General features: G+C 44.5%; 57 protein-coding genes (1 of these 57 running past the window's edge). 26 read left to right on the top strand and 31 right to left on the bottom strand.

Annotation, left to right across the window (positions count from 1 at the left end; genetic code table 11):
* Nucleotides 1–357, top strand: partial view of a CehA/McbA family metallohydrolase gene (locus tag ABIO93_RS28180; protein ID WP_348073358.1) — the final stretch only. It extends 1,971 nt beyond the left edge of the window; only the last 357 of its 2,328 coding nucleotides appear in the window; the start codon falls outside the window, past its left edge; the stop codon is at nt 355–357.
* A 54-nt stretch (nt 358–411) separates the two neighbouring features.
* Here the strand turns inward: ABIO93_RS28180 and ABIO93_RS28175 are convergent, their stop codons facing one another.
* The 8 genes from ABIO93_RS28175 to ABIO93_RS28140 form a co-directional block, all read right to left on the bottom strand.
* Complete coding sequence (locus ABIO93_RS28175) at nt 412–720, bottom strand: DUF6787 family protein (protein WP_348073357.1); 309 nt, start codon at nt 718–720, stop codon at nt 412–414.
* Nucleotides 721–725: 5 nt separating this feature from the next.
* Nucleotides 726–1,457, bottom strand: a complete 732-nt coding sequence (locus ABIO93_RS28170; RefSeq protein ID WP_348073356.1) for an RluA family pseudouridine synthase — start codon at nt 1,455–1,457, stop codon at nt 726–728.
* A 27-nt stretch (nt 1,458–1,484) separates the two neighbouring features.
* Nucleotides 1,485–2,303 carry a 3-methyl-2-oxobutanoate hydroxymethyltransferase gene (gene panB / locus ABIO93_RS28165; protein ID WP_348073355.1) on the bottom strand — a complete coding sequence of 273 codons (819 nt, stop codon included), beginning with the start codon at nt 2,301–2,303 and terminating at the stop codon, nt 1,485–1,487.
* Nucleotides 2,304–2,346: 43 nt separating this feature from the next.
* Nucleotides 2,347–3,684: a peptidoglycan DD-metalloendopeptidase family protein gene (locus tag ABIO93_RS28160; RefSeq protein WP_348073354.1), complete on the bottom strand. Its 1,338-nt coding sequence runs from the start codon at nt 3,682–3,684 to the stop codon at nt 2,347–2,349.
* Between the two features lie 93 nt (nt 3,685–3,777).
* Nucleotides 3,778–4,620, bottom strand: coding sequence for a DUF4292 domain-containing protein (locus tag ABIO93_RS28155; protein WP_348073353.1), 843 nt, complete (start codon nt 4,618–4,620; stop codon nt 3,778–3,780).
* Nucleotides 4,610–6,361 carry a tetratricopeptide repeat protein gene (locus ABIO93_RS28150; RefSeq protein ID WP_348073352.1) on the bottom strand — a complete coding sequence of 584 codons (1,752 nt, stop codon included), beginning with the start codon at nt 6,359–6,361 and terminating at the stop codon, nt 4,610–4,612. Before ABIO93_RS28150 ends, ABIO93_RS28155 begins: the two co-directional genes overlap by 11 nt.
* Before the next feature lie 161 nt (nt 6,362–6,522).
* A complete protein-coding gene (locus ABIO93_RS28145) occupies nt 6,523–8,955 on the bottom strand; it encodes a TonB-dependent receptor plug domain-containing protein (RefSeq protein WP_348073351.1) in 2,433 nt (810 codons plus the stop codon).
* Nucleotides 8,956–9,018: 63 nt separating this feature from the next.
* Nucleotides 9,019–10,353: an amino acid permease gene (locus tag ABIO93_RS28140; protein ID WP_348073350.1), complete on the bottom strand. Its 1,335-nt coding sequence runs from the start codon at nt 10,351–10,353 to the stop codon at nt 9,019–9,021.
* Nucleotides 10,354–10,459: 106 nt separating this feature from the next.
* On the opposite strand from ABIO93_RS28140, the gene ABIO93_RS28135 reads away from it, so the two are divergent.
* From ABIO93_RS28135 to ABIO93_RS28120, 4 genes are all read left to right on the top strand, one after another.
* Entirely contained in the window at nt 10,460–11,578 is a 1,119-nt protein-coding gene (locus ABIO93_RS28135) for a histidine kinase (RefSeq protein WP_348073349.1), read from the top strand.
* Entirely contained in the window at nt 11,575–12,270 is a 696-nt protein-coding gene (locus tag ABIO93_RS28130) for a LytTR family DNA-binding domain-containing protein (RefSeq protein ID WP_348073348.1), read from the top strand. The genes ABIO93_RS28135 and ABIO93_RS28130 overlap by 4 nt, the downstream gene beginning before the upstream one ends.
* Nucleotides 12,271–12,394: 124 nt before the next feature.
* Complete coding sequence (locus ABIO93_RS28125) at nt 12,395–13,132, top strand: intradiol ring-cleavage dioxygenase (protein ID WP_348073347.1); 738 nt, start codon at nt 12,395–12,397, stop codon at nt 13,130–13,132.
* A 3-nt stretch (nt 13,133–13,135) separates the two neighbouring features.
* On the top strand, nt 13,136–13,825 hold the full coding sequence (locus ABIO93_RS28120; RefSeq protein ID WP_348073346.1) for a hypothetical protein: 690 nt from the start codon (nt 13,136–13,138) through the stop codon (nt 13,823–13,825).
* 105 nt (nt 13,826–13,930) lie between these two features.
* On the opposite strand, the gene atpC is transcribed toward ABIO93_RS28120, so the two are convergent.
* Nucleotides 13,931–14,173, bottom strand: coding sequence for an ATP synthase F1 subunit epsilon (atpC, locus tag ABIO93_RS28115; protein ID WP_348073345.1), 243 nt, complete (start codon nt 14,171–14,173; stop codon nt 13,931–13,933).
* A 33-nt stretch (nt 14,174–14,206) separates the two neighbouring features.
* Nucleotides 14,207–15,721 carry a F0F1 ATP synthase subunit beta gene (gene atpD / locus ABIO93_RS28110; protein WP_348073344.1) on the bottom strand — a complete coding sequence of 505 codons (1,515 nt, stop codon included), beginning with the start codon at nt 15,719–15,721 and terminating at the stop codon, nt 14,207–14,209.
* Between the two features lie 264 nt (nt 15,722–15,985).
* Here atpD and ABIO93_RS28105 point away from each other — a divergent pair, with 264 nt between their 5' ends.
* The 9 genes from ABIO93_RS28105 (at nt 15,986) to ABIO93_RS28065 (ending at nt 23,240) form a co-directional block, all read left to right on the top strand.
* A complete protein-coding gene (locus tag ABIO93_RS28105) occupies nt 15,986–16,219 on the top strand; it encodes a DUF433 domain-containing protein (RefSeq protein WP_348073343.1) in 234 nt (77 codons plus the stop codon).
* A complete protein-coding gene (locus tag ABIO93_RS28100; RefSeq protein ID WP_348073342.1) occupies nt 16,219–16,551 on the top strand; it encodes a DUF5615 family PIN-like protein in 333 nt (110 codons plus the stop codon). The genes ABIO93_RS28105 and ABIO93_RS28100 overlap by 1 nt, the downstream gene beginning before the upstream one ends.
* Nucleotides 16,552–16,591: 40 nt before the next feature.
* On the top strand, nt 16,592–19,255 hold the full coding sequence (locus tag ABIO93_RS28095) for a hypothetical protein (RefSeq protein WP_348073341.1): 2,664 nt from the start codon (nt 16,592–16,594) through the stop codon (nt 19,253–19,255).
* A 43-nt stretch (nt 19,256–19,298) separates the two neighbouring features.
* Nucleotides 19,299–19,751: a hypothetical protein gene (locus tag ABIO93_RS28090; protein ID WP_348073340.1), complete on the top strand. Its 453-nt coding sequence runs from the start codon at nt 19,299–19,301 to the stop codon at nt 19,749–19,751.
* Nucleotides 19,752–19,806: 55 nt separating this feature from the next.
* A complete protein-coding gene (locus tag ABIO93_RS28085) occupies nt 19,807–20,517 on the top strand; it encodes an ABC transporter ATP-binding protein (RefSeq protein ID WP_348073339.1) in 711 nt (236 codons plus the stop codon).
* A gap of 51 nt (nt 20,518–20,568) precedes the next feature.
* Entirely contained in the window at nt 20,569–20,721 is a 153-nt protein-coding gene (locus ABIO93_RS28080; RefSeq protein WP_348073338.1) for a hypothetical protein, read from the top strand.
* Nucleotides 20,722–20,861: 140 nt separating this feature from the next.
* Complete coding sequence (locus tag ABIO93_RS28075) at nt 20,862–21,584, top strand: RluA family pseudouridine synthase (protein WP_348073337.1); 723 nt, start codon at nt 20,862–20,864, stop codon at nt 21,582–21,584.
* 78 nt (nt 21,585–21,662) lie between these two features.
* On the top strand, nt 21,663–22,397 hold the full coding sequence (locus tag ABIO93_RS28070; protein ID WP_348073336.1) for a hypothetical protein: 735 nt from the start codon (nt 21,663–21,665) through the stop codon (nt 22,395–22,397).
* Nucleotides 22,398–22,457: 60 nt separating this feature from the next.
* Nucleotides 22,458–23,240, top strand: coding sequence for a hypothetical protein (locus ABIO93_RS28065; RefSeq protein WP_348073335.1), 783 nt, complete (start codon nt 22,458–22,460; stop codon nt 23,238–23,240).
* 69 nt (nt 23,241–23,309) lie between these two features.
* Here ABIO93_RS28065 and ABIO93_RS28060 read toward each other — a convergent pair whose 3' ends face one another.
* Nucleotides 23,310–23,834, bottom strand: a complete 525-nt coding sequence (locus tag ABIO93_RS28060; RefSeq protein ID WP_348073334.1) for a hypothetical protein — start codon at nt 23,832–23,834, stop codon at nt 23,310–23,312.
* A gap of 142 nt (nt 23,835–23,976) precedes the next feature.
* Entirely contained in the window at nt 23,977–24,570 is a 594-nt protein-coding gene (msrA, locus tag ABIO93_RS28055; protein WP_348073333.1) for a peptide-methionine (S)-S-oxide reductase MsrA, read from the bottom strand.
* 247 nt (nt 24,571–24,817) lie between these two features.
* Between msrA and ABIO93_RS28050 the strand changes: the two genes are divergently transcribed.
* A complete protein-coding gene (locus ABIO93_RS28050; protein WP_348073332.1) occupies nt 24,818–25,363 on the top strand; it encodes a CopD family protein in 546 nt (181 codons plus the stop codon).
* Nucleotides 25,364–25,402: 39 nt separating this feature from the next.
* Here ABIO93_RS28050 and ABIO93_RS28045 read toward each other — a convergent pair whose 3' ends face one another.
* The 16 genes from ABIO93_RS28045 to ABIO93_RS27970 all read right to left on the bottom strand — a co-directional run bounded on the left by ABIO93_RS28045 (nt 25,403) and on the right by ABIO93_RS27970 (nt 45,595).
* Nucleotides 25,403–26,614: a hypothetical protein gene (locus tag ABIO93_RS28045; RefSeq protein ID WP_348073331.1), complete on the bottom strand. Its 1,212-nt coding sequence runs from the start codon at nt 26,612–26,614 to the stop codon at nt 25,403–25,405.
* A gap of 196 nt (nt 26,615–26,810) precedes the next feature.
* Nucleotides 26,811–27,896: a hypothetical protein gene (locus ABIO93_RS28040; protein WP_348073330.1), complete on the bottom strand. Its 1,086-nt coding sequence runs from the start codon at nt 27,894–27,896 to the stop codon at nt 26,811–26,813.
* 6 nt (nt 27,897–27,902) lie between these two features.
* Nucleotides 27,903–29,861, bottom strand: coding sequence for a hypothetical protein (locus ABIO93_RS28035; protein WP_348073329.1), 1,959 nt, complete (start codon nt 29,859–29,861; stop codon nt 27,903–27,905).
* Nucleotide 29,862: 1 nt separating this feature from the next.
* Nucleotides 29,863–32,094: a hypothetical protein gene (locus ABIO93_RS28030; protein ID WP_348073328.1), complete on the bottom strand. Its 2,232-nt coding sequence runs from the start codon at nt 32,092–32,094 to the stop codon at nt 29,863–29,865.
* Between the two features lie 7 nt (nt 32,095–32,101).
* Nucleotides 32,102–32,962, bottom strand: coding sequence for a hypothetical protein (locus ABIO93_RS28025; RefSeq protein WP_348073327.1), 861 nt, complete (start codon nt 32,960–32,962; stop codon nt 32,102–32,104).
* A 33-nt stretch (nt 32,963–32,995) separates the two neighbouring features.
* Nucleotides 32,996–34,912, bottom strand: coding sequence for an IPT/TIG domain-containing protein (locus tag ABIO93_RS28020; protein ID WP_348073326.1), 1,917 nt, complete (start codon nt 34,910–34,912; stop codon nt 32,996–32,998).
* Between the two features lie 14 nt (nt 34,913–34,926).
* Entirely contained in the window at nt 34,927–36,882 is a 1,956-nt protein-coding gene (locus tag ABIO93_RS28015) for a hypothetical protein (RefSeq protein ID WP_348073325.1), read from the bottom strand.
* Between the two features lie 12 nt (nt 36,883–36,894).
* Nucleotides 36,895–38,601, bottom strand: coding sequence for a hypothetical protein (locus ABIO93_RS28010; RefSeq protein WP_348073324.1), 1,707 nt, complete (start codon nt 38,599–38,601; stop codon nt 36,895–36,897).
* Entirely contained in the window at nt 38,601–40,403 is a 1,803-nt protein-coding gene (locus ABIO93_RS28005; protein ID WP_348073323.1) for a hypothetical protein, read from the bottom strand. The genes ABIO93_RS28010 and ABIO93_RS28005 overlap by 1 nt, the downstream gene beginning before the upstream one ends.
* 50 nt (nt 40,404–40,453) lie before the next feature.
* Nucleotides 40,454–41,605, bottom strand: coding sequence for a hypothetical protein (locus ABIO93_RS28000; protein ID WP_348073322.1), 1,152 nt, complete (start codon nt 41,603–41,605; stop codon nt 40,454–40,456).
* Nucleotides 41,606–41,716: 111 nt separating this feature from the next.
* Nucleotides 41,717–42,373, bottom strand: a complete 657-nt coding sequence (locus ABIO93_RS27995) for a hypothetical protein (RefSeq protein WP_348073321.1) — start codon at nt 42,371–42,373, stop codon at nt 41,717–41,719.
* Nucleotides 42,374–42,603: 230 nt separating this feature from the next.
* Complete coding sequence (locus ABIO93_RS27990) at nt 42,604–43,011, bottom strand: DinB family protein (RefSeq protein ID WP_348073320.1); 408 nt, start codon at nt 43,009–43,011, stop codon at nt 42,604–42,606.
* Nucleotides 43,012–43,082: 71 nt separating this feature from the next.
* Entirely contained in the window at nt 43,083–43,922 is an 840-nt protein-coding gene (locus ABIO93_RS27985) for a helix-turn-helix transcriptional regulator (protein ID WP_348073319.1), read from the bottom strand.
* A gap of 86 nt (nt 43,923–44,008) precedes the next feature.
* Entirely contained in the window at nt 44,009–44,482 is a 474-nt protein-coding gene (locus ABIO93_RS27980; RefSeq protein ID WP_348073318.1) for an OsmC family protein, read from the bottom strand.
* Between the two features lie 29 nt (nt 44,483–44,511).
* Entirely contained in the window at nt 44,512–45,201 is a 690-nt protein-coding gene (locus ABIO93_RS27975; RefSeq protein ID WP_348073317.1) for a transcriptional regulator, read from the bottom strand.
* Nucleotides 45,188–45,595, bottom strand: a complete 408-nt coding sequence (locus tag ABIO93_RS27970) for an amino acid-binding ACT domain-containing protein (protein ID WP_348073316.1) — start codon at nt 45,593–45,595, stop codon at nt 45,188–45,190. Before ABIO93_RS27970 ends, ABIO93_RS27975 begins: the two co-directional genes overlap by 14 nt.
* A gap of 175 nt (nt 45,596–45,770) precedes the next feature.
* Between ABIO93_RS27970 and ABIO93_RS27965 the strand changes: the two genes are divergently transcribed.
* The 7 genes from ABIO93_RS27965 to ABIO93_RS27935 all read left to right on the top strand — a co-directional run bounded on the left by ABIO93_RS27965 (nt 45,771) and on the right by ABIO93_RS27935 (nt 52,587).
* Nucleotides 45,771–46,247 carry a hypothetical protein gene (locus ABIO93_RS27965; protein WP_348073315.1) on the top strand — a complete coding sequence of 159 codons (477 nt, stop codon included), beginning with the start codon at nt 45,771–45,773 and terminating at the stop codon, nt 46,245–46,247.
* Between the two features lie 236 nt (nt 46,248–46,483).
* Complete coding sequence (locus ABIO93_RS27960) at nt 46,484–47,149, top strand: hypothetical protein (RefSeq protein ID WP_348073314.1); 666 nt, start codon at nt 46,484–46,486, stop codon at nt 47,147–47,149.
* A gap of 53 nt (nt 47,150–47,202) precedes the next feature.
* Nucleotides 47,203–47,907 carry a TonB family protein gene (locus tag ABIO93_RS27955; protein ID WP_348073313.1) on the top strand — a complete coding sequence of 235 codons (705 nt, stop codon included), beginning with the start codon at nt 47,203–47,205 and terminating at the stop codon, nt 47,905–47,907.
* Nucleotides 47,908–48,215: 308 nt separating this feature from the next.
* Nucleotides 48,216–49,724 (top strand): TlpA disulfide reductase family protein, encoded by a 1,509-nt coding sequence (locus ABIO93_RS27950; protein ID WP_348073312.1) that lies wholly within the window; start codon nt 48,216–48,218, stop codon nt 49,722–49,724.
* A 118-nt stretch (nt 49,725–49,842) separates the two neighbouring features.
* Nucleotides 49,843–51,267 carry a prolyl oligopeptidase family serine peptidase gene (locus tag ABIO93_RS27945; protein ID WP_348073311.1) on the top strand — a complete coding sequence of 475 codons (1,425 nt, stop codon included), beginning with the start codon at nt 49,843–49,845 and terminating at the stop codon, nt 51,265–51,267.
* 133 nt (nt 51,268–51,400) lie between these two features.
* Nucleotides 51,401–51,814 carry a hypothetical protein gene (locus tag ABIO93_RS27940; protein WP_348073310.1) on the top strand — a complete coding sequence of 138 codons (414 nt, stop codon included), beginning with the start codon at nt 51,401–51,403 and terminating at the stop codon, nt 51,812–51,814.
* A 317-nt stretch (nt 51,815–52,131) separates the two neighbouring features.
* Nucleotides 52,132–52,587, top strand: a complete 456-nt coding sequence (locus ABIO93_RS27935; protein ID WP_348073309.1) for a hypothetical protein — start codon at nt 52,132–52,134, stop codon at nt 52,585–52,587.
* 25 nt (nt 52,588–52,612) lie between these two features.
* Here the strand turns inward: ABIO93_RS27935 and ABIO93_RS27930 are convergent, their stop codons facing one another.
* The gene (locus ABIO93_RS27930) at nt 52,613–52,882 is read right to left on the bottom strand and encodes a hypothetical protein (protein WP_348073308.1); all 270 of its coding nucleotides are present in this window, start codon (nt 52,880–52,882) and stop codon (nt 52,613–52,615) included.
* 430 nt (nt 52,883–53,312) lie between these two features.
* Between ABIO93_RS27930 and ABIO93_RS27925 the strand changes: the two genes are divergently transcribed.
* Complete coding sequence (locus ABIO93_RS27925; protein ID WP_348073307.1) at nt 53,313–53,669, top strand: hypothetical protein; 357 nt, start codon at nt 53,313–53,315, stop codon at nt 53,667–53,669.
* Between the two features lie 13 nt (nt 53,670–53,682).
* Here the strand turns inward: ABIO93_RS27925 and ABIO93_RS27920 are convergent, their stop codons facing one another.
* Together ABIO93_RS27920 and ABIO93_RS27915 are read right to left on the bottom strand one after the other, a co-directional pair.
* Nucleotides 53,683–53,934, bottom strand: a complete 252-nt coding sequence (locus ABIO93_RS27920; protein ID WP_348073306.1) for a hypothetical protein — start codon at nt 53,932–53,934, stop codon at nt 53,683–53,685.
* Between the two features lie 91 nt (nt 53,935–54,025).
* Nucleotides 54,026–54,397 carry a hypothetical protein gene (locus tag ABIO93_RS27915; RefSeq protein ID WP_348073305.1) on the bottom strand — a complete coding sequence of 124 codons (372 nt, stop codon included), beginning with the start codon at nt 54,395–54,397 and terminating at the stop codon, nt 54,026–54,028.
* A 245-nt stretch (nt 54,398–54,642) separates the two neighbouring features.
* On the opposite strand from ABIO93_RS27915, the gene ABIO93_RS27910 reads away from it, so the two are divergent.
* The 3 genes from ABIO93_RS27910 to ABIO93_RS27900 all read left to right on the top strand — a co-directional run bounded on the left by ABIO93_RS27910 (nt 54,643) and on the right by ABIO93_RS27900 (nt 57,439).
* Nucleotides 54,643–55,065, top strand: a complete 423-nt coding sequence (locus tag ABIO93_RS27910; RefSeq protein ID WP_348073304.1) for a hypothetical protein — start codon at nt 54,643–54,645, stop codon at nt 55,063–55,065.
* A 302-nt stretch (nt 55,066–55,367) separates the two neighbouring features.
* Nucleotides 55,368–56,750 (top strand): site-specific integrase, encoded by a 1,383-nt coding sequence (locus ABIO93_RS27905; protein ID WP_348073303.1) that lies wholly within the window; start codon nt 55,368–55,370, stop codon nt 56,748–56,750.
* A 17-nt stretch (nt 56,751–56,767) separates the two neighbouring features.
* Nucleotides 56,768–57,439, top strand: coding sequence for a hypothetical protein (locus ABIO93_RS27900; RefSeq protein ID WP_348073302.1), 672 nt, complete (start codon nt 56,768–56,770; stop codon nt 57,437–57,439).
* Nucleotides 57,440–57,671 lie beyond the last annotated feature (232 nt).

Below are 57,671 nucleotides of genomic sequence, written 5' to 3'. Positions count from 1 at the left end.
GCCAGGATCGCTAAATCCAGAAAGGTAAGGGTGGAGTTGATCGTGAATGGCGAAGCTGTGGATACGACTGAAATTACAGCGAATGGGGAGCTAACCGATGTGAAATTCAATCATCAGATTAGCAAATCGAGCTGGGTTGCACTTCGCGTTTATCCGAGCTCACATTCCAATCCGGTGTTTGTAACAGTCGATGGCAAACCGGTAATAGAAAAGAAAAGTGCAGAATGGTGCCTGGCTACATTAAATCAATGCTGGAAAATGAAGGAGCCGAACATTCGTGTCGAGGAAAAGAAAGCGGCTGAAGAGGCGTATGAACAAGCGAGGAATGTTTATCGCAAAATCATCGACAGCCAATGACGTTGAGGGATTGTTATGCCTGACGGCATTTTAATGGGTTATGCAATGTTATTTTTATACCGTCTTCCTGCGAAATAACCCTCCTATTCTGCTGAACATTCTTTTTTCGAATTCCCAGAAGAATGTAAACTTACCCCACACCCAGCCCCACGCGAGCAAAATAACCTGGTATAGCGGCAAAATGATCAGGATATTTACTGTCCAGCGAATCCAGGCCGGCGATTGCTCTGTGAGGCCAATCAACTCGAAAAGCCAGCGTTTGACGTATAAGACAGAAAAACCGGTACAGGCGAAGACGACGAGAATAATGAGGACATCCCACCCATTCCTGACGTTCCAGCGTTGTTTCAGTTTTTCGATCATGCTACTTATTCATACAAGTGGTCCAGATTTTCGGGTTTGATCACTTCGGTATCCAAAGTTAAAAATTCTTCCCAGAACGGGTCATTAGGTAGGCCTGCTTTGCAGATAATCGGCTCTTTTTTAACAGGATGCTCGAAATATAGCCTGCGTGCATGCAGATTAATGTTATTATCACGATTTCCAACCGGATAGCCATATTTCACATCACCGCGTATCGGGCAGTTCATCGAAGCCAGTTGCACACGGATCTGATGGGGCCTGCCGGTTATAGGCATTACTTCCAGCAAATGGAACTTGTTGACCTCTCCCATCCAGCGATACGATAGCTCAGCGCGTTGTGTGCCAGGCGCTTCGTAGTCGTATGCCGTGGTAACATTGCGCTTCTCGTCTTTTGAAAGCCAATGTATCAGCTTCCCTTTTTTCTCCGCTGGCCGGTGTTTTACCACTGCCCAGTACGTTTTTTGCACATCACGTTTACGGAAAATCTCATTCATGCGCTCCAACGCCTTGGAAGTACGTGCAAACACAACGAGTCCGCTTACCGGACGATCGAGGCGATGAACGGTTCCGAGAAAAACCGCACCGGGCTTATCATAGGCTTCTTTGATATAGTCTTTAACCATATCCAGGAGGCATTTATCGCCGGTAGCATCCCCTTGAACCAGAATTCCTGGCTCCTTATTGACGATGATCAGGTGATTATCTTCGTATATAACTTGAAATGGTCTTTTAGCCATATTAATAGTTCTTTACTTTTTAAAAGGTCAATATGATTCCTTCTCATTCGGAAACGACTTGCCTTTTACATCTTTGATATAATTGGAAATTGCATCGGTCATTACACCATTCAAGTCCGCATAGCGACGCAAGAACCGTGGTTTAAATGCTTTATTGATGCCCAGCAAATCGTGCAATACTAATATTTGCCCGTCAGCATGCGGACCTGCGCCTATGCCTACCGTTGGAATGGACACACTTTCTGATACCTGTTTGGTCAATGTGGAAGGGATTTTTTCTAATACCATTGAAAAACAGCCGACTTCTTCCAGCATTTTGGCGTCTTCCAGCAACTTCTGTGCTTCGTCCTCTTGTTTGGCACGAACCGTATAAGTACCGAATTTATAAATGGATTGTGGTGTAAGTCCCAAGTGACCCATTACAGGCACGCCGGCACTTAGGATCCGGGTAATGGAATCCTTTATTTCCAGTCCGCCTTCGAGCTTCACGGCATGTGCACCGGATTCTTTCATAATGCGGATTGCGGAGTTCAATGCTTCTCTCGAATTGCCCTGGTAAGATCCAAAAGGTAAGTCAACGACCACCAGTGCCCTTTTGACAGCCCGTACCACCGAAGTAGCATGGTAAATCATCTGATCGATCGTAATGGGCAGCGTCGTTTCATGCCCGGCCATTACATTAGAGGCCGAGTCGCCCACCAGGATAAGCTCTATTCCTGCTGCATCCACAATGCCAGCCATAGAGTAATCGTATGCCGTAAGACAGGATATTTTTTCTCCACGCGTTTTCATTTCCTGAATGATGTGGGTCGTGACGCGTTTAATATCAGGGGTATGGATCGACATTTCTCTGTTTCAGATTAAAATTTGATGGGTCAAAAGCATCTGCCTACCTATGTATCAACCAGTTTTCCGGATTGAGGCGTGATGTGTTTTTCCAGATTTGGAATTGAAGTTCAGATGTTCCGTCGCTGTCGGTAGCTACCCGGCCAATGTTTTCGCGCGCCTTCACTTTCTGGCCCGCCCGGACGGTAACCCCATTCATTTTGGCGTAGATCGTCATATAGTTACCGTGTTGAATGGCGACGACATTGCCCATTCCCGGCATTTCCGTTACGTCCAGCACTACACCGTCATACACCGACCGCACTGACTCCCCGGCGGTAGTTTGAATGTCAACCCCCAGGTTGTCAACCATTACACCTTTTAAAACCGCATGTGGACGCTGACCAAAATGTCCCGAAACGAAGCCTTTTACGGGCCATGGCAGGCGGGCCTGCGACGCCGTAAATGAGGATGCCAGCGTAGTTTCTTCCTCGCTCATACCACTCGAAATAACAGGTTCTTCCTCTTTTGGCGTTTCCACTACGGCAGCCTCTCCTTTTTTCTCTCTTTCGGCATTTTCCCGGGCTATCCGCTCCCGTTCCGCTTTCCTGCGCGCTTCGCGTTCCTCCCGCTCCTTACGCTCCCGTTCCAAACGTTCACGTCGCTCACGCTCTGCGATGCGGCGGATATTGGCTTCCAGCAAATCGGTTGCCCTTTTGTTTTCCGCGATCTGATTTCTCAACTCAACTTCTTTCTGAGAAAGCTCCTGGATCACTTCATTCTGCTTCACTTTCAGTCCTTCCAGCTTCGTATTCTCGGTTAGACGGGTATCCAGAACTGTTTTTTGCTGATTCTTTTTGCTGGTAATGCGCTGGCGTTCAGCTACTACCTGTGCCTGTAAAATTTCAATTTCCTTCACCTGCCCTTGTCTTGCCTCCGTGTATTGTTTCAGATATTTGTACCTTAAAACAAACTGGTTGAAAGTCCCGGAGGAAAAAAGAAAGATTAATTGATTAAAATATACATTCCTTTTGGAAGCCTCATAGATCATGTGGCCGTACTCTTTTTTCAGCTTGTTAAGGCTGCTGTCCAATGCTTGGCGCTTTTTTTCAAGAACTTTTAATTCTTTGTCGAGCAGTTCAAGATCGTCCGAAAGAAGGTCGATTTGCTTTTTGTAGGTATTTATTTGTTGATTGAGGGCTTTTAACTGGCCTAAATTGACATTTTTCTGAGAAGACGTCTGTTTCAGGATGCTTTGAATTTCGCGGATCTTGCTTTGGTTTTCGCTCTTTTCACGTTCCAGCTGTTCACGGTTTTTCTGTGCATAGGCGCTAATACCCGCACACAAAATGAACGTCAATAGTAGAAATAAACGGCGTAAATACGGTTTATGAAGGGGCATACTGTTAATTCTTGCGACCAGATTCCTTAAAAGGCAGGCAAAGTTAAGCAGACTTGGGGTTTTTGCCCCATGATCGTCATGACATTCTGTATTTTACCTTTTTCGCTTGTACGACGAAGGTACACTGAACGGGAAACCAGGGTTTTGATCTACGAGATCTACTTTGCTGTGTTTGATCCGCATATTGGTTTCGTTGATCTGCTGATCTTTTTGTGACTTTACATTCAGATTGATCTGGCTTGTAAAAGGGAAAAGGAAGGTTTTTACCTCTTTAAAGTCTTCGTAGTCAAGCGTAAATGTATTTTGAGTTGGAACCTCAGTCGCTTTTAGCCGGGATAGTTTCAGGCTGTTTTCGGAAATGAAATTGTCTATTTCCAGCCGGTCCTTCACCTGTTTGAGCACATAAAAATCCTTTTCCTTCACAAAACTTCCGTTGTCATCTTTTGGAAAAGGAAGGTTACCAATGATAACTGATTGCAGGAGAGCAAAATTGAGGTCGAAATTATATTGTTTGCTCAGTTGTGCGTACGTGAAGACAAAATAGTCTTTGTGGATTTTGTCCATGAACACGATCGAGTCCGGGGTAATGATCCCGCGTGCCACTTCCAGCCCCACACCCGTAACCGACAGCCATATCATGCTGTCTTTTTTCATACGAATGTTCAGATTGGTATTATCGAAATCCTGCGATTTACTTTTGAACGATACCTTCGATTTGGCTGTCAGATATTTGAAATCGACTTCTTTGACCGAAATCGAGCCTATTGATTCGGGTGTAATCGTTTTCGTGGAGTCGGTAGCATCAGGGATCGTATTGATCAGCGTCGTGTCTGCTGCCGGATTCTTATTGATACTCTTGGAGGTACGTTGTTTGTGACAAGCTGTAAACCATAGTAAACTCATGGCCACCAACCCGATCGTAATTTTATTGCTCATGTAATGCGCCTGTTGCTATTTTTTTATCAAGAAGTTCAGTGGTCTCGCCCATTCTTTTGGCTTTTTTCCATTGTGCCACTGCATTGTCGCGTTCGCCTAATTTGAACAGGACATCACCATAATGCTCAACAATCGTGCCACTGACACCACTGCTGTCCACCATCGCTTTTTCGAGAAACTCCTTGGCTTTTTTGTAATCTTTGCGGATATATAGTACCCAGGCGTAGGTATCCAGGTAGGTAGGGTTGTTCTGATGTTGCAAAACCAGTTTTTCAGACATTTTCAGTGCCTGATCCAGTTTTTCTTTACGTAAGGAAAGGAAGTAACTGTAATTATTGAGCACATGATCATTGTTGGGATCTTCTTTCAAAGCCAGGTCATAAGCCGCATCAGACTTCTGATGCTCGCCTAAACCGTTGTATGCGTCCCCAAGCTGAGCGTTGATATTCGGTATCAGGTCAGGCTTATCAGTGATCAGTTTCAGGCTTTCTTCCAATGAGGAAATGGCTTCCTTATAGTTCCTTTTCATCAAATGCGCCATTCCGTTGGAGTACCAGAGCAAGCCCTGGTTAGGGAATACTTCCAGCGCCTTTTCCGAATGCACCAGCATGCTATCGACCTGATTAAGGTCACCGTCAAGCTGCAAAATAGCGCCCCACACCTGAAATACAGAACCATCTATCCGCGCAGCTTTGCTGTACATATCCCGCGCCTCGGCCTTTTTGTCGAGACGCATCAGCAAGTCGGCATAAATAACATTGGTGCGCGATTCATTAGGGTGTGTTTCAGATAGTTGCTTGGCCAGGCTAATCGCTTCGCTGAACTCTGCTTCTGTTTTCAGCATGGTGAGGTAGCCGCTAAGTACCCTTATTTTAGGATCTGCGTCCAGATTAGGATTGGCAAAAACCAGTCGTAATTCCTGATTACATTTTTGAACATCACCATTGCGACGGTAAATGTCGGCTAGCAATACGTGGGCCTGCGCTTCGTCCGGGTTAATTTTTAGAGCCTCTTCCAGCGGGACAACAGCTTCGACGATCCGATCATTGGCGATCAGCATTTCAGCCAGCTCTACACGGTAGCTCACCTCGCCCGGTTCGGCGGCGATCAGTTTTTTGCCTTCATTCAATGCCTTATCCAGGTTATTTTGTCTCAGATAAAGCTGCTGCTTCTGGTGAGTAATCTCTTCGGTTACGCCCAGGGATTTTTCAAGAATGTTATACGTGTCAATGGCCTTATCAAACTGATCATTAAACACATATACAGCCGCTAGCTCAATTCCATACTGAATATTTTCGGGGCTTTTGGAAAGAAGGGATTCGTAAATCTGAGCGGCTTCTGAATATTTTCTGCGCTTCGCGTACAGCTCTGCAAGCTGCTGCGCATAAAAAACATTCTCTTTATTGATATCGTAAGCTTTTTTGGAAGAAGTAATAGCGTCGTCGTACCGTTCCATTTTGATCAGTGCAGAGGCAAGCATATAATGGCTGGCTCCTTCCTGGGCATTCATCTGGACCAGTTTTTCGAAGACAGGGATGGCGCGTTCGAACTCGTCCTTCATCATGAATTTCATCCCTTCTGCGGCCAGGGTTTCTTCGCCCAGCTGAAAACCGGTACTTTCAGATTTCACTGACTCTTTCTCGCGGTCTTTGTTACGACGCTGCGCATTCGCTGATGGGGCAATGACCACGCCAGCCAGCAGACAAATAAGAAGGGTCAGTTTTAGATATTCGGTCCTCATATTTTCATCTTATGCCATCAGATCGCGGGACATAACCGGCCATTTCAGTGTAAACAACAAAGTTACCAATTTTTGTCTGGATGAACCGTCCAATTGGTTATGCAAATAAGAATAGTAACGTGGAAAACACAGTATTCTTATTTCAAAATCATTAACAATCATCAATTTACGGAATAGGTTGATTTACCATAACCCGGAACGCCGATAGGGCTAAAAACTTCCGCCTGAATGTCCACGGTGGTGGCCGCGTCAGAATTGAAATACTGAATTTTTACCTTTCCCTCTCTATCTGTTCTTAACATTGGCGCCCAGAAAATAGTTGACCGGTAATCAGGAATAACACTTTGCGACCGGTCCGTCACATAAGCAGGTGCATAAAAGTCCCTGGGTACATTGAAACCCGGAATCTTCGAAACCAGCACCCCCGGCACGATTTCCTGCGAGTAATCGTAGTTTTCATTACCTCTTTTGGTCAAAACTGAAATGACCCCATTACCGCCCCGGCTACCATAAATAGCAGCAGAAGCCCCTTTCAGTACGTCGATCGATTCCACGTCAAACACATTCAGTGACGTGATCATAGCCTTATCAACAGGCATTCCATCTAACACAAAAAGTGGCTCGCCCCGGTTACCACGGATGAAAACGGACGCATTCATACCCGATCCGCTGACCTGCACGCCTGCAACCCGGCCTGCTAGCATATCGAGTACGCTCATGTTTCCTGACGCCATTTGCGGCGTAATTTTTAAAGAAGCGTCTGCCGAATTATATAGCTTTCGGGAATCTCTTGGCACCTCTTTTTTTGCCTTTATGGTCACTTCCTGCAATAACCGCTCGCGGCTTTCCCTGATCTTTCGGGCTATTTCCTGATCCTGTTCTGCTCTTTTCAGATAATCGGCCAGTTTTTGCGAATCGACTGTCACGGGATTGTATGGTACTTTCACCAAAGTAGCCCTGGGCGTATCAAATGGAGGTATGATGAATGATAAATTTTGATTACCCTTCTTGTTCATGCCTTGCAAACGGATTTTCAGCGAGTCGGGGAACACCAGATTGTAGATTGCAAATTGTCCGGCTGCGTCGGTTTCGGATGTCATAAATGTACTCAGGCTATCATTGCTCAGGTACACCGAAAGCATAACTTTCTCTGTAACCTTGCGATTGTTGCGTTTCACTTCGCCAGCCAGTGTGACGCCTTGTTCAATGTAGCGTTTGGGAGCCGGAATAGAGTCCTGCATTACATCCTGCCAGCGAAAGCGTGACCAGCCCTGCGTCATCATCAGGTAGTCCAGGTGAATTTTCCTTTCCGATCTGCTTTCGTCGAAATAATAGGCTGGTTTTTCTACAAAACCTTTTAGATCAGAGGATAACAGCAAGAATGAAACTATATTCTGATCATAGGCTTGCTGCACGATCTGGCCGGCATCGGTGATGGAAATGGACAGGCTGGCTTCCACAGGCTTGCCCGCAGAATCGGTGACCGTAACTTCTACTTCCGCTTTTTCACGAGGCTTGAATGCAGTTTTGGATGGATTAATTTTGACCCGAAGCGTGTGAGAATGGTCGATGAAAACCAGCCTCTCGCAAACAGGTTTATTCTCGCTGTCAAAAAGTGTAAGATGCGTAATGCCGTCCGGAAGGTCCGTCGTCGGCAGGACCATCATCAGTCCCCGGCTTGAAATTTTGCCTTTCGCGACGAATGCCACAATGCCCCTTGATTGGCCTACGATATGCACCGGAATTTCGGTTTTACCGGGGATACGGGCATAAGCGATTACCCGCATTTTGGTTTTACTGGAAAGATTATCGACAACCATCGCGAAGCCCGTTTCCTGCAAAACCGGGAATTTGACAGGAGTTACCTTACCATTCTTTTCCTTTATAAAAGCCGAGTAATTCTGTCCGATTTTTGGTTCGAACTGGAACCGCCCCATTCCCAGGTGCTCACTTTTGAAAGAGGCCACAGTATCTTTTTCCTGATTTAGGACAAAGCCGTTCACATCCTGACCCATTCCGGCGGGGTTCAGAGCTTTGAATGCCACCCGCGTATTGATACCAGCGACCAGCTCGCCCCCCTCGGGGAAAAATTGTACGTCCAGACCTTCCTGAACAGCCGCTGCCTTGTTTTCTCCCTGATCAAAAATGTGAATGTCTTTTTGGAAAAAGAAATCTTCTGAAAAATTGCGCATCCAGTTGGTATAGGCCCTAATGGTATACGAACCAGCGGGAATAGAATCGGCCAGGACAATGTCGCCGTGGCCTGTGCCTCCGTTCATCCGCACGCGCTGTAAAGCCATGTTGCGCCCTGTTCGTTGCTCGATCAGATCCACATACATAAGGTTACTCGCGCTGTCGGCGAGGTGCAGCGATCCTTCGGCTAGGTATCCTTTAAACCAGAGTGTGTCGCCTTTCACATAATAGGGCTTGTCGAGATGTAGGTAGGCTTTTTCGCTCGGCAGCACATGCCGGTACATCTGTAATTTAGCAGAAATAAATTGAGTGAAATCTTCTTCGGTCCATTTGAAACCGGCAATGCAGAGCAAAATGACCGGTATACATAAGGATTTCAAAATGATCTTATTCCATGGCATAAATTTGTCTAATTTAAGTTAATTATATATGCAGTTTATTCCAAAGCTGATGCAGATATTTTTTTACTTATTTAAACGGGTTACCAGCAAATACGCTGGGTAGCTGATGATCAGAAAGAGCAATGCGTACTGGCTGCTGGGCAAATCCTGGACTACGGCACTCACCAAAAACGCAATCGAGAGTAGCAGCATAATGATTGGTAAAAGCGGGTAGGCCGGAACTTTCCATGGGCGGGGCAGGAGGGGCTCTTTGCGCCGGAGTGCCAGCAATGATGCAAAACCGGAAGTATAACCCAACACAAAAAAGAATGTGGCTATATCTGAAAGCTTTTCGGTGGCATCTTTTCCGATGAGGATCAATGTAATGGCAACGCCGGATGTAATGAGCATGGCTACCGCTGGCGTACCTCCTTTGTTAACCGTAGTTCCTGCTTTTAGAAAAAGTCCGTCGCGGCTCATGGAGTACAGTACCCGTGGATTAAAAAGCAACTGAGCATTCACAATCCCTAAAATAGAGATCATCAGGAACAGGGTCACAATTTTACCGGAACCTTCTCCAAAAATCAAGGTGATCGCGTCTGCCGCTGCAAGTTTTGATTGTGACAGATCATTCATGGGTAAAATGTGCAGTATAGCCAGGTTGCAAAGCAGGTAAATGGCAATGATCAGCACTACGCCGCCAATCATAGATTTTGGCAGATTTTTGGAAGGATCGCGGTCTTCTTCTGAGAAGTAAGCTGCTGTGTGCCAGCCATCGTATGTATAGAATATGGCTTGCAAGGAAAAAATGATGGGGGCGATCCAGCTTCCTGTTTCGATGATCCGGCTGGTCGTAAGTTGCGCGTCCGCTGTTGATACTTCGTCTCCATAAATGTAGCATACGGCCACAAAAATAAACAGACCAACTCCTTTCAAAACGCTCATCACATTCTGAAAACTACTGGCCAAGGCTAACCCAATCCAGTGAATACCAGTAAGTACCAGGAGAATGGTAGCCGCCACATACGGTTCGTAGCCCGCGAGCGTAGGAATAAGCAATGCGATGTACTCGCTCATGGTATAAACGCCAAACCCGAGCGCGGAGCAAGTGCCGAGCCAGCTGTTGATCCCCACCACAAATCCCGCATAGTTACCGAATGCCCGTTGTGCATACACGTACCACGCGCCTGCCTTGGGTACGGAAGTGCCCAGCTCGATCGTACACAATGTTCCCAGAAAAGCATATAGGCTTACCGCCAACCAAAGGGCCATAATCAGCCATGGTTCACCCAGTTGCGCCGCAATAGGGCCCGGTTTGCGGAGAATTCCCGTTCCAATAGTACCCCCAACCGTGACGGCGATACCAAAGCCTACGCCCAGGATTTTGAACAATTCGTTTCGCGTAGCGGGTTGCTGCATAAGAAAGGAGTGAGAATGTGCTTTTCGAAAATAGGAAAATTTTTCTTTTAGTAACTCCTATATTCGTAATCATTTACTTATCTGGGCCTAAACAGTACAAATGGTCATGATTCGGACGAGAAATCTTTGGATAATTCACTTGCTGGGATGGATATTGTTCATTTCCCTGCCGCTGACGATCATGTCACGGGAACCCGAAGCGGATATTCAATTCATATTGCTAACCTCAGAGTCATTCTGGCTGTTTTTCCTGCTATACTTCCTGCTTTTTTACTTCAATGTACTGGTCCTGATCCCCAAATTGTTTCTGAAACAAAAGTATGTTTTGTACTCAGTGATTTTTATCGGCGGGCTTTTAGCTATTTTTTATTTCCAACCATTTGAAAATCTGATTTTTAAAAAATTTCATACACAGGAAACATCTCGCATGTACGACGAGATGCTTCCGCCCCCGCCGCCGCTTCCACCCCCGCCTCCCCGTCCGTTCGATGAAAATGTGCCGCCACCGAGGCGAGGGTCTGATAATGGAACGACGGTAGATTTTGTGAGCCTGGTATTGTTTGTCGTGATATGGGTAGTGGCTATGGCAGTCAAAATCTCGGAACAATGGCGGCTTTCTGAGAAAAGGGCCATTCTTTCGGAGGCGGATAAGGCGCAGGCTGAACTGTCGTTTTTCAAAGCGCAGATAAACCCTCATTTTTTGTTCAATACCCTCAATAATATTTATGCATTGGCAGTCAGCAACAGTGAAAATACGGCGGAAAGTATTTTGAAACTGTCCCAAATGATGCGCTACATTACCGAAGAGGCGATGGAAGATTTTGTTCCGCTGGATGATGAAATTGCCTGCCTTCGAAATTACATTGATTTACAAAAACTCAGACTGAATGCTAAAACGTCGGTGTCTTTTGAAATAACTGGTTCGGCCCGAAGTGTTCGAATTGCTCCATTGATCCTGATGACATTTGTGGAAAATGCTTTTAAATATGGAGTCAGTAACCGTCAAGAGTCAGCCATTGTTATCCGGGTTGAGATCTTGCGGGATGAGGTCGTTTTCTTTTGCCAAAATAGGATATTTGATGTGAATCCTGATTTGGAGCGAAAAGGCGTAGGCATTGTCAATACCAGAAAACGGCTTGAATTTTTATATGCAGGTAAGCATACATTGGCCATTGAAAAGAGCGACGAAGTCTTCACTGTCAATTTAAAGCTAGTCTCAGTATGAAATGCGTTGCTATTGATGATGAGCCACTTGCATTGCAGATCTTGCAAAAATACATATCTGCATTTCCAATGCTGGAACTTCTGGGGACATTTGATGATGCCATTGAAGGTACCGCATTTTTGAAAGATAACACCGTCGATCTGCTGTTTATCGACATTAATATGCCCGATCTGTCGGGGCTGGACCTGGTATCGCGGCTGGAAACACGGCCTATGATCATTTTCACGACGGCGCACAAAAAATTTGCGCATGAAGGATTTGAACTGGAAGCATTGGACTATCTGTTGAAACCGATCACCACGGAGCGTTTTGAAAGAGCGGTTCATAAAGCTTTGGAACAATATCAGTTTAAAAAATCGCGGCAAAATGAAGCTGCTGAGTCGGTTATTGTCCGTTCAGAATACAAAATGATTAAAATTCTGCTCAGCGACATTGAATTTATAGAAAGCATGGAAGACTACATTAAGATCCATCTGATGAGTTCGAAACACCCGGTTTTGACATTGATGTCATTGAAAGGGATATTAGAAAATCTGCCCGAAAACAGGTTCAGTCGTATTCATAGAAGCTACATTGTCCCTGATGCTTTGGTAAAATCCATTCAAACCAAAAAAGTAAAATTATTGACCGACAGAGAGTTGCCAGTAAGTGATAGCTACCTGGATTTTATAGAACGCTGGAAAATCCGGTAGGCTAACCTTGCAAGAGGCGATTCACCGAGAAAATGGGGGCATTGACCGACACATAGGGTATACGGTGCAACAAATGAGGGCCAGAAAACGATAATATATTAAAATCACAGAACTGTTGCACCCTATGGAACGTAAGGAATTTTTAAAAAGAGGTTTTTCGGCCCTCGGATTGGCTACAATCGTGCCGTTGATCAGCTGCTCAAATAGGAGCGTAGATGCGGAAACTACCGACACACCAACAGGATCCACGTCGGGTTCCACAAATGGGACTACCAACGGCGCCTGTACGTCAACGGCCTCGGAAACAGCTGGTCCGTTTCCAACTAAGTCGCCGGCAAGCTATGTGTTAACCGATATCACCTCTGACAGACTTGGGACGAAGCTTACCGTCAAAATTACAATTCAGAATAAAAGTAATAGCTGCGAAGGCTTGTCCGGTGCGCTGGTCGACATCTGGCATTGCGATGCTGCGGGAAGTTATTCAGAATATGGCGGTTCAGGGATGCAGTCGATCAACTATACCAATGTTCACTTTCTGCGTGGGAGACAAACGACCGATACCAATGGCGTTGTAAATTTCGCGAGCATTTATCCGGGCTGGTACTCCGGCCGTGCGCCGCACATTCACGTACACGTGTACGATTCGAGCGGGAAATCGCTTTTGGTTACCCAGATTGCCTTTCCGGAAGAGATCAGCAAAGTGGTGTATGCGCAAGGTGTGTATGCAAGCCACGGCCAGGCCGACACGACGATTGCGCGGGACAATGTTTTTGGCGACGGGGTTTCTACCGAATTGGCAACTGTAACAGGCAGCGTAACAGCCGGATATGAATTGACCCATGCCATTGTAGTAACAGCGTAAGATATGATGATGATTCAAACAGCAGCGCAGATCTTCGTAGAAAGTGCTCGGGGACATTTTCAAACTTCGCATTTCCGCAGTTTCCGGACGTTCAATTTTGAAGACTATCAGGCCGAGGGTCGCGAGGCTTTTGGAAGATTGTTTGTGGTGAATGACGAGACGTTGCTTGCTGAAAGGAGTCATCAAATCGTGGTAGAGAGCGAATGCAGGATAATTTTATTGCCGCTGGTAGGAGGGTTTGAATGGACGGACAGTACCGGAAACCTGCGTTTTATTGATTCCGGTGAAGCGGTGATCTTCGTTGCGCAGCCGGGAGAAACCTATACATTGACAAATCCATACGATCAGGAAGCGATCAATTATCTTCAGATCAGGATGGAATGCGACACGGATGCAGTTGGCGATCCGTTTATCACACGGTTTGATCTGGCTCACAAAAACGCACTTCTTCCAATATACCGCAGCGCGACGAACGAGGGGAACGTTTACATTGGTAAATATGGGGGTAGGGAGGAAGGTGTTTTTGTTAAGGACCTATTGAATCGTGGAATTTTTGCATTCATCATCGAAGGAGCTTTTGAGGTTCAAAACCGCTTATTGGAAAAGCGCGACGGCTTATCGGTCTCATTCGCAGACGAAATTGAGTTTGAAGCGCTTTCGAATGATGCGGTTATTTTGATTTTGGAGGTTTAAAAATAATAAGACTTACCGCGTCTCGAAGACTTGGCAAGTCTCTCCAAAAATAAAAAATCAGATGCCGTTTGGACAGCATCTGATTTTAAAGCAAAAATTTATATCCTACAAAACCGCTTCGGCCAGCACCAATACCTTATTGTTGAGCACTTCCACAACGCCGCCGTCAATGACGAAGCTTTGTTTGGCTGCTCCGGTATCTACTACCACATCTCCTTTGCCCAGCGTGCTGACCAATGGTGCGTGGCGGTTCAAAACCTGAAATTGTCCTTCGGTACCCGGTAATGTAACAGCAGTTGCCTCGCCGGCAAATACTTTTTTATCTGGGGTAATGATTTCTAAATGCATTTTTATTGGCGTTTAGCGGTTAGCATCTAGCTCTTATCTCGTTGCTTCTGCAAGCATTTTTTCTCCTTTGGCCTGAGCGTCTTCGATGGTTCCAACGAGGTTGAAAGCCATTTCAGGAAGGTGATCGTAGCCGCCGTCCATGATCAGGTTGAAACCTTTGATGGTATCGTTGATATCAACCAATGTTCCTTTCAAACCTGTGAACTGCTCGGCAACGAAGAATGGCTGAGACAAGAAACGTTCAACACGACGAGCGCGGGATACAACCAGCTTGTCTTCGTCAGAAAGTTCTTCCATACCAAGGATCGCGATTATATCCTGCAATTCTTTGTAGCGTTGCAAAATATTTTTTACGCGCTGTGCGCAATCGTAATGCTCATCACCCAATGTTTCAGCATTCAAGATACGTGAAGCTGAATCCAATGGATCCACAGCTGGGTAGATACCTTTTTCAGAAACTTTACGGCTCAATACCGTCGTAGCATCTAAGTGGGCAAATGTTGTCGCAGGAGCAGGGTCAGTTAAATCATCCGCAGGTACGTATACCGCCTGTACGGAAGTGATAGAACCACGTTTTGTAGATGTAATACGTTCCTGCATCTGTCCCATTTCAGTTGCCAGCGTAGGCTGGTAACCCACAGCAGATGGCATACGTCCCAAAAGGGCCGACACTTCCGAACCTGCTTGTGTAAAACGGAAGATATTATCGATAAAGAAAAGAATGTCGCGACCTTGACCTTCGCCATCACCATCACGGAAATATTCCGCCATAGTAAGACCTGAAAGTGCCACACGTGCACGTGCGCCAGGAGGTTCGTTCATTTGTCCGAAGACGAAAGTAGCTTGTGAATCTTTCAGAGTATTGTAATCCACTTTGGAGATATCCCATCCGCCTTCTTCCATGCTATGCTTGAACTCGTCGCCGTATTTAATGATACCGGCTTCGATCATTTCACGCATCAGGTCATTTCCCTCACGGGTACGTTCTCCAACTCCCGCGAATACTGAAAGACCAGCATAAGCTTTTGCGATATTGTTGATCAGCTCCTGAATCAATACGGTTTTACCAACACCAGCACCACCAAACAATCCGATTTTACCTCCTTTTACATAAGGTGCAAGCAAATCGATTACCTTGATACCTGTGAAAAGTACTTCGGTAGCCGTTGCAAGATCTTCAAATTTTGGAGCAGAACGGTGGATAGAAATACCATTGGTGTTGTCAATAGGGGTAAGTCCGTCGATCGCTTCACCGATCACATTGAACAAACGACCTTTGATGCCTTCACCGATCGGCATTTTGATAGGCGATCCAAGCGGAGTAACTGCCATACCGCGCTGCATACCTTCGGTACTGTCCATCGCGATGGTACGGATACGGTCTTCGCCCAAATGTTGCTGACATTCAAGAACTACTCTCTGACCGTTTGATTTGATGACTTCTAACGCATCCAGGATCGACGGGATGTTACCGCTGTCCTCAAATGATACGTCTACAACCGGACCAATTACCTGCGTAATTTTTCCTATGTTTGTCGCGTTTGCCATTATATAATTTTGATTATCTCCGATGAGGTTTTTTTCAGACCGCAAAAGTAGGAGATAATTTGGTCAGTACCAATAGTACAATGGGGGATTTATTGGATATTTTTTAGAAAATACGCCTGTTTTTGTGAAAAATATAGTTTCAATTTTTAAAAATTCTCATAATCGAGATCGTTCGGGAACTTTTGTGAACGACGGGTATTGACGGCGAGTTTGATGAAATTTTAAAAAGAAGTAAATTTGGTCTTTGTCACTTATATTCAGATAATGAACACGCAACTGCTAGAACGCATCACATTTAATCCTAACCAATGCGGAGGAAAGCCCTGCATACGGAATATGCGAATTCGGGTAACCGATGTGATCGAATTACTGGCAAGTGGGTTGTCTCCTGAGCAAATTATCACCGATGAATTGCCGGATCTTGAACGGGAAGATATTACAGCCTGTCTATTATATGCGGCTGTAAAACTCAATCACCCCGTTTTGCAGGCCGCCTAATGATCATACTGGATGCACATTTACCTCCCGGTCTGGCTGCCTGGATCAATACCAATTTTCAGATCGAATGCTACTCCGCCCATTTCTTAAATCTTCGTAATGCGGAGGATGCAGAGATTTTTTCAATTGCTAGAGTACATAATGCCATTGTTATTACCAAGGATGATGGTTTCGTTTCTCTTTTAAACAGAAATGGAAGTCCTCCGAAAGTAATCTGGCTCACTTGTGGTAATACCTCAAAAAGTAGATTGAAAGAAATTTTAAATGTCAATCTTGTTCCAGCTCTGGAACTGCTTCAAAATACAGATTTGGTGGAAATCACCGGTTATTAATAATTTTTCGTTACTATTCGTCACGGCTTAAACGAGATTTATGAAGGAGTTTTTTTTCTGGAAAGTGTGGTCGGCTTCCGAACGGCGGATGACGATCGCGGCTTTGGCAGTAATGGTATTGGCAATTGTTTTTTTTGTTTTCAAAAGCATTGATCCTCTTGGCAATGTCATTCGCTGGAATGTGGTCAGTGAGCTTTCTGAAATCACTGCTGTCGTAGACATCTTACAATTGGGTCAGTGGCAGTACGGCATTTCAACACCTTCTCATTTGGTTACTGAAAGCTTCATGGCATCCGTAATGGAGATCGATTTCTGGGCCGTCAATCTTTTCTGGGTTTTTGCATTAATCGGTCTTTCGCTGATCCTGGCAGCCTTGACGACCATGTCGAGGTTCTGGTACCTGGGCGGAATGATCGCTTTTATCATGTTCCTGGCATTTTCCAGACTGGAAACACTGGGTGTTTTTGGAGAGGGGAATCGTACCCTATTTCTGATTGCAGTAGTGCTCTATGGAGGAGTAACCTATTATTTCAATGCTTTCAGGCCCGATTCCGGGATTAGTATGCGAATTCTGGGCATATTGGTAGTATCCGTTTTGCTCAGCCTGCTAATAACATGGGCATCAACTAACCCATTTCCGGCTCTGGCATCTGCGGTATATTCATTTCCGTTGTGGCTGTTCATTACCATTATGTTTTTGCTCGTCAGTTCGACCGAGATCATGGCTGGGCTGGTGTGGCTGAGTACTAGTGGCTCGCTTGTAAAAGGACGCTCGGGCCTGACGAATTTTATCGTTATCAGTGTGTTATATCTGATTGTGCTACTATTAATGTACCTGAGAAACACCAAGCAGATCGACTGGGACATTACTTTGATAAGCCCCGTCTATCTCGCACTGGCCGCCGGTGTACTCGGGTTGTGGGGTTTCAGAAGACGTGCTGATTCTACTGAGGGGCTGATTCCATTCAGAAGTACCGGCTTTTGGCTGTATCTGGGCATGTTCATCATCGCAGTCGCGTTCGCGGGTTTCGCGGCAGGTACCGCCAACGATCCTGTGCTGGAAACATTGGAGGATGTGGTGGTACAGGGGCAGCTCGCAATGAATGTATTGTTTCTGTTTTACGTACTGATCAATTTTTACCCGTTATTCCAGCAAAAACTCGCTGTATATAAGGTACTTTACAAACCCATGCGGTTCGGTCTGACACAAACGCGGCTGTTTGGTTTTGCGGGAGTAGTGATATTATTCTCAATTCAAAAACTGTTGCCGGTTAACCAGGCGATTGCCGGATATTTTAATGGGCTGGGAGATTTGCATGTGAAAACAGAGGAGTTTCCTTTGGCGGAACAATACTACAAACTCGCATTGCAACAGGAATTTCAAAACCATAAATCAAACTACGCGCTGGCTTCTTTGGCGCTGAAACAAGGTGATAGAAATGCCGCGGCCTATTATTTTAGACAATCATTGCTGAAAAACCCGTCGCCGCAGGCATATACAGGGCTTAGCGGGATATTAATTGAAGAAAATCTCTTTTTTGATGCAGTTTATAGTTTGCAGGAAGGAATACGTCGTTTTCCTAAAAGCGGCGAATTGCTGAACAACCTTGGAATGCTTTATTCAAAAACCAATGTAGCAGATTCGGCATACTACTATATTGATAAGGCAAAGAATAGCACGCAGCGCGCCGAAATTCCCGCAACCAATTTGCTAGCGATCATGGCGAAGAGTACAGACTCGGGGTTGCTGGATTCGCTTGCTTCGGGCAGTGAGCGGCGGAATTACCTTTCCTGGCAGGCCAACTGGCTCGCAATACAGAATTTACGACAGAAGTTTTCAAAGGAAAATTTTAATAAAGAGTCTGTACCCGCCGATTCCCTTCTCAGTGTTTCAGCATTCGCTTACCTCTTGAACTATGCGACCAACCAGGCAACACAGGATAGCACATTAGCGACTTTGTTGCCAAAACTGGCCATCAAAAATCCACTGCTTTCGCAGGACCTAAGCTTTGCGGCACTTTATCCGGGGTTTTACAGCGGGGATAAAATCAAAGCACTGGAAACGCTTTCTTCCTGGTCAGGTGAAGACGGCGAAAAAGGAAACCTGTATAATAAGGTACTCGGACATTGGTTATTGCAATTAGGATTGTATGACAAGGCCATAGAATCATTATCCGTGGTAGAAGGGGTTGAGGGGACCATTGGTATGGCGGTGGCCAATGCATTGTCTGACAAAAAAGAGATAGCAGTTATTTTATTGGATAAAATTCAGGAAAAGGAGAAAAGTACCGCAGTGGAGCAATTGAAGCAAACTTTGTTTTCAGGCGTGAAACCGAAATTTATGGGCGATTCGCTCATCCAGGTAGCCCAGAGTTCGCCTTCAGATCAGAATTTTGCAAATGCGGTGAAGTCAAACCCTTTTGATGCAGACATTGTATCGGCCGCTTCGGAATATTTCAGAAAGAAAAAACAGACGGCAAAAGCTTACAAAATTATTCTGGATGCGATACGATTTAATGAGTATGCGCCACAACTTTGGGAGCAATATGCGTATTTAAGTCTGGAACAAGGATTAGTAAGCCAGGGAAATGAGGGAGAAGCGAAAGTACGGCAATATGCGGCACCTGCCGATTATCAGCGATTTTTGAATCGCTATCAACCCATGCGGGCTCTTATCGAAAAACAAAGGGCGGAATTTCAGTGATTTAATATTTTAGCTATTATTTCTTGATTACACTTCATCAACTATGAATTTATCCTGGAAATCAAATTTCAGCGGAACTGAATGCCGAATTTTCCGGGATAAATTAATAGTCGGCCTATTAAAAACAAGCCTTTGGAAAGGAGACGGATACGGGGAGTTACATGGTAATCTGCTCCGGTTTAAAACCAAAGGATTCTGGAAGCAAACTACTGAAATCTGGGACATTGACGGAAAAAGAGTACTCGGCGATATTCGCTACCATGTGCTGAAAAGTACCGCCACAATCACTTACGAGGACATGAGTTATCATTGGCAATTCAATTCCTGGACCCGAAAGCAATGGGTGGTAAGTAATGAAAACGACACTGCCAGTTTCGAATTAAAAAGTTTTTGGAAAAATGATGGAGTGATAGAAAATGAACAAATTCCGGCTGCCATTATCCTGATCGCCTTATATGTTCACGGCCATTATCGCAAAATTTCAAGCTCGTCCTGAGTCAATTAAAGACACATTGCATTAAAAGTTTTCCCCATTCTGAAAATTTCTTTACATGAAAATCATAGATACCAGTGAAGTTTCGAAACGTTATGTGATGGGAAGCGAAGTAATCGACGCGCTCAAATCAGTAACAATTTCGGTGAATAGGGGCGAATACGTGGCTTTTATGGGGCCTTCCGGCTCGGGCAAATCCACTCTGATGAACATTATCGGCTGTCTGGATACGCCTTCTACGGGTCGGTATGTACTGAACAATAAGGATGTAAGCGATATGACGGAGAGTGAGCTGGCGGAGATCAGGAATAAGGAAATCGGTTTTGTATTTCAAACTTTCAACCTTCTACCCAGAATGTCTTCACTGGATAATGTGGCTTTGCCGCTGATATATGCAGGTTTAAGCAAGTCAGACAGAACTGAAAAGGCCATGCTGTCGTTAAAAAACGTGGGTTTGGAAAATCGTGCGGGACATAAGCCTAATGAACTCTCGGGAGGGCAGCGACAACGCGTCGCGATTGCGAGAGCGCTGGTGAATGATCCGAGTATTCTGCTTGCCGATGAGCCTACCGGTAACCTCGATAGTAAGACATCTTATGAAATTATGGATCTCTTCGATCAGCTGTATAGCAAAGGAAATACGATCGTAATGGTTACGCACGAAGAGGACATCGCCCATTACGCGCACCGGATCGTGCGTTTACGCGATGGACTGGTGGAGTCCGATGCGATTAACCCTAATCCGAAGAAGGTAAGTGCATTGGTTTGACTTATTTCGTATTCAAAATTTCAGTAACTTTCGTAAAAGCACAGAGATATTATGAAAGGAATCAGTTATTTAACAGATGAGATCGGCCATAAAAAAGCGGTTGTCATTGACTTTGATCTTCTGAAAGATCGCGATAGCCTTGTAGAAATTCTGGAAGACATTGAGGATGAAATTGCGATTGAACTTCGTAAAAATGAGCCGTAGCTGGATTGGAAGGCTTACAGAAACGAATAGTAATATTACCTTTGTAAAAGAAACGCTCAGAGACAGATATAACAGTAGAGTGCATCCGGATGAATTACCTTTTGAGTAATTCATTCGGATTATTTTTATTAGAACATTTTATGAAGATTAATTTCAAAGACCTCATATTATTCGAAAACGAGGATTTTTTACTGGTCAATAAGCCACCACATCTTGCAACATTGGATGAAAGGACGGCGGATAGAGGAGGCAGCGTGTTGCGGCTCGCGAAAGAATACAATCCTGAACTTCAGGCAGCACACCGGCTCGACAAAGAGACTTCCGGTGTACTGGCGTTTGCTAAAAATGCAGCTGCTTACCGGCATTTGGCCATGCAGTTTGAGCACAGGGAAGTGACGAAGCGTTACCATGCCGTTGCAAACGGTATCCATAACTTGGAAGGAATTTCAGTGTACCTGCCGATCCTGGCTTTGAAAAATGGCACTGCCGTGAAGATTGACAGGATAGAAGGCAAGGTGGCTGAAACGATATTCAACACTTTACAGGTGTACCGGGGATATACTTTAGTGGAATGTATACCCATTACCGGACGTATGCACCAGATCAGGATACATTTGTCGTGCCTCAAAGCCCCCATCGTTTGCGACCCTCAATATGGTGGTGAACCTATATTTCTTTCCTCCCTGAAACGCAAGTTTAACTTGAAGAAAGAAACAGAGGAACAGCCTCTTATTCAGCGTGTTGCGCTTCACGCGCATTCGCTGTCATTTGCTTTGATGAATGGCGAACCGGTACGGATTGAAGCACCCTATCCCAAAGATTTTGAGGTACTTGTAAAGCAATTGAACAAATTTGGAATGTAGTAGCATAATTTTTTAGGACATGTCAATAAAGTTTGTGTACGTTTAACCAATCCCATTGATCATCCTAACTTTACGATTATGCAATTACACACATCTAGGAACCTGCCGATGATAGCGTTTGCCGTGCTATCCTTGTCCCTGGTCAATTTTTCCTACGCGCAGACCGGCCGCAAAAATGATGTCATCGTCAAACGGGATAGTTCGAGAATCCAGGCCATTATTACCCAGATGAGCTATGAAAAGATCAACTACCGCGACCTGGGTACGGCGGATAGCGCGAAGGCTTACATATCCCTTGACCTAGTTGCCCGGGTACTGCTCAAAAACGGTAAAACCATCAATGTAAGGGATTCGGTATTGATCGGTCAAGTCCCGCCGGATAGTGTTGGACAGTATGCGGACAAGAATAACCTGCCGACTAATGCATTTGAGCGGAGTGTAGTGATGGCGAATTCGGACCAGTTGAGAAACAAATACCAGTATCACAAAGACCGTTCGATCGATGGCAAAACGGGCGCCATTGTTTTTACATCGGTAGCCGTTGTGTCTTTGATCTCCGGGATCATTATTTCAAGTACAGGCGACAGCCCTGATAACAAAACCATTGGTAATTCTCTCGCTATTACAGGACCAGTCGTTGGAGGTGTTTTAGGCCTCATTGGTTTCCGCAACTACAAACGTCACAGCGCCAGGGCAGAAAAAGTGAAGACAGAACTGGAAAGAAGAAACCAGCCGCTAAGCCAATTGCGCATCGGCCCTGCCTTTGATCCGTTTAATAAATCAGCACAACTTACGCTGCGATTGTCATTTTGATAAGGGTAAATTTATTACTTCATTCGAAAACAAAACAATCAAATTTGAATTGCTACCGCCATGAAGTTAAATTTATCATTGAAGAATTGGTTTCTCATTATATCAATTCTGATCAGCTACGTGCCTATTTCCCATGCACAAACTACCCGTAAGCCCGACATTATCACATTACGAAATGAGAGTAAACTGGAAGTGATCATTCAGGAAGTGGATGAAAATAATGTCAAATACAAAAAAATAACCGACCAGGAAGGTCCCATTTTTGCATTAAGAAAGAGCGAGATTGTTTCGATTCAATACGGGAACGGCGAGATAGAAACTTTTGAAGCGGTGTTGGAAGTACCTAGCTATTATTCACCTTCCAAAACGCCCCAGCCAGCATCTACAAACGCACCCGGACCACAGAGAGCTCAGCTTCCCAAAAATAGATTTGCGGAAAGCGTACAGAATGCCACACCTGATCACCTGCGATCAATTTACAAATATTATAAAACAAGATCGAAGACTGGAATGGTTATGGGAATTGCAGGAACTTCCATAGGCGTAATAGTTGCTGGTATAGGTACTGGAATAGTAGCCAGCGCGACAGATGCGAATGGTAATTTCGCGACTTATCAGGACGAAAGGAGAGCTATCAAAGGCGCCTGGATGATGATAGGTGGCTTTGCAGGAGCGGCTACTTTTGGAACAGTAGGGTTCATCAAAGCAGGAAAAAATGGTTCGAAGGCCAGCAGGATCCGGAGAGAGCTGATCCATAGGGGTGAGCCGTTAACCATTCACATTGCTCCGGGTTACAATCCTCTGAACCAGGCTGGTTACCTGACGCTGAGTATGAAGTTCTGATTTGAAAAGACATAAAAAAAGGCTCTGAAATCATTTCAGAGCCTTTTTTTATGTCAATACCTTGATTTCTCAGAATTTGAAAGCGATACCAGCTTTTAAAGCCGCTGCGTTGTAACCAACTTCTGCAAAAACACCGAGATTAGGCTTGAAATAATATCTTGCACCAGCAAAAGCTCCGAAGAAAACGCCGTTTCCATAAGCATCATAACCAAGGCCATCATAGGAAGAGCTTGCTATGCGGTAACCCAAGGCAGGACCAGCGTAGAGGTCAAGATTATCCATTTTTAGAAAATGTTTTCCGTAGTGGTATGAACCTCTGGCTGCAATACTTATAAAGTTATAACTCCATCCATAACCATAACCTCCTCCGCCATAGCCCCAATGCATAAAGTCGAACTGGCCACCAACGCTGATGAAGTCGTGAATACCACCTTCGAACGATGCACCTGCACCAACACCGCCACCACCGTAAGTACCGCCTAGGTTGATACCTGCATTCAATAATTTATCTCCTTTTTCAAATTGGGCAAAAGCCTTTTCTGAGGATACACTCAAAACCGAGGCTACGAGTAACATGAATAGAGTCTTTTTCATCGTAATAGATTAGTTATTGTTAAAAAATTATGGCACAAATTAAAGCCTTTATTTCATTGCTCCAAAACTTGTGCCATTTATACTTATTATACGGGTACTCTGACTTTATAAGTGGTTTTTCATTGCGCTTCGAGCCTGTAAATCAAATGTGTTTGCGCAGTTTGTCCTTGAAAACCTTCTTGAACTTATCCAGTTTAGGAGCGATCACGAACGCGCAATATCCCTGGTCGGGGTTGTTCGCAAAATAGTTTTGGTGATAGTCCTCCGCAATATAAAACTTCTGAGCGCCAGTGATTTCCGTCACGATCGGATTCGAGTATGCCCCCGATTTGTCCAATTCCGCCTTGGCCTGCTCTGCGAGACTTTTCTGCTCCGCATTGTGGTAGAAAATGACTGAACGGTACTGTGTTCCTATGTCATTTCCCTGGCGGTTCAGGCTGGTAGGGTCGTGGCTGCGGAAAAATGCTTCAAGCAGTTCCGCGTAACTGATCACTTTGGGGTCGTATGTAACTTCCACACATTCCGCATGGCCGGTGGTGCCGGTACACACCTCTTTGTAATCAGGATTTGCAACATGTCCGCCCGAATAACCTGAAACTACTTTTTTGACACCGTCGAGAGATTCGAGTACTGCTTCCGTACACCAGAAACACCCTGTCCCGAAAGTTGCGATCTCGGTATTCGCGGTATCCACGTTATTCTCGTCCAATGCCGTAGAGGCAGTCTCTTTGTCCATTTTTTTCTTATTCTTTTTGTCCGATTGTGCACAGGAGATAACAACCATGCAACACATAAAGAGGAATGTTAAAATTGGGATCGTGGTTCTTGTCATTTTGTTTTCGCTAATTTATTAATCAGTAAACGAATAGCCGGTAAAGAAAGTTTTATATCAGTTATTCATGCAATATTTACGAAATTTGAGGGCAAAAAGATCGGAATTTTTCAACACATGATCTGATCAGCAAAGTGACCAATTCTCTGTTATGACGTATCTCCATTTTAAAGCGCTCCACATCATTTTTGTCGTCAGCTGGTTTGCAGGACTTTTCTATATGCCGCGCCTGTTTGTGTACCATACCGAAGCCAAAGACAAGCCCAGCCCCGAAAGAGAAATCCTTATTGCACAGTTTACCAAAATGGAAAAACTGCTCTGGAATGCGATCATGACGCCTGCGAGTTGGCTTGCGTTACTATGCGGTGGGGCTATGCTGTACATTACACCCGCCTGGCTGGATCAGGACTGGATGCGGTTGAAGCTGCTCTTTGTTGTTGGACTTATCGCGTATCACTCTTTTACACATAAAATCCTCGTTGAACTTAAAAACGAAAAATTCAGATTTACATCCTTTCAATTACGGCTTTTTAATGAGGTAGCAACCATATTTCTGTTCTCCATTGTATTTCTCGTAGTATTGAAAAATACGGTCGACTGGCTTTTCGGCGTGCTCGGACTGATCGCGTTTGCTGTCGTGATCATGACAGCGGTGCGGATCGTGAAAAGAATGAGGGAAAAAAGCAAAAAGCCATAACACCGACGGCGCCATGGCTTCTCATTTTAGCTGTTGATTTTAAAGCGGAATGAACGAGTTCTCAAACATCATTGCAATCACAGTAGGGTCGGAGAGATCGCTTTCAGGAGAATTTGCGAAGACCGCTACTTGTATCTTGCCGAAGTCAAAAATAATGGTCTCGTTATTGTCGCCAATGCTTGACTTGTAGAAGTAACTTCCTTTGGTCCCAGTTAATTTCCCATCAAATCCGAGCAGTTTGGACTTCATTAATTCCAGGTCCGCTAGACTAATCACCTTGAATTGTGCCACTGCTGATTGTAGCTTGGCAAATTGCGAAGCGCTGAGATAAAGGCCTGTCACACCACAGTTGAACCGATTGATTGCTTTGGCTTTTCCAGGCTCATTCCCAGTCTTTGCAGGATAGCCTTTTGTACCAAGACTTGAACTGATCGGTCCGGTATTATCCCAGGTTTGCCAGTCGATTATTGAAGCATTATCGAGTCCGGCCGGCACAAAGACATCCGTTCTCACAATGTCCCTGTAATGAGCTCCCCATGCTGTAAAGTTCTCAGCCACTGCATCCAATTCATTCAATTTTGCGTTGCTACCCTGCTTTTTGAGCTCGACGGCTTCCACATAAGGAGTTATAATCCCGAGCAACAAATAGTTAATATCATTATTCTCACGCGTTTTGGCATTGAATATCGGATCGTTTACGGGACCCTCCACAGTCAGTTTGAGCTTAGTCAAATCATTGTAGTTGAGAAGCCCGGTTCTATGAGCAAGTAACCTTTCGAAGTCAAGCGTTTTAAACTTGTCGCTCGGTTTCCAGGTTTTTGGCAGATATGGCCACACTTTGGTCGACAATGACAAATTATACTTTTTAATGATACGCAGAACCGCCAATGCAGTGACATACTGGGTAGTCTTCAACGTTTCCTGCTTCACGATCGCACCGTGAGCTTGAAAGCTGGATTCGATATGCTTCCTGGCGACACCGTCTCCACCGTTTGTGTTGAAATATTCCTTTCCGTCGTTAAAAATGGAGTAGCCGAAGCCTGCCACCTTCGGGTCCAAATAATCTTCAATGCGTTGTGCGAACGCTACCTGGTCAAATTTAGTAGGTATGCCCAATTTGGCAGACCGGTCATCATCTTGTTTTTCGGCAGCTTCCGGAGTAAGAATTTCGTTTTCCTTGCAGGCGGTTGAGAATAAGACTGCGCTAAAAATGAGACCGCAGCTTAATGATTTCAAGAATTGAGTTTTCATTGTCCTTAGTTAAAGTGTGACTGATTGATTTGAAAAATTTTGTTTGATTTTGATGTTGACAAAGGTATGGCACGCCCCAAAGCCGAACTTTTAAGGGTTCGTAAAAAAGTATAAAAAAATATTAAATTAGTTATTGGAAAAGCGTCTGGTACTCAGCCCATTCGGACAGTACCAGACGCTTTGCAGATTGGAATTGCTACTTTTCACTGATATCGATCGGACCCCATTCTTTGCACTCGATCCAGCCTTTTACAAATGGTTTTCCTGAGTCGGAAATGTCTGTGATCCTGTATCGCAGCGGAGCGTCAATGCGCACTGCGTATTCAAATCGTACGTTTTTGACGTAAATGTCTGGTGATCGACGGTAAAATGTGCCCTGTGCCGTAATCGGTTTATTCTCAATGGACAAGGCTTCTATTTCGATCTGTTTGGCATACAAATCATCCCTTAGCTCATTATTAAAATCATAACAACGGACATCGATCATAGCGTATTCCGGCGGGAGCTGCTCATTCACATCTACCTTGCTGAGAAATTTCTGAAAATCTGCAGGGAGCGTAATACCTATCGAACCGGCACCGGCCAATACTACTTTTTTAATAGGTTTCAAATTCAAGCTGTCGCGGAAATCCTGAATAAAATCAGCAAATAAAGGAGTCCTGATTTTGCCAGAATCAACTTTGATTGAGGCATTTTCAGAGGAAATCCCTTCGGCAAAAAATGCATAGCCTACGCTGATTAAGGCTTGCTGTTTCTCAAATGCCTTTTCCAGGATCTGCGCATCTGCATTGGAAACCTGAATAGTGAATGTGCGCTCGTCGCCTGAATTGTTCGAAGCTTCCTCTGTATTTCCATTGATGATAAAACCTTGTTCAGCGGGAACTGCCGGGGTGTAGATGAGGAAAGATTCAATGCGGTTCAAAGGCATTTGTTTCAATGTCACCCACCCCAGTTCCGATTGGATCGCAGCCAGCTTTTCTTTCGAAGGCATTTGTATAGCAACTTTTAATTGACATATATTCCTAAAAACCTTCTTTTGTCTGTCCTGGCTAAGCTTTCTTCCGGTGTAGCGCATCATCACCATGCGGAAATCAGGATCGCCGTCCCGGTCTTTCACCAATGTCATACCGGCGGGCGGGTAATAATAAACCTGCTTGTCTTTCACATCAGGGTATAGGCGTAATCCGTTATTGAACAGGCCATTGTCCCAATTGACCTGAGCCCTGCAGCATACACCGGCAAGTTCCAGGATGAGCAGCATCATTAAAAATCTCGTGCGCATGACGTACTATTTGAGTGGTCTGCCTATTATTTTTTCAAGATTCGCTTTGTTGAGGTAAACCTGCGGGCTTGTTTCACTGATCCAGCTGGTTTCTACCTGTGCCTGATTGCTCACCACAATGATTTTATACTGGTACGAAAGGCGCTTGTCCTGGCCGGGGTAAAGCGGTCCGAGCTTGATATCCTCCCCGTCTTTGCTAATGTTCGCTGAAATTTCGGCCTCCCTGTTGTGGGCCGGATCGGCCTGGGTCGATTTAACCCTGACTTGTACCAGTTTCGCATCCAGGCTGCTCACCAGGTCCATGGACTGAAATACAATGCTGGTTTCGAAACTGCCTGATAATCCCGTTGTTAAGGATTGTAATAATGCTTGGGTACACGTGGGACAAGGCATAATATCATATTCAAGCCAGATCTGGATGACTTTATTGCTGCTGTCAAACCATTGAGGGATCTTGACGCCATTGAAACTAACGCGGGACGAAGGCGGGGCAACCGGCCCATTGCAGTTCCACGAATAAATGTAGTTACTGCCATCATTCTGAACGCCATTGTCTAGCAAAGCATGCATGTACCGGATCCTGACAGGGTAGGGGAAAGGGTTCTGCCAACCACTTTGCCGCCAGTTTCCTTTTTCCAGAATGATCTTTCCGTAATTGCGTTTGTCATTGAATGCAATGGAAACAGGAATTTTTCTGATAATAGAATCTGTTCCAAAAGTGAGGGTACCATTCAACCCGACACCGTTTTGCAAAGCCAGTACGATCATATCCCGGGTCTTGTTGTCGGTAGACCAGGATACCTGCAGCGGACTGGTAAAATCTGTGGGCGCCGTCACATCGAGCTTGGAAGGATCGATCTGAAAAACACCCTGAAAATCACTTTTCAATGACATCGCCGGTGCCGTATTCGCTCCAAACAATTGAATTTTAGGCGATAGCATTTCCACATTCTGAGACTTCATCAGCTTGCGGATCAGGTACCTCGTCGTTTCCAGTTGCTTGCTGGTAATTCCCGCATCAAGCCCCGCATGAAACGTCACTTGGTTGTTAGCGCCATACAGCACTTTGAAATTCTGATAGCCCTCCTCCTTATTCCAGCGCAGATTATAGGCAACCGGCGAAATGTAGAAAGTTTCAGAGGCAGGATTAATGTCAGGATATATTTCAGTTCTGATGTTATTGATATCACTTAGTTCAAAATCAATGTCTGTTTTAATATTGTCCCAAAGAGAAAAGGGCTGCCGCGAAGGGCCACGCGGGGTTTTATCGCCTGTCGGCCCAGGTGCAGGCACGCCCGCTCGGGTAGCGAGCGAAGGTGTTGTGCTACCCGCCGCCTTGGAAGGGTTAGGCAGCGGATCGGCCGCCCCGAGTTGCCACAAAGACGCGGCTGACCCGATCGGTTCGAGATTAATGACCTGCACCAGGTTCTCACCTTTGATCTGACTAGTCCAACGTTTTCCAAGTGAAAAAATGTAATCTTTCTGCGGGGCAATGCGCGCGGGATCTTTCAGTTCAACGGATAAAAGATTGGACTGAACTTCCATATTTTCGGGAATATTGGCCTTCAAAGTAATTTCAGCTGGACTTTGCCCTTCCATCACGGTGACCATTTGAGGAAGAATGTACGACTTAGCCTGGCTCTTATCTGCCGACACAGCAACCTGGATATTGGCCTTTGAAACACCCGAAAAATAGACCATTACCGTCAGTTGCAGAGGTGCATCATCCAACACAATGACTGAATCAACACCTGATTTCGACCGTGCGCTTTTACCCCCGGGAGGCCAGTCGGGCAGCTTATCTTCCGAAGGCAGCGCACCCTGCACATTGTCAAATGTCTGGTGATTATCAATGTTAGCCAGTCGCAACTTTCTGTTTTTTAGTCCGCTGTGGTTCTGATACTGGCCTGTTGCCGCGAAGCTGATCGCAAGCAGGATCAGTAGTATTGCAGGGTTCGGTTTCATATCAATTGGTTTTTGGTAAAACGTCCACAAACAATACATCCGAAGTGGAAGTGCTTTTTCCGGATTTAATATTGGTATTATCATTGAGTACCCATTCCGTTTCAAAAGAATAAGTGAGGTCTTCTTTTGGATGAATGATCTCGACCTGTTGCTGTAAAATGTCGCTGGCCGGGCTGATCGTGGCCCTTTTCACATATTCTGTATCGCCTAGTTTGTAATAAATTTTAACAAAAACAGCCCGTACCGAAGCCGCTTTCAGCAATTCTTTATCCGCCATCAGCCTGATTTCCGACCGGTTGAACGGGGGAGAAACACCGATCACATTCTCATTCGAAGGTTTCCAATCCTGGTGAATGGTGTACCCGCCAAAAAAATTCCAGGTAGTCTGGTAGTCGTAATCCAGCCAGGTGCGGCGATCATTATCACCATTGCCCCAGCCGTACATCATTTTAAAAGCATTCCCTTTGGTATTGAAATTCTTTCTGTCGATCCGTACCTCGTCATATGTCAGTTCGCCGGCCTGGTGTTTCTTGCGCATTTTGACGGTCACATAGTTAATGTATTTGTCAAAATCAGCCAATGCGCCGCCATCCAGATACGTCACTAGCTCGCGCTGCGTGTACAAACTACTCGCAGTATTGACTTCCAGCAGACAGCCACGGCAATTGATCCTGCCAATATTGCCGCCAAAAGGCTCATCGATCGTCACCGGATCATAATGGTTGAGATCCAGGACAAAACTTCCCGAACGTTTTACTTTGGAGCGATGATAAACAGCTTCCACGGAAAAATCAGCCAGAGAAATGCCGCTGAGGTCTTTTCGGTCCTCTTCAATTCCCGCTATTTTTTTGGCAGCTTTTTCTACGTCTTTATTGGTACCGTCAGCTTCTTTTTTTGTTTTGGTCAAAGATTCTGCCTGTGTTTTTTCCTGAAAAGTAGTACCTGTTTTTTCGGCAGCATCTTTTGTTTTCTGCGCTTTGCCAAGTGCCGCAACAGCTTCTTCCAGCTCCTTTTTCGCGGCTATTTTTTCGGTACTGTCTTTTGCTGCGGCCTGTTTTGTGACTGTGGCAGCATGTTTTTCCTTGGCAGCCGCTAATGCTTTTGTCGCAGCTTCAGTCTCCTTGTCCAGCTTGTCTTTTTGCAGTTTAATGTCAGCCGTTTGTGCGGCATCATCCTTTTCATCAGCGGCCTTGTCGGCTGCTTTGGCGGCTGTTTGTTCCGTTTTCGCCGTCGTCAGATCCTCCCCCAACCGTGTTCTTTCCTTGCCGCGCTCCGAATCCTCTCTGGTCAGTTCGCGATCTCTTCTCGACTGGCCATCTTTGCCCGGGCTGATCAGATAGTTACTGGATGAGCGTCCCAACCGGCTTGAATCCAGTGATTTGGAGAAGCAAAGGTCGACGACCATATTTTCAATTTTTGAAATCAATGCAGCGTCGAGCGGTTTATTTCCAACGGTAGTAACCTTGATCGTTCCATTTTGCCGCAAATCAGTCACCATATCACTAATCTCGGCCTTCACTACCGGCATATCGAGGGCAAGGTTCATGATGCGATGCTGGTTGACAATGTCCCAGTTTACCTCCATTTTGGCACCTATCGGAGAATTCAATCCCGCAATGGTCATGTTGAAATTCAATGAAACGTCCGGGTTTGAACCTTTCATGGTTTCCCATAGAATGGTAGCATCCGTCGCATTCAGCGGGAAACCTACCGCAATGAAGTCACCATCCAGCACTGGTGCTTTTTCAGTACCCAGTATCCTGATCTTGTCGTTGGTAGCAGCACTTTTTGTAACAAGGCTTACCGTTCCCGATCTGTAAATCACCGGGCCAACCAGCTTTGCACCAGGTACTTTCCCCGATAAATCAGACGCCGCAGTCGCAATTTCCGCATCGCTGACCGACAATCCCATCAGCACATGTACCCAGCCACCACCATCGCCTTCCTTAATTTCAGTGCTTTCCGCGTCTGACCGTTTGTTGGTAACATATTTGATAAAGGAGAATTTGGGCTGGCCCGTCGTTTCGTCCGTGGCAATACGCAGCTTGTTGGGCAGATAGTAATATTGCAGCGGATTGTCTTTGGCCGGACAGGCTTTCAGGCTACCAATGGTAATGATCTTGTCCAGCAGTATGCCCATGAAAAACTGGGCGTCGGCCTTCGCAGGAGCGGTTTGCTGCGCAGTCGCCCGGCCGCATAGCAGTATGCAGGCAATGTAAATCAAGGTTTTCATGGCTGTTCTATTTATTAAGATTTGGCAAAAAACTCACCGAAAAAAACGTCCTGTCCTTATTCACTTTCAGGTTCACGGGCTGTATCAGGTTGGAATAGGCATAGCCTGCACTGATGAAAATCTCATTGGAAATGAACAAATTAGCCTCAAAATTTCCGGTAATGATCTGGGTAGGAGGGATATTGCCCCTCGGTGTTTTGAATGCTACTTCAAACTGCTTTCTATTGAGGATCTGCTGAAAAGTCCCGAAAACCCTGAAAGATAAATTCCCGGCAATGTTGTCCCGCAGCGCAGCACCTTTGGCCGCGGCCTTCGATTTGACAAGTGGGATCAGGTACCTGAAATCCAGGCTGGCCTGCAAGGAAGGGATCAGGTACGACGATATGGCCTGTTTGTCATTTTTGTACTGCTTGTCCATTACCTTCGAGCCAAATCTGAAATCGAGCTGCGCACCCTTGATATCCTTGTTCATGATATCGCCCCCATTTGCAAAATAGGCCACTTTGGCCAACGAAACATTGAGCAACCCGCCGAGCTGGTTAAGCAGGTCATTGGCAAAGGCGCGCGTGGAATCCTCGCGGTTCGAAACGTAAAGCGGCACCGTATTGTAGAAAAAGAAATTCCAGGGACTCTCCCCTATATACGCGGTGAGTTTGTAAGTTTTGATACTAGCCGATGGTGCTGTTCCCGCAAAAGCAAATGACGCAGTGCTCAGGAAACTAGACCCTGGTTGTACCTCTGAGGTCTTGGTATCGACCTTATTGGTTTCAACGAGCTGTCCGAAAGCTGAAAATGACGCGAATTTCAGCATAAGAAGTATATACAGCAAACCTTTCCAGGCCGCCGGTACGACGAGAAATTTTCTCATGATATGACCAGTTTATTTTTTAAAAATGAATGCTTAATCAGGCGTAATCACACGGATCGCTCCATTGCCAGCGTCGTACACATAAATGCGGCCGCCTTTTCCGATACTCAGAAATGTAGGTCTGTTGAACCGTGCATTTTTACCAATCCCATCCACTTTTCCAGACATATTCAGATCACCGGCAATAGTCGAAACGAGTGGTTGAGCCGAAGAAAGCTTACTGATTTTTCTGATTATACTGTTCTCCGAATCGCAAATAAACATATCACCGGCCATATCAAATGCGAGGTCGGTAGGGGCGCGATACCCTGCGCTGGCTATCGGCGCATTGTCGGCAGTGGATGTGCCTCCGCCTGAGATGGTTGAAAACGTCCAGAGTTTGCCTTTGCTTTGTTGGTATATATAGATTTTATAGTTTTTGGCGTCACACAGATACAGTTGCCCATTGTAAAACTCAATGTCATCAAACGAGTAGGTAGTACTGTTGTAGATGGACGAATAAGCAAACCGGGAGCCTGCGGTATTACTTCTGGTGAGAGAATAAATACTGGAACCATTGTCAGGCCCGCTTGATGTTATAGATCCGGTTGCATAGAGTTGATTCGCGTTGGCTGCCGTAGCGTTACTAAAATCAATTCCATTTTTCGACGACCGCTCCACGAACCGGGGTGATGGAGTCGACGGACTTTTGGCTATTTCTGTAATCCTGTATTCTTCTGAGCCAAAAGAGGTGATATAATGATAGAGAATCTTGTCGCCGAGTGGCACGAGCCAGCGGAAGGCAGGAAAAATGTATTGCCCCCCCGCGTTTTTCGTTCTAAGCAATTGCGGAAGATTAAATGGAACGGCCACCGGTATTGCTGGGCTGCCGGGATTGTTTTCGATTCTGATGATGTAAGTATTCTCCAGCAGTTGCTGATAACCCAGATAAATAACATCGCTTCCGGACGCAGTATCGATTTTGAAATCCCTAACGGAGCCGTAATCCGTGCCTGCTATTCCCGTTGTGTAAGAGAAAGTACCCACGGTGTAGGTTGTCAGATATTGGAAATCCGGTTTTTCAACTGCTTCAAAATCAGATACTTTCAACGTTATCTTTCCTGAGCCGATACCTCTCGGAACCTTGAATTTGATCTCGGTATCAGTTGCAGATTCAATGTTGGCTGCTGCAATTTCAACGGAACCAATGAATAGTTTCAGCTCGGTTTTCAAAGGCGTGAAATTGGTGCCCTGAATGATAACTTTTTCATCCTTGGCACCTTTCAAAGCAGTGGTAGTAATTTTGGGAACATCGTAGGTAAATTCCAGTACACCGCCGACGGCGAAGTTGCTCACCAGTACCACTACATTGTCCTTAGCCGGCACTCCTTTCGGGATCCTGAACTTGATTTCAGTATCGCTGACACTCAAAATGTTCTCCTGGGGAATGTTAACCGTCCCGATTTTGATCACAATGTCCTCCTTCTTCGTCCCGAAATTGATTCCTTTAATGATCACCTCGTCGCCCGCCTGCCCGGAAAGGGTAGCAATGGTAAACTGACCTTTCCCGCTGAATGCAAACAAGATGTCTGCCGGTTTATCGGTGATACCGATATCATCAGAGGCCAGAATTTCGGTCCCGACATCTACTTTCACCACAATTTTGCCCATTCCCTGCCGCCCCGCAGGTACTTTGAATTTGATCTCCGTATCGGTAACACTCAGAATATCAGCCGAAGTAATGATCGTTTTTTGTGGCTCTGTAATGATTTCGAGGGTTACTTTGCTCTTATCGCTGCCAAATCGCTGGCCGGTAACCGTTACTTCGCTTCCTTCCTGCGCCACAGGTGGATCTACCTTGGAAACCACCGGGCAATTGGGGCAGGCGCTGTCCCCGACGATTTGTTTTTCCTCGCATGCCCAGAGTGTGAGCAGAGGAATGATGTATAAAATCCTAATAAATGTTTTCATGATCTTGTAAAAAGTTATTTAGTGATGACTTTGTAGATATCCTTGAATTTTTCGAGCACTTCCGTGCCTTTCTGGACCACTTTTTCAGATCCCGTACCGGCAGCGATCACCTTTCCGGCTTCGGCTGCCTTTTGAAAAATAGCCGAGGTCTTGTCGTTGAATTGCTCCGGAATACTTGCATACACATAACCATCGTTGATTTTTGCACTCCAGTCCAGTGCCAGTTTCCCTTCTGTTTTGTGTGTAAATACCATCCGGTAAGCATATCCCTGCGTATCCCGGTCGACGAGGATCATTTTCTGAACAATAGGCTGCCCGCCCGCCGCGCTGAGCGGTATCTCCGATTCAGTTTCCTGCCCAAATTTCTTGTAGCGCACCTGCAGGACTGCCCGGCTGATCTGCATCAGTTTGAGCTGTTCCAGGTCACCTTCGAATTCAATGGTACGCGGTGTTACCGGCGCGCCTAATGTCACGCCCTGCCATTCACCACGCAGCCACGGCGGATTTTCGGGATACCTGATGTTCCCTTTCAAGCTCCATTGCATTCGGTATTCGTACGTATCATTGCCGTTATCACCATTCCGGGCATAGGTAACGCTGGCCTGCGTGCCCGTTTTTTTGAGATAATCCCTGTCAATGGTGATGTCTTCCGTGAATGGATCTCCCGAGCTGCGGGTTTTGCGAACGTACACAGTTACATAATTCACTTCCTGCTGAAAAATCTGTTCAGCTTCCAGGTCTAGGATAAATCGGATATCCCGATGCTGGAAAAACGGATCAGCCAGGTTGACCGACGTAACACAAGCCTGGTTATGCCGCACGCCATTGTACCAGTCCGACAAGTTGCCGACAATGGTAACCGGGTACGAAATGGTTGTCCTGAGTGCCAGGTCGAACGTTTCGATCTTCTTGACCATCTTACTTTCCAGTTTGGACTTATTAATGCTCCAACTATGCCGGATATCGGCATCTTTGACGGGATCGTCGGCGCTTTCGGCCGGGGTAGTTGCGGGAAGCGCTTCTGTGCTTTTGTCGGCAATGGAATTGATAAACATTTCTGTAAAATGTTCGATCAACTTATCCGCAATGGCGCTGTTTTCCTGATATTTTTCAATTTCAACCTTCACTATCTTGGTTTCCAGCAGCAGCTTTTTGAGACTGTCAACCTGGGTTCTGGTGATTTTCTGGATCTGATTGGAAGACCACAATCCTAAGAACCCAGCGCTTACCCGTTTCTTTTCCACATCGATCTCGTCTTTTACGGACCGGGTCATTTGTTCCAGTTTTGACCAGTCAAAAGTTATTCGTCCCTGTACCGAAGGCGTGAGGAGCTTGTATTTCAAATCCAGCTTAAGACTCAGATCCGAGATCGAACGTGTTTTTTCCAAAGTCGTCGACATTAGCTGCGCCGCATACTTGTCCATTTTGACGCTCGCTGCGAGCATGGCACCGGGTAATGCTGGCGCACGTCCTGTGTGCATGATTTTGGCAGACTTTTCGTCCGATAGCGAGGCTGAAATAATGCTGAATGAATTCTCGCCCGATTCCAGTTCCACCGGACCTTTAACTACCGGTCTCACGCCCCCCGATGAGCTTTGCAGTTTTTGTTCCAGTTTGGATTGCAGTTCCGATTCTTGCTGTGCCGTTAAGCCCCATTCCATCATAAAATGCATCAATGCGCCCTGTACGCCGCCATTTGTTTCCTTGGCATCAGTCGTGTATTTAATAAATAAAAACTTAGGTACACCATCTTCCCGCCTGGACAACCGAATGTTGGTAGGCAGGTAATAATATTCACCCGACAATGTGGTACTGCCCATCGCAGGGGCCTTGCCATACAAAATGATATTCAATCCATCATTCAGGGCGATTTCAACTTTGTTGTTGTAATCCAATGTCTGAGCCGGAGCTATCTGAGGGGCTGCCACTGACACAATCAGCAGGTACAGGCCAATGAGTTGTATTTTCATAGGTCAAAAAATTTAGTTAACAGGCACATTATCAATGAATACCAATCCATGTTTGTCTTTGCCTTCGCTGGTAACCTTGCTGCCGTCTTTGCGGATCCAGGTAATGCTGTAATCGATTTCCTGCTGATCGTTCGGTACTGTGATTTCCAGGTTCCTGCTTTCTGGGTTTTCGGGAGGCTTAATCGTGATGCGTTCCGGTTTTTGCAGCCCGGCAAACGGATAGCTCGCCTGAACCGAAATGGCTACTACGCCCATTTCTTCCAGCTTTTTCATGTCTCCTGTGAAATCCATCTTCCATCTTTTGTAAGGCAGGTAAACATTGACCACCGGAGAGTTTGCCTTTGTCCATTCCGAAGCCAGCCGGCCACCGCCCGGAAATTGCCACGTTACCTGGTACTCGTAGTTCAGCCACCGCATCCGGTCGTGGTCGCCCTGGTTGAGATAGGACATGGACGGGCTGGCGCTTTTTTTGAAGAATTCTTTATTGATCAAAATTTCTTTCACGGTAACCGAGCTATCCTGATGGATTTTGCGGAGCGTTACCACCACATTGTTGACCATATTGTTAAAATCCCTTTCAACCGCCCCGTCAATGTTAATACTGACTTCCCGTTGCTGAAATGTTTCGTCGGATAAAGGAACATCACGAAAAACCGCCGGATCAGTCCCATACCTGCTGTAAATGTCGCCGATATTGAATGTGAGGAAATGGTGGCGCTCCAATGTCGACCGTCCTTTGAAATCGTAAACGGTGCTTCCCTCGGTCCGCGTTGACTTCCTTTTGTAAGAAGCATTCAAGGCAAAAGGGATTGCTTTCTGAACTTCTTTGAGCGAATTGGCAATGATTTTCGGGATCTGATCTGTGACATCATCGGACTTGTTGGTTTCCGTTTCGGGCCTCACCGGCTCGTACAGAAGCTCTACCATTTTGTTGTAAACCCTGTCCACCAATGCTTCCATGATCCGGTTCTCCCCACTGGTCGTGAGCCGGATCGCCTCCTTGCGCAGGAGCTTGTCAATCTCGATCTGAACGTCGGTACCGAAGTAGTAAATTTTGGCCGTCACTCCGCCTGAGTTTTCCAGTTGGGTTTTGGCCCAATCCACTTCCAGCTTGGCATTGTAGGAATCGCTCAGTCCTTCAAAAGTAAAATCAAAGATCACCGATACATCAGAAGTCCCGGTTTTGAAGCTTTCCAGCAGAATTTTTGAATCCACGGGGGTTAACTCAAATGAAAATGCCAGGCTGCTGTTTTCCAGGACCGGGGCCTCTCCTGTCCGTAGCACATGACTCTGTTCGCGGTCCAATGTCGAGGAAATCAGCGAGTACCGCGCTTTTTTAAAAATAACCGGACCTCTGATCGTAGCCTTGGGAGCCGCTTTTTTCTGTAAAATACCTTCTGCCTTGCGAACCTGCTCATCGGTAGTATTGTACGTCACCAAAAAGTGCAGCACCGCCCCGCCGCCGGCATCGGAAATGGATTTTCCAGAGGTATTTTCCTGGTAAGTCACATACCTCAAAAACGAAAATCCTGGTAATCCTTTTTCCGTCGTGGCCAGGCTGGTACTCGTAGGCAGGTAGTAGTAAGTCAGCGAATCGGAGGCCAGCGGGAAACACCAAAGGCTACCCGCCTTGATTCCCCGATCAATGGAAATTTGCTGCGCGGCTACGTGGAATGTGCCTGTGAGTACGAGAATGCATGATAGGATGAGCGTTTTCATTATTTCTGTAATTGACTGGTGGCTGGGGTCTGCAGGTAGAGGTAGTTTTCTCCTCTTGCCAATTCTTTCAACTCTTCCTCCACTTTTCCGGCATTGCCGTACCAGGTGATCTGATAGGCAATAGCTTCATTTGCGTCGTGAAAAAGGGAGAATTTGAGGGAAGCACTTGCGTCGCTCTGTTTCAGCGCGAAACTTTTCTGCGTCTGGGGCTGCCTGTTGAGCACGACGAAAAAGCGAATATTAGCTGAAATGTAGCCTCTGTCTTTCATCGTATTTTTATCAAATTCCAGTTCCACCACACGTTTTTTGAATGGCGGTACCAGGATCACGGATGACCCGTTCGCCTTGATCCAGCCGTTGTTATCCGCAGGCTCCCTGATCGAAATGTTATTTCCTTTGAGGCTCCAATCGATCTTGTACTGGTAATCCAGCCAGTTTTCACCTTTCAAACCAAGACGGGGGTACTTGACAATTTTCAGGTCGGAGCCCTTTTCCACATCCGATTTTCGAATCACAATGTCCTCGGAAACATCATTTTCACCGGAGGCGTATTCTTTTCTGAATGTGACAGAAACAAAGTTGAGCAGGTCGGAGAAAGTCTCGGCAAAAGATCCGTCGAGCTGAAATGTTACCTCCCGTTTCTGAAAATCCGGATCGTCGAGAAAAACAGTGCGAAAGTATTTTTCAGGACTTTGGGTAGTAAGCTCGGTGTACAGCCCACTCAGATTTCCGGATGCGAATACTGGCACTTTTATCGAGGTAGCCTTGCTGAGGTTCAGGTAAAATTGGCGCGTCCTGATGTCTTTGATATCTTTCAAAACAAACTGATGATCGGTATAGTAAGCATTGTTTTCAACGCCACGGAAAAGCCGGTTGAGCCAGCCGGCCTGTTGTCTGCCAGCCAGTTGTCCTTTTTCAACGGCCTTCTCTTTTTCCGGTAGTACTGCCCATCCGTTCTGGCTGTCGAATAGCAGGGTAGTCAGCTTTTCGGTCACCAGATCAAGGATCTTTTGCATGTTATCAGCCTTGATACCCAATCCTTCCGACCGGTCAAAAACTTCTACCTTCATTACCTGGCTTTGCTGTAAATCATCCACGATCTTTCGGATCTGCGACTTGTCAAATCCTTCCTGATTGGACATGATCTTGCTAAAATGCGCATACAATGTCGATACTTCCACAGAAACAGAAGCATTGTAGCCCTGAACATATGCCTCGTAATATCCTTGCAATGAAACAGATACATCGGAGGTATTGCCTTTGAACGACTCCCATAACAATGTCGCACCTTCCTGATTGAGATTTACTGCGATGGCAGCCCTGGATTTGGGCAGGAACGGGGCGAACGTGGAGGTCAGTACTTTTCCTTTCAAAAAACGGTTGTTCTCCCCTTCGTTCATGATCGCCGAAACGACTTTGATATTTGCCATTCCGTCTTCTCCATCTACCATCGCCTGCTGCATAGGTACCGGGCCCGCAATTCTGGCTCCCGGTACCTTCTTTTTAAGTTCTGCTTCAATGGATTGGATCATGTCGTCGGGCAAACTGAATTCGATGAGCGCATGAAAAATCCCTCCATTGTTCTCATTACTGGCCTTGCTCACGTATTTGATGCACAGGAATTCGAAACTGTTATCGTCTTTTCTGGCGATACGGGGGAACTGCGGAAGGTAGTAATAAGCGGTGGGGTCTTTCAGGTCCTGCAGGAGTTGCACCCCGTTGATCATCAGCCGGCCCTCGTCGTATTTTACAATGCAATAGCCGTCCAGGCTGAGGAGCATCAGCAGCATTAATTTTTTCATGACGTTGAATTTAAAATACCCAAAAACGAATGAAATCCGTTCTTGTTAAGTCATTTATGTATTTTGACATCTTCATAGAAAACCTCATTGAATACGACGTACCTGGCCCGTTCCATTTGCTTGATGATATCGTTAGTGAGCGGTTTGAGTTTACCGTATCCGTCCAGGGCATATAGGAACATGCCGTCACCACCACTGCAACCCTTCCAACCCACTTTGCTGCTGATGTTAATTTTCCCGTCTTTTCTTGTCACAGGAACCATAACCGAGCAGTCCCTCGTGCAGCCGGGAGGGTGAATTTTCATGTGAAAATCAACATTAAGATCTGAGAGAAGTAGCCTGGATTGGATATCAGGTATCACTCTGAGTGGCGTAAGTACTGCATTGGCAGCTGCCGTAAACTGGGTTGCCATATCACCTGTAAAAACGTATTTAGCCTTTTCGATGATTGGGCAGGCGGGCGTAGGGGTGGTATTTGATGATTCCCATCCACCACGATCGCAGCCCGTCATCCAAACCTCACACATCATGAATTCCTTGTTTTTGTATGACTTTGCGACGCCGTTAATGAGCTCTTCAAGAATCTTGAATTCAAAAATCAGGGTCTGTATTTTCACGCCTCCATGCGTTTTTTGTAAAGCCACTTCCATACTTTTCAATCCTTCTGATGCGTTTGTAAGATAGGTACCTCCGTCAACCTTGAATTTGGCTAGTAAAATTTCTTCAATGCTTGCACGGTCCAGGCTAAACGTCGTCGTTCTGCGCTCGGCGATTTGCGCGAGAATTTCCTTCATTCTGTTCGTCGCCAAAGCGTTTTCAATCCGTATTTCTTTTTCAAGTCGGGCCTGATCGAGTCTATAAATATCTTTGAGGAGATCCACGCCAAATGAGACACCCGGAACATCGGGAATCGAACTATCCAGAACTTTCTCAAAAACCTTTGTGAAACTAAATGTCCACACACTTTCAAAATCTGACGATTCGACCTTAACACCGTCCAGTCTGCTGAAAACAGCGTCAAATGCCGACGCAGAATTATTTAGCATGTCCTGATTAAGTTGAAGTACACGTGTTGAAAGGTCACGTATCTTAAGCGCATCCTCTCTTTCTAGTTCAAACTCGATCCCCGGGTCTGCTGCCTGCGCCAATGCTCGCGATGAAACGAAGCAGGTGATGATCCAAAGTAATAATACTGTTTTCATGTTTCGATTTGTTTAAATTTTAATGAGCGGTTTTTGACTTGATGCATCAAAGTTGACGACTATTCAGGCCTCTGTAAATCGCATAAATTGATGATATTAGAAAGCGGTAAATCAAGGTGTTACATTGATGGAGCGGGCATAGGAAAGTACGTCGTCCGCATTTTTGATGCCCCGTTCCAGCTGCCATTTTCCTTTTCTGTTAATACCTGCCTGGATTTCATCCTTATTTTCCTCACAAAAGGCTTTGAACGAGTCCCAGCTGTCAGGGGCAAACTCTTTCTTTTTCATGACTTCAACGATGTTTTCAACGCCATAAGGAAGCCAGTGCATGAGTTTGGTAAGGCCCAAATAAACCTCCCCTGAGGCATCTATACCAAGCATTTTCGCATATTTGGCTGCCGAAGCACCCCGAAGGTCAACCAGTTTTACACCTGCATAAATCGAATAATCCCGGTCGGTACTCAGTCTTTCATGGTCTACTTTTAACGCTTTGGATTCGTCGGGATGCAACTGGAAGTAACCACGCTCATCCAATGAGGTGTGGCTTGCAATACTTCCGTCCGACTCTTTCTTGATCCACGCAATCAGGAATTCCAGTGGCCATTCGCCCCGGTATTTTTCAAGAGAGGGGATGAGCACACGGAATCGCTGCGGAATGTTGCTGGTGTCGGCAGTAATGAGCGAATGGTTTGCGGGAACATTTGCATAGGCAATGTTCGAGGCGCAGGCAAAAAAGCAGACTGTCAGAAATGATTGTAATGTTTTCATGGTAGGATTATTTAAAATGATTTGATTGATTTTGAATCTTACACTTCAAAGTTCCCTACTATATAGCGGCCTGTAAATCACATAAATTCATGATTTTAGTTTTGGGATAAATGAGTGAAAACGGGAATGGTATGATTATAAAAAAGAAACGGCCTCATTGATAATGAGACCGTTGAAGCAAATTGAAAGGGAAAATGGTATGGGCCAATTTAGGTAACCGGCCCGGTGGGCTAATAGATGTATTCAGGCGGGGTAATGCCACAGCAGCGCAGGTAGGTAGTAGCCTGTCCGCGGTGGTGGGTAATGTGGTCCAATGTAGTGTGAAAACCAGCGATGGCCTCATTTCTATCAGATAACTCCGCGAGGGTTTTTTCCAGCATTTCAAAAGCATCAAGAAGGTAAGTGGCAATTTTGCTTTTGGAGGTGAGGCTTGCCGGTGGGTTCCAGTCGGTTTCTATACCCCGAATGTAATTTTCTTCCCACCAGTAAATCCCATAACCAATGTGGTTCAATAGCTCTCCAAAATTCCAGACAGTATCCACAGGTTTGAAACCATAGGTATCGGCTGGCATTGCGGCAGCTACTGCCAGTGTATAACTTTTAGAGTTGGTAAGGATAGTTTTTAGTTGCTCTTTCATCGTATTGTTGTTTTAGTGATGAGCAAAACTATCAGGTAGCGATTTTATTCATTTGAGGAAAATTGCTGTTTTCATAAACGAGTGGCAGTGGGAGCTTTGCCGAACTGATTTTTATAAGCTGTTGAGAAATTTTCCAGGCTATTGAAACCACACGAAAAAGCAATGGTCGTGATCGGAAGGTCGGTATTGGATAGTTGAAGATTAGCCTGCTGCAACCTGACACGAAGCAGGTAATTGTAAGGACTGGCATTGGTGATCTGTTTGAAAACCCTGTTGAAATGATAGGGGCTCATATTGCCAAGGTCCGCCAGCTGCGATAGGGAAAGATTTTCGGCAAATGAATCATTGATGAACGCCTTCACCGATTCAATAACTGGCAAGTAATTCCTTTTTTGCTTGTAGCTAAGTTGAAAACCCGAAGTGTCATTTTGGGAAGACGAAAGTACCTTCAAAAAAAGATCTGTGATTAATTGTTCAGCAAGCAGCCGATGAAACCGGGACTGACTCATCATTTGGAATATGTGGTGGTGAAGGTATTCCGTCTCAGGAGTTGCTTTGATCAGAATAGATTGCAAGTCAGGATTCTTGAAAAACCAGGAGTACCCTTGGTTTTGCGTCCGTAAATGCTCCAAACTGTCCGCTCCCAGCGAGAATATGGTACATTGATCAGGCATGTCATGCACATGACCAACCCGGTACTCATAGCCTGGTTTCGATATCAAAAATAACCCGTGATGCGCATCAAGGTCATTTTTGAATGTCTTAAACAAAAAATTACCAGTCCTGACGTAGGCAAAAGAGAAATTTTCCTGGTATTCCGTCGCTGAAACCTTACAATCGTGGCACTGACATAAAAAATTATGTACAGAACATATTTTTGAATGATAAAGCGATTGAATTTCTGCTTGCATAGCTATTTCTGAACGAAATCTATGCCAAATAAAATGATTGGTTGTGACAACAGTATGTCAGTAGGGGGATAGAAAAAGCAGAATTGTTAATCAGCAACCCTACAAACCGGTTCATGATGCACCTTAAAATTGACTGAATTAGCGATGAAACATAGTTCATTGGCTTTTTTATGTAATGCATTTGCTGTTTCAATCATTGAGTTTTCAGTAACCGTTACGTTAGGATGCAATGTTACTTCGGAAAAGTATCCGCCTCCATTGGCGGTTTCAACCATGACGCCTGTGGCGTGATCCGTGTAATCCGTTACGACTACGCCCGCTTCGGTGCACAAATGCAGGTACCATAGCATGTGACAGCTTGATAGCGAGGCAACTAATAGCTCCTCAGGGTTATGTTTGGTCTTGTCTCCGCGAAATGCAGGGTCAGACGATGCAGCTATTTCTGCTTTGTTATTGACCAAAATAGAATGGCTTCTTTCGTAAGCTTTGTAATCGGAAGTACCAGTTCCGTTGTTGCCGGTCCATTGTATGGTTAGATTATAGTTGTGCTGTTTAGCCATTTATTCAATGTGTTTTCTGAATGTTTATTTTAAAATTCCAAACCTAAGCTATTCGATAATTGCAGCTTACCGGTTGGGGTAATGATAATTTCGCGGGAAAACTGTTTTCTTCTGATCCAGTCATTTTTCATCAATCCGTTAAGCAGTGACGTGCCCAGGGCACCAGCCAAATGATGCTTTCTTTCACTCCAATCCAGGCATTGATGAGCAAAAGAACGCTTTTGAGATTTACTCTCTTCGGGATTGATTCCAATGGATTGAAACCAGACAACTCCCTCGGGGGTTACGGCATACCTCTTTTCCTCGATCCGAAGCATGTTCCTTTGAACCAGAGAAGTAGTCAGATCGACACCGAATTTCCCGGCCAGATGGTCGTAGCAGGTTCTGGCGTAGGTAAAATCATTTTGAGCAGGTTTCCGAATTCTTGAATGCTCATTGCTCAATGTCACCAGGCTCGCCATAGACTCGATCACCTGCGCTACCTCCGCACTGGCATAGCGATAGTACCTGTGCCTACCCTGTTTTTCAACGCCCAGCATATTCGCATTGATCATTTTAGCCAAATGATTACTGGCAGATTGGGCAGAAATATTGGCACAAATGGCTAATTCTGATGCCGTATAGGCACGTCCGTCCAGCAAGCACCAGAGCATTACGGCCCTGGATTTGTCACCTAAAAGCGCAGCAATTTCACTAAACTGGTTTTCAAATTCCTCCATTATTGTTATGGCTCTTGCTCCATTGATCCGACACTAATTTACCGTTTTCATAATCATCCACAACCAATATGAGTTGATTAGCATGATCACTGTAAAGCGTTTCAATGTTCACGCCGGCTTGTTGCATTAACCGCGTTATCATGCCCAGTTGGCCAGGAATGTCTTGTTTTAATCGCTGAACAAGGATTTCATTTTCCTGAATAACCTCAATTCCCACAGATTCCAGCGCTAACCTTGCTTTGCCACCATCTTCAAAAAGAAAATGAGCAATACCACTTTCCGCAAAAGTCCATGCACCGCCACCTTCAATGCTAACACCCGCCGCTGCCAATGCTTCGCCCATTGCAGCCAATGCGCCCGGGCTATTTTTCAGTCTTATTTCTAAATCTTTCATCTGGATTGTTTTGGTTCTTTTAATTAGGACACAAAATTATCGGCTTTGTGAAAAGACATTTCATTTTAAAATGAACAGTGGAAATTTGACCAATAAAACCTACCATTGTTAAGTAGTAAAAGCAGGAAACAACGAAAAATGATTTAACTGTGTCGATATTGAAAATCACTTACAGATGAAAACAAATTGTAATCGTGCTGTCGCATTTCAATTTTTTGTAGCACTGAGTTTCGCTTTTGTTGCTTGCGACAATTGTTCAGATACGGTTGACGCTCCCGTGAGTACACCCATTACGTTTTCAATCGTTGATCCCGTCGGAAACAATCTCGTGGATACGTCTCGGTCTTACTATTCGGTTGATTCAGTCAAGCTTTTCGACATTGAAGATAAGGAGTGGCTATATCTGACTTACCTATATGTTCCCGCTGCTGGGGGATACGTTTTTTCTACAGATTGTCGAAAAAATAGCAGCGGGAAATCGTCATTAATTCTTAAACTGAATAGCATGGACTCTGATACGTTGGATGTGTGGTATAAGCAAAAGGATACCAAATGTTTTACTCTTTATGAATACACATATTTTCAGCATAACGGGAAAGACTTACGACAATCACCTCTGACTTCCGCTCTTCTAATCACCAAAGCAAATTAGCTGGAAAGATCCGCGCATGTTGCAGTTTTGACAAAACGTCTGTTTCGCGAGAATAGGGCCTGTTTTTATGCTACTGTTGTGCGAAGTCCGAGAGTACTTTTTGGTTAACCTAAATTATTAAACCAATAAACTTTTAAATTCACTGAATTAGCACTGAGACGAAGGGCAGAAAGCGAAAGCGAATTTTAATATATTCGATCATCAAACATGCCACAAGCTCAAACTAGCAGAATTCAGTGAATACATTATTACGCCTTTGGGCCGCCCAGTTGGTAATCCTGATTGGATGCTCATCTATCCAGGATTGTCCCGAGGGAATTAATCGGCTTCCTATGTATGGCAATGCGAAAAAATGTCCCGAGCAGATCGAGGCAGATAAGCGATTTATAAAAGAAATGGAGCAATCATGTGGAGGTGACAGAATAATGGCAGCAAAAGATAGGGTGGCAAGAGCTTGGAATTATTTCGACAAGAATGTTGCTGACACCGCTATGATGCGTTTTAATCAGGCCTGGTTGCTGGACAGTACCAATGCGGATGTTTATTGGGGTTTCGGAAACTTACTGGGCGGCCAGGAAAAATTTAAAGAATCTCTTCCATTTTTCAGGAAATCACTTTGGCTTAATCCCGATAATCCTCGTGTCTGGGAAGCTGCGGGTCAAAGCTATGGTAACATGTATGGCGATACGCGTGACAAGAATGAAATGGATAGCTGCCTTTACTATTTAAGAGGATCATTTACCCGGGATCCAAAAGGTATCGGAACAATTTCCAAATTGACAATTGCATACACTTACGCAATGCAGAAAGATAGCGCGGTCAAATATTTGAAATTGGCAGACAAGATCGATACGACGCTAGTCCCAGATGAAATCCGAAAAATGATAAGGTCTTTAAGATAACTTTGTGATATAGCTAATAGTCCCATATGGTCAGGTTTTGTACTAGTTTGATTTTGCTAAGTTGCCTTAGTTTTTCAGTTGCCTTTGCGCAGGATGACACGATCCGTATTTTCTATGATGAAAACTGGAAAGAAATTGCGGATCCCGCGTCAGCCGCCTTTCGCAGAGTTGCTTTTAATAATGACAACGGATTTTGGCAGGCAATGGATTACTACCGGACCGGGCAGTTGCAAATGAAAGGCGTTTTTTTGGACAAAGATTTGAAAAAAAGACAGGGGCCTTTTGAATTTTATTATGAAGACGGTAAAATTCAGTCGCGGGCTATGTATATGAATGGCAGTCAGGTAGATGATGAAATTACATATTACAAAAATGGGCAGGTTGATTCTCATTTGCGCTATGACAATTCAGGCAAACAGATCGATGCTAAGTACTACAGAGAAGACGGGTCAAAAAGCTTGTTTGTCAATGCGGAGTTTCCTGGGGGAATGACCGAAATGTATCGATTTATTGGCGAGAAAGTAGTGTACCCCAAGTCGCTGCCCAGGCGCGGAATAGAAGGAAGGGTTTTTATCAGTTTTTCTGTGGATACGAATGGAAATTTGGTCAACATTTTTGTTTTTGGCTCCCCACATGAATCAATGTCAAAGGAGGCAATTCGTGTAGTGAAAGCGATGCCTAAATGGAAGCCAGCCCAGCGCGACCAAGTGCCGCTCAGTATTAAGTATAATTTGCCTATTTCATTCACATTGAATTAATAAACACCGTTTATACGGGTAACTACATTAATTTAAATATTTTCGGGCTCTCTATGCCATTTAGCTCTGCCAATGCTACGCAGAGTAATTTCTCTCTCCTTGCATTCGGAAGTCACAAAGATCAGTGACCTAAGTTTGGCCAGGTCAATTTCTCTTCTACATATTATAGTAAGAATTCCTCTAAAAATTAAGCAACCTAGCTTTTTTGAGTATATATAATATATTTAAATATAACAGTAAAAACCCTATCGAGGCCACTTTTTCGAGTGTTGAGAACTCAACATAATCAGCGTCAAATGATGAGAAATTTGAAAACTAGATTTGTGATTTTGCTATTTATAACCTGTTTCGGCATGCAGGTTTTCTCCCAAACACCTACACGCATGGGCCCGGCACCCGCCGCAGAAATTGCAAAAGCGTTGGTTGTCGTGGAAGCTAATATGGATAGTTTGAAAGCCCATCAAAAATATATATATGCGATGGGAATGAAGAATCCGCTTCTTTTGGACCAGTACGATGTGTGGATGAAAAAATATCCGAACAATGTGAATATTCCTTTGGCCATCGGTACAGTTTATTTTAAAGCATCAATGCCCCAGCCCAAGGACTTCCTGTTAAAAGCTGCCGCAATGGATCCAAAAAACGCTAAAATATGGTCTATGCTTGGTTCAGATGCATATATGGGGTCGAAATACGAGTTGTTTACGGAATATACGGAAAAGGCAGCTTCCCTGGAACCATCAAATGCCGGCTATGCATATAGTTACCTTATGTCTTTTGAAAGTAGTAATCCGGATACATACGAGAAAAAAGTTTTTGAATTTGTAAAGGATTTTCCTGAGGATCAACGTGGGGCGGCTGCCATATATCAGTTAGGTCTGCGGGCTAAAAATCTGGATGACAAGATTCACTATTTTGAAGTGCTCCGGGAACTGTATCCACCACAAAAATTTGAATGGTCAGTTTCCGGGACGGCGAAATTAGCAGATGCTTATCTGGAAACAAATCCTGAAAAGGCCTTGGCGCTGATCAACGAAATGGGTTGGGAAGGCGATTGGAAGATCAGGAAAGAATTGGCTGAATCATTAATCAGGATTGATAAACTGGACCGAGATCAAAATTATAAAGAGGCTATCATGAGTCTTGATCAGGTTAAACTTCCCCGGTCTAGTTACCTGGACGACTTTATTGCGCTTAAAAAAGCTTCCTTGCAGGCAAAATCCGGCGACATTAAAGCGGCGTACGACAGCTTGTCCGTAAAATTCGCAAAACTACCCACTGACGCGCTTTACAGCGCACTTGAATCGTATGGACAGAAGCTTGGCAACGACAAAGGACAGGTTGATAAAGACATTGAAATGATCAGGAATAGCACGGCTGTTACTGCTTACCCGTTTGAGCTGGGCCTTTATACAGGTGACGAAAAGTTAGATTTGAAATCGCTGAGAGGTAAGGTAGTTTTGCTTACATTCTGGTTTCCTGGTTGTGCACCTTGCAGGGAGGAATTCCCGCATTTTCAAACGGTTGTCGATTCATTTAAGGGGGATAGTGTGGTATACATCGGTATTAATGTAATTCCAGCGCAAGACGGCTACGTGCTTCCTTTTATGAAAAATACCAAATATTCCTTTATCCCATTACGCAGTACCTTCGCTTCTGCCAAACAAAGCTTTGGTGTTGAGGGTGCACCTGAAAATTTTGTGATTGATAAGAATGGAAAAATTATTTTCAAAGATTTTCGTACGAATAGCTCCAATCACCGCACATTGGAATTGATGATTTCTTCATTATTGGAAAAGGGTCCGGCGAAGGAATAGAATGTAATGTTGCCGACACTCCTTACTTTACATTAAGCAAGGCAAACGTGGAATATTTAGTCGAGGAAGCTGAATTTAGTATTTGTTCAGCAGCAAAGACTTTTCTGTTTTAAAAGCCATGATCTGGACCCGAAACATCTATAAATCCGGGAGCGCCCTCCTTGCACTCTCCGTCATAACGGCAGTTTTTGATCGTATTATGTATCAGTGGATGGGGATGGATTTTTATGGTCGTGAATGGGCTACGCTACTTTCCTTTAAAAACTGGTTTATAGTTGAGAACATCGTATATCTGCTGGGAGCTATATTTTTGATCCGATATTATCACTACAAAAGATATCGGATTGTCGTATGGACGACGATTATTGCGGCGATATCAAGTGCATGTTTTGCTATATTGGTGTACCTGGTAATGTCATTACATCGCGAACTGCAAAGCCTATATAGCCCTGTCATGTTTGTGAATATGGGTGCTCACATCCTCCTGGCGGCAAGTTTGATCTTTTCCGAATCGGGCACGCGGCATTGGTTGAAGTGGTCGGGGATTGTATTAGGTTTGGCCATATCAATGCTTCTCGTGCTAAACCTGTACCTTATCGGTTCGGGGTTGACCATGACGGGAACACCTGAAAAGTTAAACCAGGCATTAGCATGGATTAGCACACTTGTTCCCATTCTATTCATTTTAAATTTTTCGGACGAATCAAAACACATTCATACCGAAAAGCAAAATAATCCCGAGAACCTGGTTTCAGAAAACCGGTTAAACATTTTGATAGTCCTGTGTGTTGGGATAATGCTTTGGTTCGGCGCAAGTATGATCGAGCGTGATTATGTCTTATTTCACGTACCGGAAGACGCAAGGGTTGCGGCGCAACCTTTTGAGGTCGGATCATATGTGAGTAGTACCGGAGATTCCTTGTTGTACCGGTTTATGAAGCCTTTGAACTACGATCCCAATGCGAAATATCCATTGGTAGTATGCCTGCCCTTTTTCTGCGCAGACGACAATGACCGTCAGATACTGTGGAACGGACCTGCGGAATGGCTATCGGAAAAGGGGAACAGAAGCAAGTATCCGGCTTTTATTTTCGTTCCAAGATGTCCGAGAGGAACAGGCTGGGGCGGAATACCTAATCATCCTTCGATTGAAAAACTTGCATTGGAGGCGATTGCGTCGCTGGCAAAACAGCCGGGCATCGATCCAAAAAGAATATATGTGACCGGCGTTTCCCGGGGCGGATACGGGTCGTGGCAATTCATCGGGACCCGTCCCGACCTGTTCGCAGCAGCGGTGCCTGTCTGCGGCGGCGGCGATCCTGCTCTTGGCAAAAATATGGTTAATGTAGCTGTTTGGGCTTTTCATGGCGCAAAAGACAAAAATGTTCCCGTGTCAGGTTCGCGGGACTTTGTTGCAGCCATGAAACGTTCCGGCGGTAACCCCCGCTACACAGAATTTCCAAACCTGGAACATGCTATTTTTCACAAAGTCAAAACCACACCAGGCTTGCTGGATTGGCTGTTTGCACAGAAGCGGAAATAGGTGTTTCGGAAAGAAAAGCCTGTTTTATAAAACCGTCCGGGGCTGTTGGATAACTCATTAAATCATACGATTTTTAATACGAGCAACCAAAGTCCTTATTATGGTGTCATTCAGGTAGATAAATTCAGAAACTATGAAATTTGTTGTAGCTTTTTTTATAATGTGGAGCGTTTATGCGTGCAAGTCGAAAGAGCTGTCTAAGGTTCCCGACGATCTTGTTGGTAAATGGAAAATGACCTCTCAACAGGTTACTAAGGATGGCATAGTCGAATGGCAAGATGTTCCGGAAAAGGATTCCATTTACATGTTTTTTAGTCGGTATGGCGAATATGTAACATCGAATGGCCTTGTCCTCCCATGTGGTCCATCGTCGTTGAGGATTAATGGTAGCTTCCACAAAATCGAATTTCATAGCGAACCTTTTATTAGCATTATCCTCGGTCTTTGCGCCGAATGTCCTACCTGGGATCTCGAACTGGATGAGACACGCCTCATTCTTCAAAGATGTTCACCAAATTCAAAAATGTTATTTGTGAAGGTTGATTGATTCTGATTGCATATCAGATTTATATATCTTTAATACAACAACGTGAACACTTCAATATGACTAAGCTTTTCACAGCGATCTTTGGATTGGGAAACCAGGAGATATTTCTGACTTCCCTAGCAATCATATTTTTTGCTTTGGTAATATGGACTATCAATGATCTGATGTTCAATAAGGAGCTGGCGGTTGTGCCAAAGTTAATTTGGCTAGCCGTTATCCTCTTCTTCCCTTTTTTGGGTACGCTCATCTACCTGTTTTACGGGCGATCCGAGAAACATTTGAGCAATAATCGATGATGTAATTTCGTGTGCGAGTTTATGACTGAGGGGCGAAGAGAATTTGGATGGTTTGGGTCTTCTATTACATTTATAGCAGGGGTAGTTTTCCTTGCGCTCACGTATATAATCTATCGGGATGATGCGTGGCAAGATGAAATGGCCAGTTACAGCCCGGTAGTTTGCATGAAAATTACTGGTAGATATCGGGGAGCTGGAACAGTCAAACTACCTGCCGAGATCTACGCTGAATATAAAGGTAAAGCGTACAAATTTGAGCTTGGTAGAAAGTATTTTCGCCGCATGATGGGCGTTGATACCATCGCAGTTTACTTCGATTCTGCAAGCGGAAGGGCAGTTCTTCCCACATCGGGAAACGTCCGGCATTTTGCTTTTTTATATGTGATGATTGCTGGAATGGGGGTAATGTTGATCTGGGTTAGTATAAATCAGTTTGTACAGCTTGCCAGGGATGCCCGGGCAGAAGGGATTAGCTGAAAAGTTGATGCTTATTGGCATAAGATTATTTATGCAAATGCTGATGGGCTCTAATCAGCCCGCGGATCAAATCCTCGATCACTTCGCTGTTTTCAAAAACTTCGGCAATTCTGTACGGACTTAGGTTCCAATCGTTGTCGGGATGCACATAGCGTTTCACCATGTCATTAAAAAGCCTTTCGATTTCTAGCAGGTCATATTCTGTGCCGAGGAAATTGGCTACAACTTGCTCTTTGGTAGGTGTGTACTTTTGTGGATCTTGAAAAAAAGCCATCGTGCATGTATAGGTTAGCATGATGCGCAACTATAAACGGTGCCGCGCTTGCCGTTGCTCAACCCAAGTAAGGGCAATGGTGTTTAATCCATTACGGTAGCCACGACACCGTCAATCGGTGTAGGCAGCACATAACGGCACCAAACAGATACTATAAAATTGTAATGGTGCCGAGACACCTTACTTGAATTGAGCGTGGCAAACGTAGAATATTTGGTTGAGGATGCCAAAAAGAATTTTCCTTCGGTAGGGCTTTTTGCTTGTAGACAATGTTGCACCTGCGAAGCATTCCTGGATTTCATTTTCAATCCCGCAAAATTCTACCGGACGACAGATTGGCGTTTAGGATATTGTTAATTAAATATATAATCAGTTACTTGCAGCAGTAAGCTAACCCGATGACAATCGAATGGTTAGCATTGTAGCAAACCATTACAAAACTAGTTGAGCCATGAAATCAACCTTATTTTCACTAGCCTTCACGCTTTTTTTGATCTCTTGTTCTAAAAAGGAAAATGCCCCGCCGGATATAACAATCGAGCCAACAAATGAGCTTGTGGGCACAATCTGGCAAAGAAATCTTAATCCGGAGCTATACAATTATCTGGAATTCAAAAACACGAAGGAAGTAGAATTTTCGTCAAAATATAAAAGCGAGTTGTCAATCCCTGTGGCGCATCCCTACACTTTAAAAGAAAAAACCGTCGTATATAGAAGCAATGGCTTCAACTACACGGGTACTATCTCGGCCGATACCATGTTGGTGATGGGTACCGCCGGATTAATGACCTACGTAAAGTTACACTAACTCCGTCTAGCACTTATTTTAATTCATATTCAGCAATCAAAACATCCGGAATAAACAGCAGCTTACTGAACTTGCGGACCATTGTTAGAGAAAGAACTTGCTTGTAATTCAATACCTTACTTATGGTACCCTTGTCTCCATATTCTTTGGCAAGATCAATAGATTTGTAACCAAAATCCTCCATTCTGATTTTGATGAGTTCTACCGGATCTACCTGTGGCAGGTCACTGGTTTTTTCTTCGTAGTCGGCAATTAAATGGGCCAATAAAAGATTCTCTTTGTGAGCAGAACAAAGAAATATAACTACCTATCCCTAGCTCATTGAGGATGCTAACAATGTTACATCACAGTGCGGATTATCGGTAAGAATAACGATAATAGTGGCGCACGGTATCGACAGAGTTTTCATAACTATTCAGCAGCTCACTGGTTTGCATTTCTCTAATATCACTGCCAGGATTTCTGCTTAAATAGTATTTAATGAATTTTGATCCGTACTGCTTGATAACTGAAAGCTGAGCGAGGTCCTCTTTGTAAAAATCGCGGGATTCGACCATTCGTAGATACAAAGAATCATTCTGATAGAATGCAATGTAGTCGCTTCCATCATTTTCATGCTGAAACGTACGGCTATACCCTACGGATTCAGGAGTGATTGTTTGACTGGGAGTAACCGTTTTGATCCATTCCCATTTTCCCATCAATTCAGAGCTCAATGGCGGAGCCATACAGCCACAAATTTTCTCGCATCCTTGTGCAAATATACATAAAGTCAAGATCAAGCATTTCGAGATTACTTTCATCATAAAATTTGTGATTTATACTTTTATTGACCCAAATGTTCTGGTAGACGTTGCATCACATGCAGGAACTTACTTGCTGTAAAATCTATGCAAAATCTTGATTGCTAGCAACTAACATTTGTACCTTGTGGTATACATACTAATTTCTACTAGCAAACACATTACAGGCCATGAAAACTACTATACTTTTTATCCTTTTAGCGGGTATTTGGATAACTACCGGCTGCGAGAACGATGTTGACCCGGAGGTGGAAACGCACTATTTTGAGGCTGATTCTGGCCGTCAAAAAGCAATTTCAAAGTTGTTTGAAATTTATAGTTCTTCTGATAAAAGCAAACCCTATTATGAAGTAGTGTCTAAAGGCTACCGTTTCATAGTTAATTACTATCCCAGTGGAGACTTGTTAACGATATGCCACGATACCGGCAGTGGATGGGGTGGACAACTTAAAAATGTTACGGATGCGAAACTGGAGAGATTAGCGACATTAAAAGTTGAGTTGGACGGGATCAACCAATATGTTATTAGTGATACGACTGTCCAACATAACCGACCAATTGTTGAAGTCAAAACAAATGGGAGGCCTAATTAATGTTTGCAACACATCGGATTTGTACACAAAAAAACCTCAACTCGCTATCGCTAGCTTATTGAGGTCTTAGAGTAGTGCCGAAGATGGGACTCGAACTAGCCAAATTGTATGTTTTTGAAAACTGCCAAAATTCCGACAAAATCGCTTATAATGAACTTTGAAGGGGTTTTTTTGAAACAATGAAATTCAAGTAGGTTCAGATAAATACAAAGAAATTTAAAAATGCCGTCCAATAACCCGTCCAACGGATTGTTGATTTGCTATATTTGCTCTGTGTTAAATGCTTTATACAAAATATCATCATGGCTAAGAATCAGGAGGCAGCAATTACGTATGTCCTGCATAATCCGAAGTCTCCGACTGAAACCCCTATTTACGGTATTGTGAGATTCAATAACGACCGGGTAAAAGTTGCGACTGGCTGGAAGGTGTTACCCAAAAATTGGAACGGTGCGACTTTCGACAAATCAGGTAAACTTATTGATCAGGGTAAACAACGTGTTAGGAATGTTGTGGCCGCAACTAACCGGGAAGCTATAAATATGTTTCTGGATGGTATGGAAACGGCTGTTGAAGGCATATTGACAGATTTAAAGGCTAATCGGGTAACTATTACAAAGGAGGAGGTAAAGCGGCGTGTTGATCTGTGGAGAAACCCGGCACCTGTTAGAGTTGCGCAAAATGACTTGTTGGCCTATGCAGAGGATTTATTAGAGCGTAAGGATTCTATCAAGGTAAAGTCAGGAAAGAGCAAAGGTCGGAAGCTTTCACCGGGTACAATACAGCGATACCGAACCACCGTAAACGGGTTAAAGGATTTTCAAAAGGTGTACCCCCGTAAAATGGCCTTTGCTGACATAGATAGTGTCTTTTATGATGCATTGGTAGACTGGTTGACCTATACCCGCAAATACGCTCAAAACAACGTCAGTAAGTACGTTGAGAATGTTAAAACCTTCATGCAACGGGCTTTTGATGAGGGATTGCACAAAAATATCTCGTATAAGGCATTTGGAGGAATGCGGGAAGAATCAGAAAATATATATCTGACTGAAAATGAGCTTGAAACTATTTATAAGCTGGATTTGTCCGGGACACCAGGAATGGAAAGGGTGCGGGACTTATTTATTATAGCGGCTTGGACTGGTTTTAGATTCTCCGATTTCTCAACGCTGCAACCTGAGCACATTAAACAGGATGAGGAGGGGAATTATATCATAGAAAAACGTCAGCAAAAGACGGAAAATAAAGTTTATGTTCCCGTATTCCATTACTCTACTATTGAGATTTTGGAAAAGTATAATTTTGTTCCACCGCGAAGTATATCAAACCAGAAAACCAACGACTACTTACACGACATCGCAAAATTGGCCGGATTGAATGACCGAATCTTAAAACACCAACACAAGGCCGGGGAGTTGAAAATTAAAACAGAGTCGGGATGGGATAAAATGAGTATAGGGGTTGAAAAGTGGTCGCTGGTGACCTCGCATACTGCTCGGCGGTCATTTGCTACCAACATGTTTAAAAGGCGCGTCCCAGTGTTTATTATCATGGAGTGTACGGGACATAAGAAGGAGGCCGAATTTAGAAAGTATATCAAGGCTGACAGTTTGGAGAAAACCCAAATGATACGGTCATACTTCCCGGATGCTGGAAGGACGAAAACTTTAAAGATTGGCTAACCAACATTGATAAAAACTTGAATATTGATAAATATATAAAATGGCTGTTTGACACTTGTGAGAAAGTTGAGAAGGAAAATGATGGTATTATTCCGGATTTGTATAGAAAGAATGCATTCTTGCCAAATAGTGAAGAACGAGCCTATTTAACAATTCAGGTTGAAAAGGATGTGAATATGTTGATTTATGGGTTGGAAGGGACGGTAAATAGTAGTGTCTTATCGGAATTAGAGGTAATAGAAAAGGAGTATAAGGATATTTGGAAACTGGATTTTAGATACAAACAGTATTTTATTGACGGCAAGCCGATTGAACTATCAGAGGAGGATACATATTCGAGCACGATATTTGAGTTTAGGAGAGCAGTTGGTAGCATTAAATTTGATAGCTATTTGAGAGACAGAAGTGAGGAGTTGAAAGCTATTCCAGAAGGCAAACAGGATAAATTAGTTTGGCTCGGTCAAATAAATGAATTGCCTGACCTGATTCTATCATTAGTAAGTAAGGGTAAGATTGAAGCCCCAATGATTGGAGGCTACCCAAATGTTAATAGACTTACAAAAATGATTTTAACGGCCTTCAAAACAAAAGATGGCGAATTAAGTAAAGAGAGTATTTACAAAGGTATAAGTCCTAATACCAAAAAGGGGAAAATAGCCCCTTCTAAAAAGGGAAAACTAGCAGACTGAATATCAAGCAGTTGTCAAATATAGTAGGTGCAAATTTTAAAATTTGCACCTACTTGCACCTTTTCGTCATACCACTCAAAAGATAGATTTGCCCTGTCAAATAGATGTAAAATTCATTTAAACAGGTGTAAAGATGGTAGGTGAAAACCCCACAAAATTAATTCAAATTGAAGGTCTAAGCGTTCAGGCACTACTAGGCCGCTTGGATAGTCTTAGTAATCAATTATCTGAA

Origin of the sequence: Dyadobacter sp. (assembly GCF_039919315.1) — a bacterium.
Taxonomy (GTDB): Bacteria; Bacteroidota; Bacteroidia; order Cytophagales; family Spirosomataceae; genus Dyadobacter.
This window is presented reverse-complemented; position numbering and strand designations above follow the sequence as displayed.

Bases quoted from the DNA above. Each gene is read 5' to 3' on its own strand.
- ABIO93_RS28035 (WP_348073329.1), bottom strand. From the start codon at position 29,861: ATGAAACCGAACCCTGCAATACTACTGATCCTGCTTGCGATCAGCTTC.
- ABIO93_RS27990 (WP_348073320.1), bottom strand. From the start codon at position 43,011: ATGAAAGAGCAACTAAAAACTATCCTTACCAACTCTAAAAGTTATACA.
- ABIO93_RS27910 (WP_348073304.1), top strand. From the start codon at position 54,643: ATGAAAACTACTATACTTTTTATCCTTTTAGCGGGTATTTGGATAACT.
- ABIO93_RS27980 (WP_348073318.1), bottom strand. From the start codon at position 44,482: ATGGCTAAACAGCACAACTATAATCTAACCATACAATGGACCGGCAAC.
- ABIO93_RS28175 (WP_348073357.1), bottom strand. From the start codon at position 720: ATGATCGAAAAACTGAAACAACGCTGGAACGTCAGGAATGGGTGGGAT.
- ABIO93_RS28025 (WP_348073327.1), bottom strand. From the start codon at position 32,962: ATGAGAAAATTTCTCGTCGTACCGGCGGCCTGGAAAGGTTTGCTGTAT.
- ABIO93_RS28130 (WP_348073348.1), top strand. From the start codon at position 11,575: ATGAAATGCGTTGCTATTGATGATGAGCCACTTGCATTGCAGATCTTG.
- ABIO93_RS27915 (WP_348073305.1), bottom strand. From the start codon at position 54,397: ATGGCTCCGCCATTGAGCTCTGAATTGATGGGAAAATGGGAATGGATC.
- ABIO93_RS28125 (WP_348073347.1), top strand. From the start codon at position 12,395: ATGGAACGTAAGGAATTTTTAAAAAGAGGTTTTTCGGCCCTCGGATTG.
- ABIO93_RS28100 (WP_348073342.1), top strand. From the start codon at position 16,219: ATGATCATACTGGATGCACATTTACCTCCCGGTCTGGCTGCCTGGATC.
- ABIO93_RS28030 (WP_348073328.1), bottom strand. From the start codon at position 32,094: ATGAAAACCTTGATTTACATTGCCTGCATACTGCTATGCGGCCGGGCG.
- ABIO93_RS28105 (WP_348073343.1), top strand. From the start codon at position 15,986: ATGAACACGCAACTGCTAGAACGCATCACATTTAATCCTAACCAATGC.
- msrA (WP_348073333.1), bottom strand. From the start codon at position 24,570: ATGGACAAAGAGACTGCCTCTACGGCATTGGACGAGAATAACGTGGAT.
- ABIO93_RS27995 (WP_348073321.1), bottom strand. From the start codon at position 42,373: ATGAAAACATTACAATCATTTCTGACAGTCTGCTTTTTTGCCTGCGCC.
- panB (WP_348073355.1), bottom strand. From the start codon at position 2,303: ATGTCGATCCATACCCCTGATATTAAACGCGTCACGACCCACATCATT.
- ABIO93_RS27945 (WP_348073311.1), top strand. From the start codon at position 49,843: ATGATCTGGACCCGAAACATCTATAAATCCGGGAGCGCCCTCCTTGCA.
- ABIO93_RS27975 (WP_348073317.1), bottom strand. From the start codon at position 45,201: ATGGAGGAATTTGAAAACCAGTTTAGTGAAATTGCTGCGCTTTTAGGT.
- ABIO93_RS28085 (WP_348073339.1), top strand. From the start codon at position 19,807: ATGAAAATCATAGATACCAGTGAAGTTTCGAAACGTTATGTGATGGGA.
- ABIO93_RS28155 (WP_348073353.1), bottom strand. From the start codon at position 4,620: ATGAGCAATAAAATTACGATCGGGTTGGTGGCCATGAGTTTACTATGG.
- ABIO93_RS27925 (WP_348073307.1), top strand. From the start codon at position 53,313: ATGAAATCAACCTTATTTTCACTAGCCTTCACGCTTTTTTTGATCTCT.
- ABIO93_RS28120 (WP_348073346.1), top strand. From the start codon at position 13,136: ATGATGATGATTCAAACAGCAGCGCAGATCTTCGTAGAAAGTGCTCGG.
- ABIO93_RS28040 (WP_348073330.1), bottom strand. From the start codon at position 27,896: ATGCGCACGAGATTTTTAATGATGCTGCTCATCCTGGAACTTGCCGGT.
- ABIO93_RS28080 (WP_348073338.1), top strand. From the start codon at position 20,569: ATGAAAGGAATCAGTTATTTAACAGATGAGATCGGCCATAAAAAAGCG.
- ABIO93_RS27905 (WP_348073303.1), top strand. From the start codon at position 55,368: ATGGCTAAGAATCAGGAGGCAGCAATTACGTATGTCCTGCATAATCCG.
- ABIO93_RS28090 (WP_348073340.1), top strand. From the start codon at position 19,299: ATGAATTTATCCTGGAAATCAAATTTCAGCGGAACTGAATGCCGAATT.
- ABIO93_RS28010 (WP_348073324.1), bottom strand. From the start codon at position 38,601: ATGAAAACGCTCATCCTATCATGCATTCTCGTACTCACAGGCACATTC.
- ABIO93_RS27970 (WP_348073316.1), bottom strand. From the start codon at position 45,595: ATGAAAGATTTAGAAATAAGACTGAAAAATAGCCCGGGCGCATTGGCT.
- ABIO93_RS28060 (WP_348073334.1), bottom strand. From the start codon at position 23,834: ATGAAAAAGACTCTATTCATGTTACTCGTAGCCTCGGTTTTGAGTGTA.
- ABIO93_RS27985 (WP_348073319.1), bottom strand. From the start codon at position 43,922: ATGCAAGCAGAAATTCAATCGCTTTATCATTCAAAAATATGTTCTGTA.
- ABIO93_RS28170 (WP_348073356.1), bottom strand. From the start codon at position 1,457: ATGGCTAAAAGACCATTTCAAGTTATATACGAAGATAATCACCTGATC.
- ABIO93_RS28000 (WP_348073322.1), bottom strand. From the start codon at position 41,605: ATGAAAACAGTATTATTACTTTGGATCATCACCTGCTTCGTTTCATCG.
- ABIO93_RS28050 (WP_348073332.1), top strand. From the start codon at position 24,818: ATGACGTATCTCCATTTTAAAGCGCTCCACATCATTTTTGTCGTCAGC.
- ABIO93_RS28015 (WP_348073325.1), bottom strand. From the start codon at position 36,882: ATGAAAATACAACTCATTGGCCTGTACCTGCTGATTGTGTCAGTGGCA.
- ABIO93_RS27940 (WP_348073310.1), top strand. From the start codon at position 51,401: ATGAAATTTGTTGTAGCTTTTTTTATAATGTGGAGCGTTTATGCGTGC.
- ABIO93_RS28135 (WP_348073349.1), top strand. From the start codon at position 10,460: ATGATTCGGACGAGAAATCTTTGGATAATTCACTTGCTGGGATGGATA.
- ABIO93_RS28020 (WP_348073326.1), bottom strand. From the start codon at position 34,912: ATGAAAACATTTATTAGGATTTTATACATCATTCCTCTGCTCACACTC.
- ABIO93_RS27935 (WP_348073309.1), top strand. From the start codon at position 52,132: ATGACTGAGGGGCGAAGAGAATTTGGATGGTTTGGGTCTTCTATTACA.
- ABIO93_RS28160 (WP_348073354.1), bottom strand. From the start codon at position 3,684: ATGCCCCTTCATAAACCGTATTTACGCCGTTTATTTCTACTATTGACG.
- ABIO93_RS28150 (WP_348073352.1), bottom strand. From the start codon at position 6,361: ATGAGGACCGAATATCTAAAACTGACCCTTCTTATTTGTCTGCTGGCT.
- ABIO93_RS27930 (WP_348073308.1), bottom strand. From the start codon at position 52,882: ATGCTAACCTATACATGCACGATGGCTTTTTTTCAAGATCCACAAAAG.
- ABIO93_RS28075 (WP_348073337.1), top strand. From the start codon at position 20,862: ATGAAGATTAATTTCAAAGACCTCATATTATTCGAAAACGAGGATTTT.
- ABIO93_RS28070 (WP_348073336.1), top strand. From the start codon at position 21,663: ATGCAATTACACACATCTAGGAACCTGCCGATGATAGCGTTTGCCGTG.
- atpC (WP_348073345.1), bottom strand. From the start codon at position 14,173: ATGCATTTAGAAATCATTACCCCAGATAAAAAAGTATTTGCCGGCGAG.
- atpD (WP_348073344.1), bottom strand. From the start codon at position 15,721: ATGGCAAACGCGACAAACATAGGAAAAATTACGCAGGTAATTGGTCCG.
- ABIO93_RS28005 (WP_348073323.1), bottom strand. From the start codon at position 40,403: ATGAAAAAATTAATGCTGCTGATGCTCCTCAGCCTGGACGGCTATTGC.
- ABIO93_RS28095 (WP_348073341.1), top strand. From the start codon at position 16,592: ATGAAGGAGTTTTTTTTCTGGAAAGTGTGGTCGGCTTCCGAACGGCGG.
- ABIO93_RS27965 (WP_348073315.1), top strand. From the start codon at position 45,771: ATGAAAACAAATTGTAATCGTGCTGTCGCATTTCAATTTTTTGTAGCA.
- ABIO93_RS28145 (WP_348073351.1), bottom strand. From the start codon at position 8,955: ATGCCATGGAATAAGATCATTTTGAAATCCTTATGTATACCGGTCATT.
- ABIO93_RS28065 (WP_348073335.1), top strand. From the start codon at position 22,458: ATGAAGTTAAATTTATCATTGAAGAATTGGTTTCTCATTATATCAATT.
- ABIO93_RS28140 (WP_348073350.1), bottom strand. From the start codon at position 10,353: ATGCAGCAACCCGCTACGCGAAACGAATTGTTCAAAATCCTGGGCGTA.
- ABIO93_RS28045 (WP_348073331.1), bottom strand. From the start codon at position 26,614: ATGAAAACTCAATTCTTGAAATCATTAAGCTGCGGTCTCATTTTTAGC.